Below are 54362 nucleotides of genomic sequence, written 5' to 3'. Positions count from 1 at the left end.
CTACAACCGACCCTCGCGCTTCCTGCACGAACTGCCACGCGAACTGCTGCACGAGGTGCGCCCGCGCGTGCAGGTCTCGCGGCCATTGTCGTCGAACCACTACGCCGCCGACGCGCTCGAAGTCACCCAGTTGAAACTCGGCCAGCGCGTGCGCCACGCGAGCTTCGGCGAAGGCGTGGTGGTGGACGCCGAAGGCTCCGGCGCGCACGCGCGCGTGCAGGTCAACTTCGAGGACGCCGGGGCGAAGTGGCTGGTGCTGGCGTATGCAAACCTCGCTGCATTGTGACTTTGCTCGTCCTGCGCGCTTTCGGCCGAAATGCCAAGGCCTGCGGAACCAAACACACGCGCAACCTGTCTGACTGCGGACGCATCCAATCGTTGGACCAATCGCCGGGAGCAAGCTGAATGACCAAACCCACCCACGTTCTCGTCTGGATGGGGGGATTCCTCGTCGCCGTCGCCGCGCTCGCCGGTGTGCTCGCGCCAAAGCTGCTCGCGAACTTCCAGGCGAATCCTTTTTTCAACGGCATCATCCTGCTCGTGCTGTTGTTCGGCATCGCCTGGAATCTGCGCCAGGTGCTGCAGCTCGCGCGCGAGGTCGAGTGGATCGAGACGTTCAAGCGCTCCGACCCGAACCGTCAGCTCGCGCCGCCGAAGCTGCTCGCGCCGATGGCGCGCATGCTGGCGGGGCGCGAACGCTCGAAGTTCTCGCTGTCGCCGACCAGCCTGCGCTCGTTGCTCGACAGCATCTACCTGCGTCTGGAGGAGTCGCGCGACCTGTCGCGCTACCTCGTCGGCCTCGCCATCTTCCTCGGCCTGCTCGGCACGTTCTGGGGCCTGCTCGTGACCATCCGCTCGGTTGCCGAAATCATCGGCTCGCTCGGCGTCGGCACCGATCCGGTGGCGATGTTCACCGATCTCAAGGAGCACCTGAAGGAACCTCTGTCCGGCATGTCGACGAGTTTTTCCACCTCGTTGTTCGGCCTCGCTTCCTCGCTCGTGCTCGGCTTCCTCGACCTGCAGGCCGGACACGCACAGAACCGTTTCTACAACGAACTCGAGGAGTGGCTGTCGGGGCAGACGCGGCTGTCGTCGGGCGCGCTGCAGGGCGACGGCGAGGCAAACGTGCCGGCCTACGTGCAGGCGCTGCTCGAACAGACCGCCGACGGTCTCGAGCGCATGCAGCGCGCGCTGGTCGAGTCGGAGCGCGAACGGCGCAATTCCTCCGAGCAACTCGGCGAACTCAACGCCCAGCTCGCACGCCTGGCCGACCTGCTCGGCCGCGAGTCGCGCGAAATGCGCGGCATGAGCGAGACCCAGGAAGAACTGAAGAACGTGCTGAAGACGCTCGCCGCGGCGCCGGGCAACAGCGCGCGCCTTAGCGACGACCTGCGCAGCGAATTCCGCCTGCTTTCGCGCACGATCGCCGCGGCGGTCGACGGCAAGCGCAGCAACGGAGCGTAAGCGATGAATTCGCTCGCGCGCCGCCGCCGCGGCCTCGACATCTGGCCGGGTTTCGTCGATGCGCTGACGAGTCTGATCCTGGTCATGATCTTCGTCCTGCTGCTGTTCGCGATCGGCCAGTTCGTGCTGTCGCAGACGCTGGCCGGCAAGAACAAGGCGCTGGCCGACCTCAACGCGCAGATCGCGCAATTGGCGCAAACCTTGTCGCTCGCGCAGGACGCGAAGGCCAGGCTCGATGCCAAGGTCAACGAATTGTCCGCCTCGCTCGGCACCTCGAATGCGGCACTCGAAGCGAAGAACGCCGAAAGCGCCAAGCTCGCCGCCGATATCGCCGCGCTGAGCGAACTGAAAACCCAGCTCGAACAACAGGTCGCGCAGATGGCCGCGCAACTCGACGCCTCGAAGAAGGATCTCGTCGCCGCGACCGACCTCAACGCCAAGTCCGCGGCGCAGGTCGAACTGCTCAACCGCCAGCTCGCCGCGGTGCAGGAACAGTTGAAGCAGATCACCGCGGCGCTGGAGATCGCCAACAAAAACGTCAAGGACAAGGACGTGAAGATCGCCGAACTCGGCAAACAATTGAACATCGCGCTGGCGAACAAGGTCAACCAGCTCGAGAAATACCGTTCGGAATTCTTCGGCAAGCTGCGCGAGGCGCTCGGCAACCGACCCGACATCCAGATCGTCGGCGACCGCTTCGTCGTGCCGACCGACATCCTGTTCGCCACCGGCTCGGCCGAGCTCTCCCCCGAGGCACAGGCGTCGATGGCCAAGCTCGCCAAGACACTCAACGAAGTCGCCGCCGAGATTCCGTCCAGCCTCGACTGGGTGTTGCGCATCGACGGCCACACCGACAAGCGCCCGATCCACACCGACCAGTTCCCCTCGAACTGGGAGTTGTCGACCGCGCGCGCGACGGCGATCGTCAAGCAACTCGTCGTGCAGGGCATCCAGCCGCGCCACCTGTCGGCAAACGGCTTCGGCCAGTTCCAGCCGCTCGACCCGAAGGACAACGAAGCCGCCTACGCGAAGAACCGGCGCATCGAGATTCAGCTCACCAATCGTTGAGCAGGGTGTCGGCCGCCCTCAAACCGGCAGCGCCGTGGTTTTCTTCACTGTGCGCAAGGCCAGCGTCGACTGCACGCGCACCACGCCCGGCAGCTGGGTGAGGATTGCCGTGTGGATGCGCTCGAAATCGGCCGCATCCGCATACGCGACGCGCACCATGTAGTCCGCCGCTCCGGCAAGCAGGCAGCATTCGGTCACTTCGGGGTGATCGTGGATGGCCGCCTCGAACGCATCGAGCGCAGTGCGTCCTTGCTGGTCGAGTGTCACCAGCACGAAGGCGGTGCCCGGCAAGCCCGCGGCTTTCTCGTCGATCAGCATGACGTAGCGCGAGATCAACCCGCGCTCCTCGAGCAGTTTGACCCGACGCAGGCAGGCAGACGGCGAGAGGTTGATCTGCGCGGCGAGGTCCAGATTGGTCAAGCGTCCGTCCTGCTGCAGCAGGCGCAGGATCGCCCGGTCGCGTTCGTCGAGCATCCACTTTAAAGTTGGCATGATATTTCAAGATATGGGTTAATAACCGAATAAAACTCAACTATGGAGTAAAAAATCCCGAAAAATACGCTCTCCATTGCACAATATTCAGATCATACTGCGGCCTCATCGCGCGCGCGCAACCGGCGCCGCCGCGGACCAGCCCGAGGGAGACCCGACATGCGTATTGGCGTACCGAAAGAGATCAAGAACCACGAATATCGTGTCGGCCTCATTCCGTCCTCGGTGCAGGAACTGGTGCACCATGGCCATCAGGTGCTCGTGCAGGCGGGTGCGGGCCTTGGTGCGGGCATTCCCGATGCCGACTACACCGCCGTCGGCGCCAGCATCGTCGACAGCGCGGACCGGATCTTTGCCGAGGCCGACATGGTGGTGAAGGTCAAAGAACCGCTCGCGGTCGAGCGCAAGAAACTGCGCAAGGGCCAGATTCTCTTCACCTACCTGCATCTCGCGCCCGACGCGGAACAGACCCGGGATCTGATCGACTCCGGCGCGATCTGCATCGCCTATGAAACCGTCACCGCGGCGAACGGCTCGCTGCCGCTGCTGACGCCGATGTCCGAAGTCGCCGGCCGCCTCGCCCCGCAGGTCGGTGCGCACTCGCTGGAAAAGGCGCAGGGCGGACGCGGCGTGCTGCTCGGCGGCGTGCCCGGCGTGCCGGCGGCCGAAGTGGTGATCCTCGGCGGCGGCGTGTCCGGCACGCATGCGGCGACGATCGCGGTCGGCATGGGCGCCAAGGTCACCGTCGTCGATCGCTCCGCCGATGCGCTCAAGCGCCTGGCTACCCAGTTCGGCACGTCGATCTCGACCGTGTTCTCCACGCGCTCGGCGATCGAGGAACTCGTGCGCCGCGCCGACCTGCTGATCGGCACCGTGCTCATCCCCGGCGCCGCCGCGCCGAAGCTGGTCACGCGCGCCATGCTGGCAACGATGAAGCCGGGCTCGGTGATCGTCGACGTCGCCATCGACCAGGGCGGCTGCGTGGAGACCTCGCGCGCAACCACGCACGCCGACCCGACCTACGTCGTCGACGGCGTCGTCCACTATTGCGTCGCCAACATGCCTGGCGCGGTGGCGCGCACTTCGACGTTCGCGCTCAACAACGTCACCCTGCCGTTCACGCTCTCTCTCGCCAACCACGGCTGGAAGAAGGCGCTCGCCCAGGACGCGCACCTGCGCAGCGGCCTCAACGTGTTCGAGGGCAAGGTGACCTGCGAGCCGGTCGCGCAGGCGCACGGCCTGCCGTACGTGTGCGCGGAGACCGCGATCGGCATGTAAGCAGTCCCGCTACCCCAACTCGGCCAAGGGGGCGACATGTCGCCCCCTTGGCTTTTGCAATGACACGGCCAACGCGCGAATCCGCGCTTGAACAGCCGTCGCGGACGGCCCCGTCACCACAGCCCCAGCGACACCGACGCATACCAGTTGCGCCCCGGCAGCACGAGATAGTAGATGTTGCCGTTCTTGATCGAATCAGCGACCTGGTGATGCGCGTTGAATACGTTCTCGACCTGCAGACGGAACTTCCAGCTCTTCAGGAACGAGTCTTCGACGTTGCGGCCATAGCCGAGACTCAACGCGGTCTGCCAGAAACCGTCGGATTTGCCGGACGCGGTCACCGTGGTCGCGTCGTCCGGATTGAAGCCGCCGTTGTAGACCTTCTGCGCGCCGACGTACTTGCTCGAGACCGAGCCGAACAGGCCGTTGCCTTCGTAGGAAAGGCCCAACGCCATCGTGCCGTCCGGCACATTGGGGATATCGAGGCTCGATAGCCTGAATTGTGCATCGATGGTCGAGAAGTTGGCGAACGCACTGACACCGTTGCCGAAATAGTACGTCGCCTCGCCTTCGATTCCGTACATGCGCGCACCGCGCGCGAGCGCGAAGACCGGGTCCTTGGTGACCGGATCGATCGAGGACAACGGAAAATTCTTGTAGTCGATGTAGAACACATCCGCGTCTGCGCTGAAGCGATCGTTCTTCCACACCGTGCCGAACTGGTAGTTCATCGTCTGCTGCGGCGAAGTGCGGTTGTTTTCCGGATGCGGCACGTAGAACTGGTTGAGGTTGGGCGCAAGGAAGCCCTGCGCCGCCTGCGCGTACAGGCTCCACTCGGGCGCGACGAGATAGTTCGTCGCGAGGTAGCCGAGCGCCTTGCGCCAGGTCTGGGCGTAGTCCAGCGGCGTCTTCGTGGTCTGGTTGATCGGCGCCTCGATCGCGCGCTGGAACTGCAAAACCTTGATGCCCGGCGTGACCATCAGGGCGTCGTTCGCCTTCCACGCGTACTCGGCATAAATCTGCGTGGTGCGCAACCAGTCGACCATGTTGTACTTGTACGCGCTCGCATCCGGCTTGCCGGGCTTGACGTCGTGGATGCCGCCAAGGGTGTAGTCGAGCAGGAGTTGATAGCGCTCGTTCTTCTGCGTTTCATACCAACCGCCGAAGCGAAGTTCGCCGCTGGCCAGCGTGCGCGTCAGCGTCAGCACGTCGCCGTAGGCGCGGTAGCGGTTGACCTTGTAAGCGCCGCCCATGTTGACTTTCGATGCATTCGTGCCGACCGTTGGCGACTCGTTGCTGTCGTTGTTGTAGTAGTACGTGTAGGTCTTGTTGTCCAGCGCCCAATCCGGCGTCAGCGCACTCTTGATGCCGAGGTATTCCATGTCGGTCTGCTTGACCTGGTGGTTGTAACAGGCGCAATCGGTCGAGAATTGATCGTGATTGAGGCCGAAGTCGCGCCCGAGCGTGTCGATCTGCGCCTGGGTCAGCGTGGTCTTGTTCGGATTGTTGAACTTGATGTCGTTGTAGTTGCTCAGCACGGTGATTTCCGTGGACTCGCCGACCGGCTGCACGTACTTGAGGTACGCGGTCTTGCGGTGCACCCCCGAATCGGTGCGGAAGGTGTCGCTGTCGTAGTACTGCGCACTCGCGATCAGCCTGCCGTTGCCGAAATTCTCCATCCGCCCCGAGTTGAATTCGAGATGGCTCAGCGTCGTCGAGTAGCTGCCGAAAGTCTGCGTCGGGATCACCTCGAAGGCATCGAGCGGGTCCTTCGAGCGCAGCGCGATCGTGCCGCCGAACGTCGCCTCGCCGATCGTGCTCGCGCCACCGGGGCCGCGATCGACCGCGACCTGGCCGATCATCTTCGCCGGAAAATAGCTCGACGTATGATGCGAGAAGTCATTGGTGTCGCCGAACGGAATGCCGTCGTAGGTGACGTTGTACTGGTTGTCGTTGAAGCCGCGCATCGTCACCTGCTTGGCTTCGCCAAGGCCCGGCCCCGCGGGGCTGATCGATGTCACCGACGGCGCCATCGCCGCGATCTGCGCGTAGTCCGAAGTCGGCGGCTCGTGGTTGCTGATCCAATCCAGACCGATGATCGAAGTTGGCTGGGTCACGTCGAGTTCGCTCTGCACCGGCGCCATCGTGATCGCCGAACGCGCGGAACTGGCGTTGACTTCGACTTCCTGCAGTTGCGCCACCGCCCCGTTCGGATTCGCGGCTTCCGCGGGTGCGGACGCGTCGGCCGGCGCATCGGTGGCGAAGCCGGAGTGCGGGAACGTGGCCAGCATCATCGCCAGCGCGAGCGGACGCAGGCGCCCAGCAGCAGCGTAAAAGGGAGGCAGGCGATGCAACGCCTGCGATGAAACGTGGACGCAACGAATATTCGGCATGGTTCGGGTTTCTTCTTTTGGCAAGGGGCGACAGCGCGGCGCACCTTACGGCCCGCACATTTCCGTTGTGCTGCAAATTCTTTACATCTGCTTTAACGGATCGTCGACGGCGCACGCTGAAATGAAAGCGTCATGAAATGCGCCCAAAGTGCGCGCCCACGCCGCACGCTCTGCGAGCGCGAATCGAGGAGAAAAGAAAATGCGTATTCTGAAGACGTGCTTCGCCGCGTTCATGCTGCTCATTGCCGATGCAGCGAATGCCGCGACTGAGGTCAATCCCTATGCCGATGCCACCGCAATCGACCTGCTGCACATCCTGCCGCCGCCCCCGGCGGATGATTCGGCGCAGACGCTCGCGGAACTCGGCGAGATCCTGACGATCCAGATCGCGCGCACACCGGCGATGGCCGAACGCGCCCGAGCCGACAGCGAAGAGAGCATCTGGCGCTTCGCCGATGTGCTCGGCGAAAAATTCACCGCGCAGAACCTGCCACGCCTCGCCGCGCTGTCTGCACGCCTGATCAAGACCGAGGATGTCATCGTCAAGCCGGCGAAAAAGGGGTTCAACCGCCCACGCCCCTACGTGCTCAGCAAGCTCGTCGAGCCATTGCGTGCGGGCACGAGCATGTCCACGTCCGGATCGTGGCCGTCGGGCCACACCACGCTCGGCACGCTGATGGGCATCGTGCTCTCGAATATGGTGCCCGAGAAGAAAGCCGAGTTGATGCAACGCGCCTGGGAGTACGGCAACAACCGCATCGTCGCCGGCGTGCACTATCGCTCGGACGTCGAGATGGGACGCATCGCAGGCTCGGTCATCGCGGCCAGCCTGGCGAGGCGGCCGGATTTCGAGGCGGATTTCGCCACGGCGCAGAAAGAACTGCGCGCGGTGCTGGGCCTAGCGCCGCTGCATTGATTTTCGCGCCGCGCGAGCAAGGAGCGAGGCGCGCTTAAACCCGCCCGGCGAGCAGATGAAACTGCCAGCGGACCTCGCGCACGCGCGCGGGCTCGCCCCATGCGGCACGCAGGTCGGCTTCGACGCGGCCGACCGGGTCCGCGCCATTGGCCTTGATGTAGCGCTGGGTCGCCGACCACGAGCGCAGGTAGGCAAGCAACTGCGCGAGGTTCCAGCGCATGACCATCGGAAACTGCGGAGCCGCAATCGCTTCGAATGGAAACGGGATCGTGCTGTAGCCGGCGTCGATGTGCGCCCGCTCCGGCGGCCAGTACGGGCCGGTCAATGCATCGCCGTACAGATGCTCGATCACGTCGTCGATCGCCGCATCGCCCGTTCCGCACGCGGCATATGCCCACGCCGCAAACACGCCGTATGGCTTGAGCACGCGCCGTACCTCGGCGTAGAAGGCGGCGAAGTCGAACCAGTGCAGCGCCTGCGCGACGGTGACGAGACTCGCGCTCGCGGCGGACAGCGAAGAGCGTTCGGCCGGCTCGACGCGATACTCGATGTTCGCACGCTGCTCGGCGTCGGCAATCTGGTTCGCGCTCGGATCGGTGGCGACGACTCGATCGAAGCGGCGTGCGAGCGCGACGCTGGCCTGGCCGTTGCCACAGCCCGCGTCCCAGGCGAGCGCTTGATCGGGCGCCTGCGCGGCGAGCCAGTCGAACAGTGCCTCGGGATAGGTCGGCCGCGCCTCGCGATAGAGTTCGGCGTGGCCGGAAAAGTGATCCTTGAATCGGGTCATGGCGGGTATTCCTCCGTCCTCGTTTCACCAGGCTTCAGCGCAGCGAGTTCGATCGCGCCGATGCGGGTCCGGATCAGGCGCAGCGTAGGCAGGCCGACCGCCGCGGTCATGCGCCGCACCTGGCGGTTGCGGCCTTCGCGGATCGTCAGTTCGATGAACGCATCGGGTACGCTCTTGCGGAAGCGCACCGGCGGGTCGCGCGGCCACAGCCATTCCGGCGCATGCGACAACAACGTCGCGCGCGCGGGCAGGGTCGGGCCGTCGTTCAGAAGTACACTTTTTCGCAATTGCGCCAGTTGTTCCGTGCCCGGCGCGCCTTCGACCTGGACGAGATAGGTCTTCTCGACCTTGAACCTCGGGTCGGTCAGGCGCTGTGCTAGCCCGCCGTCGTCGGTCAGCAACAGCAAGCCTTCGCTGTCGTAGTCGAGCCTGCCCGCGGCGTAGGCGCCGGGCGCGCGCACGAACTCCGCCAGCGTGCGTCGCGGCGGAGAGCTTCGATCAGTGAACTGGCAGAGGACCTGGAACGGCTTGTTGAACGCGAGCAGCATGCGTGGATTGTCCCTTCCCCGAGCCTGCGGGGGAAGGGATGGTCACAAGTTCCCCGATGGAACTATTTTTTTGGCTTGACGAACTTCAGCGTCATCCGATCCGACTCGCCGATCGCCAAGTACTTGTCGCGATCGACGTCCTTGAGCGCAAGCACCGGCGGCAGGGTCCACACGCCTTTCGGATAGTCCTTGGTGTCCTTCGGATTCGCGTTGATCTCGCTTTGCGCGACGAGCTTGAAACCGGCGTCGCTGGCGAGCTTGGTCACGACTTCGACCGGCAGATAGCCCGAGTCCTTGTCCTGCGCGAGTGTCGTGCCCGCCCTGGCGCGGTGGTCTACGACGCCGAGCGTGCCGCCGGGCTTGAGCACCGTGTACATTGCCTTGAACATTGCCTCGGCATTGCCGTCGTCGGTCCAGTTGTGCACGTTGCGGAATGTCAGCACGACATCGGCCGACGCCGGCGCGCCGAACACCGGCGCCTTGCCGTCGAACTCGACGACTTCGGCCTTGCCGTAGCGCGCCGCATCGTCGGCGAACTTCTTGTGCAGGCCGCTCTTGTCGCTCGCATTCTCGCCGCTCGGATTCTTCGGCTTGAAGATCGCGGCGACATAGTGGCCGTGGTCCTTCAGGTACGGCGCGAGAATTTCCGCATACCAGCCGCCGCCGGGCACGAGTTCGACCACGGTCTGGTCGGGCTGGACGCCGAAGAACGCCAGTGTTTCCTTCGGATGGCGGTATTGGTCGCGCGCCTTGTTCTTGTCCGAACGCCAGTCGCCCGCGAGTACCGCGTCGATCGAGGTTGCCTGCGCGAGCGCGCCCGGCGTGACCGGTGCCTTCGGCTGATCGGCGAACGCGACAGGATTCACGGCCAATGCCGCCGCAAGCGCCAGGGTCAATGGTGAAAATTTACGCATACAATTCTCCCTCGGATAACAATTGGTTGGGGTTCGCGAAAGTCAAAGACCGGGATTGGGCGCAAATAATTCCACACCGACGCGCACCTGTTCCGGATACGGCGGCACATCGGCGACGCGACCCTCGACCAGTCGTTCCTGCAGCTCGCGCCACCAGCGCACGCTGAAGATCTCGCCATGCGCTTCGAGCAGCGCCGCGCGCTGCGCCGCGTCCATGCCGAGGAAGCGCGGAAACTGCTCGGGAAACACGTCGAACGGCCCGACGTAGAACGTTTCGCCGCGATCGTCGTCCTCGGGCAGTTCGCGGAAGCGGCACTCGCTGACCAGACACAGCTCGTCGTAGTCGTAGAAAATGGCGCGGCCGGTGCCGGTGACGCCGAAATTCTTGAACAGCAGGTCGCCCGGAAAGATGTTGCTCGAGGCGAGGTCGCGGATCGCCTGGCCATAGTCGACCACGGCGCGCACCGCGGCTTCGGGTTCGGCTTCGCGCACGTAGAGATTGAGCGGCCGGACGCGGCGTTCGACATAGCAATGCGAGATGACGAGATCGTCACCGTCGATCGTCACGGTTTCGCTGCAGCTGGTCAGCAGTTCTTCGAGCAGTGCCGGCGCGAACTGTACGCGTGGAAAACGCAGGAAGCGGAACTCCTGCGCATCGACGAGACGGCCGCAGCGGTCGTGGCGGAACACCAGCGTGTACTTCTGCATGACCTCGGCACGCGCGCTCTCCTTCGGAAACGCGAACTTGTCGCGGATCAGCTTGAACACGAGCGGATACGAGGGCAGCGTGAATACGGCCATGACCATGCCGCGCTCGCCGTCGGCGTGCACGAACGACTCGCCGTGGTGCGCAGCGAGATGACGGAAAAAATGCCGATAGCGCTCGGTCTTGCCCTGCTTGGCGCGGCCGAGCACGGTGTACAGCTCGTCGATCGGCTTGTACGGCAACAGCGTGCGCAGAAACACCACCGCGTCGCCGACGGTCGGCAGGTCGGCCTGGAAATAGCTGCGCGTGTAGCCGAACACCTGGGCGACGTGCGCGCGCTCGGTCAACACCGCGTCGACGCGCAGGCCGGCATCCTCGTTGACCAGCGCGATCACCAGCGGTGCGATGCGCTCGGCGCCGAAGATGCGACCGACGAGGTAGGCACGCCGCTCGCGGTAGAACACGGTATCGAGCAGCTCGATCGCGCGGATCGGATTGGGGTTGCCCGCGTCGATGCCACCCCATTCCAGCAGGCGCCGGGTCAGCGCCTCGGCAATGCGCAACGCGCACAGGCTCTGGTGCGCGTACGCCACGTCGAACGTGCAGTCGTCGAGCATGCGCTGACAGACGCGCGGCAATTGCCCCCACACCGCGTAGCTGTGACGCCCGACCGGATGCGTGATTCGGTCGGTAGGCTCGATGCCCAGGGCGACGAACTCGATCTGCGCATCCACGCCGGACGTGCCGAAGAAGCGCCGCGTCAACGTGTTGTAGAAAGTCTTGTTGAGCTCCTGGTCGAGCAACGGCGCGATCAACTCGGCGAAGGCATGGCGGATATCGATCCACAGTCCGCGCTCGCGTACCCGTTCGCGCAGCAGGCGCTCAAGCCGCGTCGTCGTTGCGCGCACACAGATGTCGTACAGATCCATGCGCTCGAGGTTGTCCATCTGCGCCGACACTAAATCGCGCGCCTCGAAGCGCTGCCTGGCGCGGCGTGTCACCGCGCGGAAGCGCTCGTTGTAGTCGGCGAAGCCGTTGCGGATGTCGACGGCCGCCGCTGCGGCCAGCGCCGCGCGTTCGTCGGCCAGCGCGCTCGATTGCAGAATGGCGGCGTCTTCGGCGCTCATCGTGCCGCCACCATACCCGAATTCATCGCGGTTTGACCGCACTCCCGGGCAAAGGCACGAACGGATTGCGATTCAACGCGGCGAGCGCGGCCCAGGCCGTCGCGCCGAGATGCGGGCGACGGTAGTAGTAGAAGTCGGCCGAGGTGCTGTCGCCGACGGCGAGGCCGGTAGTGATGCGCGGCTCGCGCGTGGCGTAGAAAAAACCGCCCGGCGAAGCCTGCTGCGCGATCGTCGCGAACAATTTGTCCGCATCCGCTTCGCGGCCGAGTCTGCGATAGACCAGCGCTGCCTGAGCCGTGCCTTCCGTCCACAAACCGTCGCGGTCATCGTTGAAATCGAAACCGTCGGCCACGCCATGCTGTTGCTCGACCCAAGCCAGCGCACGTGGCCATCGCTTGTCCGCATCCGGCAACAGTTGCGCCCAGAGTTGCACGTCGAGTCCGGAAATGCCGCGATTCGGCGAGCTGCCGTCGGCCAGGGTACCAACCCAGAAATGCGCGCTCGCCTCATCCCATTGCGCATCGACGAAACTGCGCGCCTGCCATGCGTGCTGCGTCCACTCGCCTTTCGCATCGACGCGATCGAGCCAGATGAACAACGCAGCGATATCGATATTGTGCTCGGTCGATTTCCACAATATTTTTTTCGATGCCGCATCGAAGCCTTCGACGCCGCCGCTGAATCCACCGTTGCCGCGATCGTCCAAGGCGTTCGCCGCGATCCATCCAGCCAGCTTTGCCCCGGTCCGCAGCCAGCGCGCATCGCCGCTCGCATCGTGCAAGGCCAGCAACGCAAGCGCGGCCCACGCCACGTTGCCGGTGGCCGTGCCATCCTGGTATGCGTCCTCGACCCAGCGGTTTTCTCTCGCATCCCACCAGCCATTAGGCAAAGGTTTGCCATTTTCGACTGGACCGGCGCGATACGCGTTGCGCAGGCGCGAATCGCTCATTGCGGCGAGCCGCAACGCCTCGCCGATGCGTGTAGCCTGCTCGCGCTTGCCGCAGGCGAGCAACGCGATCGCCGCCAGCGCATTGTCGTAGGTGAACGCCGCGGTGCGCAGCGCGGGTTCGTTGGACGCTCCCCCGCCGCGCTCGTGATCGTAGCTGCGCAGGAAGATCGGCGTGTTGCCGGGAAATTCTTCGACGCGGGTAGCGAGTGCGACGCAGCTTTTCATCGCTATCGATTCCGCATTCGTGGCGGCGTGAACCGTGCCGGCAGCCAACTGCATCGTCATTCCGGCGAATGCCGGAATCCATTTTGATCTTGCCCTCAAAAAGCAAAAGACACTGAATTCCGGCCTGTGCCGGAATGACGAGCAAAGAAGCCTCACGCCGCCGTGCCGCCAACTGTCATCGCATCGATGCGCAAGGTCGGTTGGCCAACGCCGACCGGCACGCTCTGCCCTTCCTTGCCGCAGACGCCGACGCCTTCATCGAGTTTCAGATCGTTGCCGATCATCGACACGCGCGTCAGCACCTCGGGGCCCGCGCCGATCAACGTCGCGCCCTTGACCGGCCGCGTCACCTTGCCGTTCTCGATCAGGTAGGCTTCGCTCGCCGAAAACGTGAACTTGCCATTGGTGATGTCGACCTGGCCGCCGCCGAAATTCACGGCGTACAAGCCGCGCTCCACCGAGGCGATGATCTCGCCCGGATCGTGCCGGCCGGCGAGCATGTAGGTATTGCGCATGCGCGGCATCGGCAGGTGCGCGAACGATTCGCGCCGGCCGTTGCCGGTCGAACGCTGGCCCATCAAATGCGCGTTGAACTTGTCCTGCATGTAGCCTTTCAGGATCCCGTCTTCGACCAGCACCGTGCATTCGGTCGGCGTGCCTTCGTCGTCGACGCTGAGCGAGCCACGCCGATTGGCCAGCGTGCCGTCGTCGACCACGGTGACGCCTTTCGCCGCGATGCGATCGCCATGACGACCGGTGAACGCGCTCGTGCCCTTGCGGATGAAATCGCCCTCGAAGCCATGGCCGATCGCCTCATGCAGCAGCACGCCTGGCCAGCCGGGACCAAGCACGACGGTCATGCTGCCGGCGGGCGCCGGCACCGATTCGAGATTGACCAGCGCCTGGCGCACCGCCTCGCGCGCGAACGCATGCGCGCGCCCGTTGCCGAGCAGCTCGCGATACCCATAGCGGCCGCCACCGCCCGAGCTGGCCGACTCGCGCCGGCTGTTCTGTTCGGCGATCACGTTGACGTTCATGCGCACGAGCGGACGCACGTCGGCCGCGAGCGTGCCGTCCATCGCTGCCACGAGCACCGTGTCCAGCGTCGCCGACAGACTCACGATCACCTGCGTCACGCGCGGATCGAGCGAACGCGCGAACTGGTCCACTTCGCGCAGCAGGGCGATCTTCTCTTCGTTGGCGATGCTCTCGACCGGATCGATCGCCGGGTACAGCGATTGCGCGTTGCGCGCGGTCAGCGCATGCGCGGCGCGGTCGTTGCCCGACTGCGCGATCGCGCGCGCACTCTTCGCCGCGGTCAGCAGTTCCGGCAGCACGATCTCGTCCGAATAGGCGAAACCGGTCTTCTCCCCGCTCATCGCGCGCACGCCGACGCCCTGCTCGATCGAATGGCTGCCCTCCTTGACGATGCCGTCCTCGAGCATCCACGACTCGCTGCGCGAATGCTGGAAATACAGATCGGCTGCATCGATGGACGGCCCGGCGAGCTGGCCGAACACGCGATCGAGGTCGGCGGCGGCAAGGCCGCCGGGCGTGAGCAGCCGTTGTTCGGCAAGGGCGAGCAGGGTCATGAAAATCCTTGGAAACACACTCTGGCAGGAGCGATATGGCCGCAATTCGCCGAATTTAAAGACGACCGCTTTGGATTCGCTTTTTTCAATTCGGCTACGGCATTTCAACTGTGAAATCGGGCATGGATGCTGAATTCCAGGCTACGCCACGCGGCGCTCTACACGCGCCAGCCTCGAACCGAGCGCATTCCTGGCACATTCCAAATCGTAGTGCTGCTGCAGATTCATCCAGCTCTGCGCGTCGGTGCCGAAATAGCGGGCGAGACGCAACGCCGTATCGGCGGAAATACCGCGGCGCTCGCGCACGATGTCGTTCACGCGCGCCGGCGTAACGTCAATCGCCCTGGCGAGCTGGTTACTCGACAGACCCAGCGGTCGCATGAATTCCTCGCGCAGGACCTCGCCGGGATGGATCGGAGGAAGTTTTTTTGCCATGGTGAAAACCTCAGCGGCAGTCAGCGATTTCGACGTCCTCAGCATCCTGCCCGCTGCAACGGAAACAGATGCGGAATTGATCGTTGATGCGGATGCTGTACTGGCCGGCGCGGGCACCTTTGAGAAGCTCCAGACGATTGCCGGTCGGTACGCGCAGGAAGTCCAGCGACGCGGCAGCGCGCAGTTTCTGGAGTTTGCGCCGCGCAACCGACTCGATCACCGCGAATCGACGCACGGAAGATCGATCGAACAACCGTTGTGTATCCTTGCAATGGAACGATTTGATCGACATGCGGCATATCGTATATCGGTATTCGATATGAAACAATATGCGCGCCACGACTTGCGCTATGTCTCGCGCTTGGGCATTGTATCGAATTCAAACGATTGTTCGATATCGCGCACATGACCACAGGGACAGCTTCGACACCGCATCCGCTCTACCCGCACCTGCTCGCCCCGCTCAATCTCGGCTTCACCACGCTGCCGAACCGCGTGCTCATGGGTTCGATGCACACCGGGCTCGAGGATCACGCGCGCGACTACGAAAAGCTCGCCGCGTACTTCGCCGAGCGCGCACGCGGCGGCGTCGGCCTGATGGTCACGGGCGGCATCGCGCCGAATCTCGAGGGCTGGCTCACGCCTTTCGGCGGACGGCTGTCGCTGCCGTGGCATGTCGCGCGCCATCGCAAGGTCACCGCCGCGGTGCACGCCGAAGGCGCGAAGATCTGCCTGCAGATCCTGCACGCCGGCCGTTACGGCTACCAGCCACTGTCGGTGGCGCCGTCGAAGATCAAGTCGCCGATCACGCCGTTCACGCCTCGCGCGCTGTCGGCGCGCGGCGTCGAACGCACGATTGCCGACTTCGTCAATTGCGCCAAGCTGGCGCAGGATGCCGGCTACGACGGTGTCGAGATAATGGGCAGCGAGGGTTATCTGATCAACCAGTTTCTCGCCGCGCGCACGAACACGCGCACGGACGATTGGGGCGGCAGCGCCGAGAATCGCCAGCGCTTTGCGGTCGAGATCGTGCGCCGCACGCGCGCCGCAGTCGGGCGCGATTTCATCATCGTCTATCGCCTGTCGATGCTCGATCTCGTCGACAATGCGCAGAGTTGGGACGAGATCGTGCAGCTCGCGAAGAAGATAGAAGCCGCCGGCGCAACGATCATCAATACCGGCATCGGCTGGCACGAAGCGCGCATTCCGACGATCGTCACCAGCGTTCCACGCGCATCTTTCGCGTGGGTCACGAAAAAACTGAAGCCGGAAGTCGGCATTCCGCTGATCGCGACCAACCGCATCAACATGCCCGAAGTCGCCGAGCGGATCCTCGCCGACGGCGGCGCCGACATGGTATCGATGGCGCGCCCGCTGCTCGCCGATCCGGACTGGGTGAACAAGGCGCGCGCCGGGCGCAGCTCGCGCATCAACACCTGCATCGCCTGCAATCAGGCCTGCCTCGACCACATCTTCGCGGAGAAGCGCGCCTCGTGCCTGCTCAATCCGCGTGCCTGCGCCGAGACCGAACTGGTCATTGCAAAGACGCCGACGCCCAAGAAGATCGCCGTGATCGGCGCGGGCCCGGCCGGCCTCGCGTGCGCGACGACGCTGGCCGAGCGCGGCCATGCGGTGACGCTGATCGATGCCGCAGCCGAGATCGGTGGCCAGTTCAACCTCGCCAAGCGTATCCCCGGCAAGGAGGAATTTTCCGAGACGCTGCGCTACTTCGGCCACCGCATCGAGGACACGGGCGTCGAACTGCGCCTTGGCACGACGGCGACGACGGAATCTCTGCGTGGATTCGATGCGGTGATCCTGGCCACCGGCATCATCCCGCGCACTTTGAACATCCCGGGCGCGGATCATCCAAAGGTGCTCGGCTACATCGACGTTCTGCGCTGGCGCAGGCCGGTCGGCAAGCGCGTCGCAATCATCGGCGCGGGCGGAATCGGTTTCGACGTCGCCGAATACCTCACTCAGGACGCGCCCTCGTCGACGACGGACGTCGCACGCTGGTCGCACGAATGGGGGGTGGACCTGAGCTACACGCACCGCGGCGGCCTGGCGAAGGCCGAACCCGAAGCCTCCTACCGCGAAGTCTGGCTGCTGCAACGTACCCCGGGCACACCCGGCAGGCGCCTTAACAAGACCACCGGCTGGGTCCACCGCGCCGCGCTGAAGATGAAGAACGTGAAGATGCTGGGCGGCGTGGACTATGAACGCATCGACGATGAGGGCCTGCACGTCAGCATCGACGGTGTGGCCCAATGTATACAAGTGGACAACATCGTCGTCTGTGCTGGCCAGGAGCCGCGGGGAGGCCTCCATGCCGGTCTCGCCGCGGCCGGCGTCGCCGTGTACCTGATCGGCGGCGCCGATGTCGCCGCCGAACTCGATGCCAAGCGCGCGATCGCGCAGGGAACGAAGCTGGCGGCGGCATTCTGATTGCGCTGCGACCGGCACAGGCCGCGCACGTCAAATCAATCGTCGCTGTCGTCGCCTGGTGCAACTGCATCGATACGCCCGTAGGCACCGCGCGCCTCGTCGCCCGGTCCCGCGGCGAAAAACAGCGTATCGACCGGCTGATTGGCAAATCCGCTGCCGAATGCGATGCCCCAGAGGCCGTCGATCTCGATCGGCCGGCGCTGGCTGTCGCGCAGATTGCCGAGCGGCAGGCCGAACGCGAACAGATTGGGAGTCGGATCGTAGGCATTGATGCGGCCATCACCGAAATTGCCGACGAGCAGACTGCCGCCGAGACGGCCGAAGCCCGCCGGCGCTAGCGCGACGCCCCAAGGCGCGTTGAGCGGACCACGTGAAGCGACGCGGCGCAACAGCTTGCCGTTCGGATCGTAGGCGTCCACGTAACCGAGACCGGGGCCATGCACGTCATCGTGCCTGTCCGCATCCTGCTTGGCGTAGGTCACGTAAATGTCGCCGTTGATCGCCTGGATGCCGAACGGCGCGAAACCGTAGGGAATCCTCGCATCGACGAACGCTCCGGCGGGCAGGTTGACCGGCATGAACTTGCTGTCGAACACGTCGACCTTGCCGTTGTGGAAATCGGTAGCATAGAGCAGTTGCCCGGCGCCGCCCGCGCTCAGCGCGATGCCCTTGTAGATCGCCCCGCTCGCCGAGTTGTCGACCGCGCGCTGCGCATGCGCCAGGTCCACGTTCGGCGCCCAGCCGGCGATCACGCCATCTTCGGTGGCGAAGAGGAAGCGGCTTGGACCCGTTGCGGCGCCGTTGCTGACGGTGAAAGCGTTGGACGCGTTGTAGACGATGCCCGTCGGGCTGCCGCCGCTCGCACCGGCCGGATTCGGAATCGCAACGACGAGCGATTGCGGGTTACCCGTGCCGTCGTACAGGGTCGCGGTTCCGGTGTGGTTGTTCGCGACCCAGACGAAACCGAACGGATTGAACGCGACACCCCAGGCGTTGACCAGGTTGGGATCGGTGTGGTCCGCCGCACTTGCTCCATCGGACACGAGCGCGTGCACCTGGTAGGCAGCGCCGTCCTTCGCCATCGCCGGCGCGGCGGCACCAGCGGCAACCGCTCCAGCAAGGAAAAATGCGATGATCGGGCACGGGAAAATCCGGGATACAGACATGACAATCTCCTCTTGATCGCCCCCTGATTGCGCGACCGCGGCACAACTGCCATGGTCGCCATCATGCATTCCATTCCGCCCGCAGGAGGTTCAACCGCGATGCCCAGACCGATGTCCGCAACGTCACTCCGGGCCTGGTTTGCCCGGCCATCGCGCAGTTCGACGCGGCGGGCGCGAATCACGCTCGCCGTGCTCGTCCTTGCGGCATGCAGCGCGAATTCGCCAAAACCCGCACAAGCGGACGTTGCTTCCGCAGCGGGAATATTTCATGTCGAACCCGTGCGCCCGGTGGCGGAACTGCTGCCGTTCGCGCTCGCGGCGACACCGCCGGTGGAACACGGCGATTTCCGCAAGACCGACCTTGTCGACCTCGTCACGCTCGACCCGACGATCAAGCTCGACATCCGCTACGCCACGACGCGCAACTTTCTTGGCACGCCGCTGTACAGCCAGGCGCGCGCGTTCCTGCAGCGGCCCGCGGCCGAGGCGCTCGTGCGCGCCAGCCTCGCGCTGAAACGTGAGGGCTATGGCCTGCTCGTACACGACGCATATCGGCCGTGGTACGTGACGAAGCTGTTCTGGGATGCGACTCCGGTCGACAAGCATCGTTTCGTCGCCGACCCGGCGCAGGGTTCGCGCCACAACCGCGGCTGCGCGGTCGATCTCACCCTGTACGACCTGAAAACCGGCAAGGCCGTCACCATGCCGAGCCTGTATGACGAGATGAGCGAACGCGCCTACCCGGCCTACACGGGCGGCGGCGAGGACGCGCGCGCACGACGTGACCTGCTGCGCCGTCATATGGAGGCCGAAGGTTTCGCCGTCTACGAATACGAATGGTGGCACTTCGACTACCGCGACTGGCAGTCGTACGCGATCGGCAACGTGCGCTTCGAGGATATTGCGGCGCCACGCGGACGGTGAGGCCCGCCCGGCCGGCGCCGCAGGCCATCACTTCCGTTTCGCGATCGGCACGAACTTGAGGTCTTCCGGCCCGGTGTAGTTGGCGCTCGGGCGGATGATCTTGGCGTCGATGCGCTGCTCGATCACGTGCGCGCTCCAGCCCGAGGTGCGCGAGATCACGAACAGTGGCGTGAACATCGCGGTCGGCACGCCCAGCATGTGGTAGCTCACCGCGCTGAACCAGTCGAGGTTCGGGAACATCTTCTTGATTTCCCACATCGTCGATTCCAGCCGCTCGGCGATGTCGAACATCTTCGTGTTCTCCGCGTCCTTCGACAGGTCGCGCGCGACCTCCTTGATCACCTTGTTGCGCGGGTCGCTGACCGTGTACACCGGATGGCCGAAGCCGATCACCACTTCCTTGTTCTCCACGCGCCGGCGGATGTCGGCCTCGGCCTCGTCCGGCGTGTCGTAGCGCTTCTGGATCTCGAACGCGACTTCGTTCGCGCCGCCGTGCTTGGGTCCGCGCAGCGCGCCGATCGCGCCGGCGATGCAGGAGTGGAAATCGCTGCCGGTGCCGGCAATGACGCGCGCGGCGAAGGTCGACGCGTTGAACTCGTGCTCGGCGTACAGGATCAAACTCGTGTGCATCGCCCGCACCCACGCATCGCCCGGTGCCTTGCCGTGCAGCAGATGCAGGAAGTGGCCGCCGATCGAATCGTCGTCGGTTTCCACCTCGATGCGCTTGCCGTTGTGGCTGTAGTGGTACCAGTACAGCAGCATCGAACCCAGCGAAGCCATCAGCTTGTCGGCGATGTCGCGCGCGCCCGGGTGGTTGTGGTCGTCTTTCTCGGGCGATACGCAGCCGAGCGCGGACACGGCCGTGCGCATCACGTCCATCGGATGCGCCGACGGCGGCAGTTGTTCGAGCGTGGCCTTGACCGCCGCTGGGATGCCGCGCAGGGCCTTGAGTTTCGCTTTGTACGCATGCAGCTCGGAAACGGTCGGCAGCTTGCCGTGCACGAGCAGGTGTGCGATCTCCTCGAACTCGCAGGCGGTCGCGACATCGAGGATGTCGTAACCGCGATAGTGCAGGTCATTGCCGCTGCGCCCGACCGTGCACAGCGCGGTGTTGCCGGCGAGCGTGCCGCTCAGGGCAACCGACTTTTTCGGCTTGAAGGGGGTTTGCGGATTCGTGTCGCTCACTTTGCTTTCTCCATCGTCGTAGCCTGGCGCCCGCCTTCTGCAAACAAGGCATCGAGCTTGTTCTCGTAGTCGTGATAGCCGATGCGCGCGTACAGTTCCTCCCGCGTCTGCATCAGCTCGAGCACGTTCTTCTGGTGGCCGTCGCGGCGGATCGCCGTATAGACATTTTCCGCCGCCTTGTTCATCGCGCGGAATGCGCTCAGCGGATACAACACGATGCCGACACCGGTCGTGCGCAACTCGTCCACCGTGAACAGCGGCGTCTTGCCGAACTCGGTGATGTTGGCGAGCACCGGCACCTTCACCGCGTCGACGAATTTTCGGTAGGTCGGCAGATCGTACGCGGCTTCGGCGAAGATGCCGTCGGCGCCCGCCTCGACGCAGGCCAGCGCGCGCTCGATCGCCGCATCCACGCCCTCCACCTGGATCGCATCGGTGCGCGCGATCAGGAAAAAATCCTTGTCCGTCTTCGCATCCGCCGCGGCCTTGACCCGGTCGGCCATTTCCTGGCGACTGACGATCTCCTTGCCCGGGCGATGGCCGCAGCGCTTGGCCCCGACCTGGTCCTCGATATGGCACGCCGCGGCGCCGAACTTGATCAGCGACTTGACCGTGCGTTCGATGTTGAATGCCGACGGACCAAAGCCCGTGTCAATGTCGACCAGCAGCGGCAGATCGCAGACGTCGGTGATGCGGCGCACGTCGGTGAGCACGTCGTCGAGCGTGTTGATACCCAGATCCGGCAGACCGAGCGAGCCGGCCGCGACACCACCGCCGGAGAGATAGATCGCACGATACCCCGCGCGCTTGGCCAGCAGCGCGTGGTTGGCGTTGATCGCACCGATCACCTGCAGCGGCGTTTCGGCAGCGAGCGCAGCGCGGAAGCGCGCCGCGGCGGAGGACGTACTCATCGAAATCTCCTGGCTAGGCCGCACATTTTAACCCAAGCCCGTCACTTGACGCGGCGGAAGGTCCGCCGATGGCGGCCAACGCACCATACAGCGGGGTTGCGGCGTGGTGCGCACATCCGACGAACGCGAAGATGAATTGCTATCCAATCGAGGGCACAATACCGCCGCGGGGGACATCGCAGACACTTCAAACTCGAATGGAGCAACAGACATGAAGAAGCATCCCTTCGCCGACTTGCTCCTGTTCCCTCGGCTGTTCGCCACGCTGATCGCATTCGCCGCCGGTAGCGCGCATGCCGGCCCGATCGGACAGGGGACCTACAGCGGCGTCTATTCGGGTGGCGACTATGGCACGGTGACGATCGTCGTCGATGCACAAGGCAACGCCACCTGCGATTTCTTCAGTTCGCCCAATTTCGTCCATCATCAAGCTGCCGGGACGGTGACCACCGATTCTTCGTGGTACCTCGTCAACTGCGCGACGCCGAGCGACGCCACCTACCACTGGTCCGCCAGCAGCAATCCGAGCAGCGCACCGGGCAATGCCATCATCGGCTTCTGGGGCGGCGGTACGAGTAGCACCCAGATCAGCGGCAGTTTCACCGCCTACTACGTGTCGACCAGGACCGATCCCGCCGGCTCGATCGCCACCGGCTCATTTGCCGGGCTCTGGTACGAACCCGCGTTTACCGGAACGGGTTTCAACATCCTGCCCTCCTCGGCCGTGGGTCTGATCGTCACGTATTACGGCGTCAACGCGAGCGGTGGTCCGCTGTGGCTCATTTCGGACTTCGGTCCAAAAACGATCACCATCGGAACTCCGATCACGTTGAACATGAGCTTTTCGAACTCCGGCACTTTCCAGGCTCCGCTGCGAGTCCCGGTTGCGTGGGGCCGACTGACCATCACTTTCACGAGTTGCACCACCGCGACGGCGACGTTGACCGGAACCGACGGCAATGTCAGCGAAAATCTCACGCTGCTCACCGGAGTGATCGGGATGCCGGGCTGCACCTGACCGCGACATCATTGAGCAAAACCGGATATCCGGCTCCAGACCGGCGCATCGGTGCGGTGGCATGTGCTTCAACTGCCGGAGTCCGGACCGCGCCTGAGCGCATTGCGCACTTCCTCAAGCGAATTCGGATCGTCCAGCGTGGACAGGTCGCCGGGATCGCGATCCTCGGCCAGCGCCTGCAACGAGCGGCGCAGCAGCTTGCCCGAGCGCGTCTTCGGCAGCGCGTTGACAATGTAGACACGCGCCGGCCTGGCCACGCCGCCAAGCATGTCGACCACGCGCTGCTGCATGCCGCCTGCCGCGTCATGCCTGTTCGCCGCATCGGCACTGGCCGATTTCAGCGTCGCGAACACGATCGGAACCTGGCCCTTGAGTTCGTCCCTGACCCCGATCACCGCGGCCTCGGCGACACTGGCATGGCTGGACACCGACTCCTCGATCTCGCGCGTGCCGAGCCGGTGGCCGGCGACGTTGATCACGTCGTCGGTGCGGCCGAGAATCCAGGTGTAGCCATCCTCGTCGCGGATCGCCCAGTCGAGCGAGGAATAGAGGAGCTCCTTGAAGTGGGAAAAATAGCTCTGCACGAAGCGCGCGTCGTCGTGCCAGATCGTCGTCATGCAGCCCGGCGGTAGCGGCGGCACTGCGACGAGCACGCCCTTCTCGTTCGGCGCGCAGTCGAGGCCGGTGGTCTCGTTGATCACGCGATAGCGGTAGCCGAAGTTCGGCAGGCCGGGCGAGCCGAACTTGATCGGCCGCAGGTCCAGTCCGGGATGCAGGCACAGCGCGGGCCAACCGGTTTCGGTTTGCCAGTAGTTGTCGATGACCGGTTTGCCGAGGCCTTCGGCAATCCACCTCGCGGTCGGTTCGTCGAGTGGTTCGCCGGCGAGGAAAAGATACCTGAGTGAAGACAGATCGTATTTTTTCAGGAACGCCGCATCGTGCTTCTTCAGTACGCGGATCGCCGTAGGCGAGGAGAACATCGTGCGCACGCGGTACTTCTCGCACAACTGCCACCAGATGCCCGCATCCGGGCTGATCGGCAATCCTTCGTAGAGCAGCGAGGTCGCGCCGGCGACCAGCGGACCGTAGATGTTGTAACTGTGTCCGACCGCCCAGCCCACATCGGAGGTCGAGAACATCGCCTGCCCGGGGGCGACGTCGAAGATCGTGCGCATCGACAGCGCGAGCGCGACGAGATGGCCGCCGACGTCACGCTGCACGCCTTTGGGTTTTCCCGTCGTGCCCGAGGTATAGAGAATGTAGCTCGGCTCGTTCGATTCGAGCCACGTAACCGGCACTTCCGCAGCTTCATGGTTTTTGCGCAGTTCGGCGTAATCGAGGTCGCGGCCGGAGACGCACGCCATGCCCTGATCGATGCCACGCGAGACGATCAACACATGCGACGGCGGGCTTTTCGCCTGCGCCAGCGCCGCGTCGACCAGTGGCTTGTAGGGAATCGCCTTGCCGCCGCGCATGCCCGCGTCGGCCATGATCAACAACTTCGGTTCGGCATCGTCGATGCGCACGGCAAGATTGTGCGAGGCGAAGCCGCCGAACACGACCGAGTGGATCGCGCCGAGCCGCGCGCAAGCGAGTACGGCGAACACCGTCTCGGCAATGTTCGGCATGTAGATGACGACGCGCTCACCCTTCTTCACGCCGAGCGAGGCGAGCACCGCCGCGAACACATTCACCTCACGATACAGCTCGCGATAGCTGATCTCGCGCGTGATCCCGGTTTCGGTCGATATCGCGACGAGCGCAAGCTGGTCGCCACGGGCGTCGAGATGCCGGTCGACCGCGTTGTAGCAGGCGTTGGTCTCGCCGCCGACGAACCATTTGCAAAAAGGCGGATTCGCGTATGCGAGCGTCTTTTGCGGAGGCTTGTGCCAATGAATCGACCGGGCCTGCTCGGCCCAGAATTCCTCGGGCCGTTCGATCGAAAGACGGTATTCGGATTCGTAGCTCATTGCCTGCGCCTCCAACCTCGAGTCCGCAATGTAACGGACCTCGCCCGAGCGAGCCATGCGACTTTAGGCTGAATGCCTGCTGCATGCGTCGCCGCGGCGGTAAACGTGCGTCGCCGTAGTTCGTTTCCATCGATGAAGCCCGTCACATCGGATATCGCCATGAAAACGATTCGCCGCATCTGCCTGATCGCACTCACCCTGACCGCCGCCACTGCCATCAATGGTTGCGTTTACTATCCGGTACGGCCCTATCGTGCCGAGTTCTACGCAGACGGCTACACGCCGTACTACACAGACTACTATGCCCGCCCCTACGTCGGTGCCGTCTGGATAGGCGGCTACTATCGTTACAACCATTGGGTGCGCCCGCACTGGCGCTGAACGCCGAGTCTGATGCGATTGCGGGTGGGACAGGTCCGGCCGGTCCCTCTCGCACACCATGGTGCGAAACAGCCATTCATTGCCCCTCTGCATTCCTCGCCAAAAAAAATGGGTTTCGACACTTGACATATTCAACCTTTCAGTTGAATATAAATTCATGTCCAGACTCGACCTCGCCTTCGCCGCCCTCGCCGACCCCACGCGTCGCCGCATCGTCGCGCGCCTCTCGCGCGGACGCACACGCGTGACCGATCTCGCCCTGCCGTTCGAAATGTCGCTGAACGCCGTGTCCAAGCACATCAAGGTGTTGGAGCGCTCCGGCATCGTGAAGCGCGAACGGCTCGGTCGCGAGCATTACCTGCAGTTGCACGGCTCGCCGTTGCGCGAAGTGGTGCAATGGGTGTCGCGCTACGAGCGTTTCTGGAACGAGAAACTCGACGCGCTCGAAGAATTTCTTGCCAACCAACCCGATGACGAGGAGCCATCTCCATGAAGACCGCAAAAAAAATCACCACGCTGCCGGGGCGCAATGCCAGAGTCATGGGACCGCACTCGGTCCGCGTGACGCGCACATACGATGCAAAGCCCGAAAAAATATTCCGTGCGTGGACCGATCCGACCAGCATCGGCGCATGGCTCGCGAATGGCGAATACTCGACTGCCGATGTGCGCGTCGGCGGCCTGTTCTACATTCAGATGCGCGCCCTTGAGAAGATCAACCCGCACTACGGCCGCTATCTGCGCATCGACAGCCCGCGCGCACTCGAATTCACCTGGGTCAGCGAATGGACCATGGGCAAGGAATCGGCCGTGCTGATCGAGCTCGCCGTGAAAAAAGGCGGGACCGAACTGACGCTGACGCACGACGGACTGCCGAACGAAATCCTTGCCGAGGCGCACAGCGCCGGGTGGAGCAGCTTCCTCGAAGAACTCAACTCGCGCCTGTAGTCCCGCGACAACCTGGGAGCACATCATGAAGAATCCGTTGATTTCCGCCCTCGCCGTGCTCGGTCTGCTGGGCGCAGGGGCCAGTCATGCCGTCGCGCCGGCATTGACGGCGATGCCGGCGCAGCTCGAAGCCCGTTTCGCGCTTAGCGCCCTGCCTCCGGCGCTGCGCGACCAAGCGACCGTCTACCTGCTCGATCCGGCGAAGGGCTATCACGTGTCCAGGCAAGGCTCAAGCGGCGTCGTCTGCCTCGTGGAGCGGACGCAGTGGCAGGACGCCGATTTCCGCGACGACGTGTTCGTCCCGCTGTGTTACGACGAAGCCGGCGCGAAGACCCACTTCAAGGTCGACATGGACGTGGCCGCGATGCGTGCGCAAGGCAGGAGCGCGGCCGCGGTTAAAGCCACGGTCGAAAAGCGCTATCGCGACAAGACTTACACGGCGCCGGCCAAGCCGGGCTTGTCATACATGATCATGCCGGTGTTCCGCGCGCCGGGACCGCCGGACATGAAGGTGCACACGATGTCGATGCCGCACCTGATGTTCTACGCGCCGGGCCTGAGCAACGAAGACATCGGCGCACGCCCCAACCTCGCCGATCACGCCAGTCTGCAGTGGCCGTTCATCGACAGGCAGGGCAATGCCGAGCACAGCTACATGATCCAGATGGTCGGCAAAGCCGAAAAGACGAAAATCATGGCCGACGAAAAGCCGCTGCTTGACGACCTGTGCGCGTGGCGCGCCGTGCTCTGCCTCACGCACGAGGAGCAGCACTGACTGCCATCATCCGACGGAGACGCATATGCGCAAGTTGATCGCTGCAATGAGGACTTCCGCCGACGGAAAGTTCGGCAATCCGGAGGGCTACGCCGACTGGGTGGATGCGTGGTCGGACGACTACGGCCTGACTCCGCACATCGGCGCCTGCCTGCTCGGCGGGCGCATGTATCCCGGCTACGAGCAGTACTGGACCGCGATACAGAACACCCCTGATCAGCCGCTGCCCATGACCGGCAAGCTGGTAGCCCCTGCCGAGGTCGAGTGGGCACGCTTCGCCGCCCGGACCCCCCACTACGTGCTGTCGAATACGCTCGCATCGGCCGCGTGGCCGCAGACGCGCTTCCTGCGCCATGTCGAGGAAATTGCCGCGCTCAAGCGGCAGCCCGGCAAGGACATCTATCTGATGGGCGGCGGCCAGATCGTGGCCAGCCTGATCGATGCGGGGCTCGTCGACGAACTGTGCCTGATCGTGCATCCGCTGATCGCGGGCGATGGGAGATCGTTGTTCACGATGACCGAACGCCGCCCGCTGGAATTGCGCAGCGCGCAGCCACTCCCGCAGGGGCGACTGAACCTGGTCTACGCAATCAACTGAGGCGACGACCGGGCCTGCTTTCGCGACGCGCGGAGCCGCATCAATCCTGCTTTCAAAACGACAAGGCCGCCCGTGCGGGCGGCCTTGCAACGTACGTCATTTCACGCGCGTTCGCGCGCGACGCATCACTTCTTGGCGAACAGATGCTCGACGCCGGCGCGCTCCTCGCGCAGTTCCTTGTCGGTCGCGTCCATGCGCGCGCGCGAGAAATCGTTGATCGCGAGACCCTGCACGATTGCGTACTTGCCGTTCTTGATCGTTACCGGATAGCCGTAGATCACGCCCGGCTTGATGCCGTAGCTGCCATCCGACGGAATGCCCATCGACACCCAATCGCCTTCCGCCGTGCCAAGCGCCCACGAGCGCATGTGATCGACCGCGGCCGACGCGGCCGAGGCCGCCGACGAGGCGCCGCGCGCCTTGATGATCGCCGCGCCGCGCTGCTGCACGGTCGGGATGAAATCCTTCTCGTACCAGGTCGCGTCGACCAGGCTGAGCGCGGCCTTGCCGTTCACCGTCGCGTGGTGCAGGTCCGGATACTGGGTCGAGGAATGATTGCCCCAGATCGTGACCTTCTTGATGTCGGTCGTATGCGCGCCGGTCTTCTCGGCGAGCTGCGACAGCGCACGGTTGTGATCGAGGCGCACCATCGCGGTGAACTGGCCCGGATCGAGATCGGGCGCGTTCTGCTGCGCGATCAGCGAGTTCGTGTTCGCCGGGTTGCCGACGACGAGCACCTTGACCGTGCGCTTGGCGTGGTCGTTGAGCGCCTTGCCCTGCGGGCCGAAGATCGCACCGTTCGCTTCGAGCAGATCCTTGCGCTCCATGCCCGGACCGCGCGGGCGCGCACCGACGAGCAGCGCGTAGTCGACGTCCTTGAACGCGACGCTGAGATCATCGGTCGCGACGATGCCGGCGAGCAGCGGGAACGCGCAGTCGTTGAGTTCCATGACCACGCCCTGCAGCGCCGGCAACGCGGGCGTGATTTCGAGCAGGTGCAGGATGACCGGCTGGTCCTTGCCGAGCATGTCGCCCGCGGCGATGCGGAACAGCAGTGCGTAACCGATCTGGCCGGCGGCGCCGGTGACGACAACACGGACGGGGGATTTCATGGTGAAAACTCCGAGGGGTTTGGTTAGTGACCTTCGGGACTCGGGGCTCGGCATTCGCGACTCGGAGAAACAAGAGCTTTGCGCTTTTGATCTTCCGAGTCCCGAATCCCGAACCCCGAACCCCGCTATTCTTCAACTCAGTTCGGCAAAAAACTCCTTGACCCGGCGCATGCCCTCATCGAGCTGCGCATCGGGGCAGGTATACGAAATGCGCAGTGCGCGCGGTTCGCCGAACGCCGAACCCGGCACACAGGCAACGCCCTTGGTCTCGAGCAGCACGTTGCACAGATCGACGTCGTTGCCGATGACGGTTGCGCCGTGCTTCCTGCCGAACGCGACCGAGATGTCCGGGAACACGTAGAACGCGCCCTGCGGCCGCGGGCACTTCACGCCCGGAATCGCATCCAGCACGGCGAGCACGCGGTCGCGCCTGGCGGCGAACTCCTGAACTTTGCGCAAGGGAATATCCTGCGGCCCCGACAGCGCCGCAACCGCCGCCGCGGAGACGACCTCGGGCACGTTGGTGATGTGATTCGAGTTCAACGTGACCAACGCCTGCGCGACCTTTTCCGGTGCGGCGATCAGGCCGACACGCCAGCCCGGCATGCCGTAGGTCTTGGAGATCGAATCGACGATGATCGTACGCTCGCGCAGTTCGGGCCGGACGTGCAGGAAGTTGTGGTAGCCAATGCCATCGAAGACAAGGCGGTTGTAGATGTCGTCGCAGATGATCCAGGTGTCCGGATGCGCGACGAGCACGTCGGCGAGCGCGGCGATTTCGCCCTTCGAGTAGACCATGCCGGTCGGGTTCGAGGGGTTGTTGAACAAAAACACCCTGGGCTTGCGCGCGAGTGCCTTGGCCAGTTGCTCGGGCTTGAGCTTGTAGTCCTGCTCAGGCGGGCACGGCAGCAGCAGCGTCTTCGCGCCGACGATGTCGGCGATGTCGACGTATGTGGTCCAGTACGGCGCCGCGAAGGCGATTTCATCACCCGGGTTCAACAGCGCCTCGGCCAGGTTGTACAACACCTGCTTCGCACCGATGCCGACAACCAGGTTTCTGCGCTCGTAACCGCTGAAGCCGCTGCCTTCGAGGTGCCTGAGGAACGCGTCGAGCAGCGCCTCGCTGCCGCGGTTGGAGCCGTACTGGCCGCTGTCGTGCGACAGCGCCTCGCGCGCCGCGGCGTAGACGTGCTCGCCGGGCAGAAAGTTCGGCACGCCGATCGAGAAGCTGATGATGTCCTTGCCCGCCGCCTTGAGCTGTTTCGCTTTCTCCGCAACGACCATGATGGCGCTGGGTTTGGCCCGACTCATGCGCTCGGCTAGCAAAGGCATTCCAGTCTCCTCGAAATGTGGAACGTGGCTTGCCAGCTTAGCATATTTGCTGCAGCGCAGCGCGCCATTCCCACACCCGCGCCAGCCGCCGCCGCGCACCCCGCGTGGCGACATCCGGGCGCACTCTTAAGCTTTTGCGAACAAGTGGATTTGCTACACTCGCCGCGCCCTGCCTGCGGCACGTTTCGGCAGAACCGCTGCTTCCGACCCTCAAGGAGATCGCATGCTGCACATCATCTGGTCCATCATCATCGGTTTCATCGTTGGCCTGCTCGCTCGCTGGTTCTATCCCGGCGCGATGCATCTCGGTTTCATCCTGACCGTGCTGCTCGGCATCGGCGGCTCGATCCTCGGCGGCCTGATCGGCAGCCTGTTCAAGAAACCCGCCGACGGTCAGATGTTCCATCCCGCCGGCTTCATCATGTCGATCATCGGCGCGGTCATCATCCTGTTCATCGTCAAGCAGCTCGGTTACATGTAACCGACGCGCTTCGCGCAAACAAAAAAAGGCCGCCGTTCGGCGGCCTTTTTTTTCTCGATTCCGTGTCAGCGCGATGCGAGCGTCTTGTTCCACTGCTCGAGCAGCGGCGCGACCTTCGGATTGGCGAACAACGCCGAAGTGTCGCCGACGATCGTGATCGACTCGATCTGGTCACCCTGCTTGATGCTGTCGACCACCTTCTGGTCGTCCGCGCTCAGCACTTCGCCGAACACCGTGTGCTTGCCGTCCAGCCACGGCGTGACCACGTGGGTGATGAAGAACTGCGAGCCGTTCGTGCCCGGGCCCGCGTTGGCCATCGACAGTACGCCCGGCTTGCTGTGCTTCAGGTGCGCAACGAACTCGTCGCCGAAGCGGTAGCCCGGACCGCCGCGACCCGAACCTTCCGGGCAACCACCCTGGATCATGAAGTCGGGAATCACGCGATGGAAGCTCAACCCGTCGTAGAACTTGTGCTGGGCGAGATTGACGAAGTTCGCCACCGTCACCGGCGTGTGTTCGGGCGTCAGACGGATGTGGATCGTGCCGCGCGAGGTCTTGATGTGGGCTTGCAGGTCTTGGGACATGAACGGACTTCCAATTGGGGTTTGTCAGTTTAGCCGATCGCGCCGTGCTGCGCCGCAGTATCCGCCCGAAATCGGGTATAATCGCGCCATCCCTTTCTCATTCAGCCTGCCGTTCCGGGCGGGCGGTTCGCGATGTCCATCGAAAACCTGCGCAATATCGCCATCGTCGCCCACGTCGACCATGGCAAGACCACGCTCGTCGACCAACTCCTGAAGCAGTCCGGCACACTTTCCGAGCGCACCGTGCTCGCCGAGCGCGTGATGGACTCGAACGACCAGGAAAAGGAACGCGGCATCACCATCCTGGCCAAGAACACCGCGATCACCTGGCAGGGCAACCGCATCAACATCGTCGACACGCCCGGACACGCCGACTTCGGCGGCGAGGTCGAACGCGTGCTGTCGATGGTCGACACCGTGCTGCTGCTCGTCGACGCGATGGACGGCCCGATGCCGCAGACGCGCTTCGTCACGCAGAAGGCGTTCCAGATGGGCTTCCGCCCGATCGTCGTGATCAACAAGGTCGACCGCCCCGGCGCGCGCCCGGACTGGGTGCTCAACCAGACCTTCGACCTGTTCGACCGCCTCGGCGCGACCAACGAACAGCTCGACTTCCCGGTGATCTACGCCTCGGGCCTGAACGGCTACGCCGGCCTCGACGAGAGCGTGCGCGAGGGCGACATGACCCCGCTGTACGAAGCGATCATGAAGCACGTGCCGAAACCGCCGGTCGATGCCGACGGCCCGTTCCAGATGCGCATTTCGCAGCTCGACTATTCCAGCTACGTCGGCCTCATCGGCATCGGCCGCATCCAGCGCGGCAAGGTGCGCACGAACATGCCGGTCACCGTGATCGACCGCGAGGGCAAGAAGCGCAACGCGAAGATTCTGCAGGTGCTCGGCTTCATGGGCCTGGAGCGCAAGGAAGTCAGCGAGGCCGAAGCCGGCGACATCATCGCGATCAACGGCATCGAAGGCCTCGGCATCTCCGACACGGTCTGCGCAACCGACGCGCCGGAACAACTGCCCGTGCTCACCGTCGACGAACCGACGATCAGCATGACCTTCCAGGTCAACAACTCGCCGTTCGCCGGGCAGAAGGAACACTCCGGCGGCAAGTTCCTCACCTCGCGCCAGCTGCGCGATCGCCTCACGCGCGAGACGCTGCACAACGTCGCGCTGCGTGTCGAGGACACGGAAGACCCGGACAAGTTCAAGGTTTCCGGCCGCGGCGAACTGCACCTGTCCGTGCTGATCGAGACGATGCGCCGCGAAGGCTATGAACTCGCCGTGTCGCGCCCCGAGGTCATCATCAAGGAAATCGACGGCGTGCTCAGCGAGCCGATCGAACAGCTCGTCGTCGACATGGAAGAGCAGTACCAGGGCGGAGTCATGGAGCGCCTCGGCCAGCGCCGCGGCCAGCTCAAGAACATGGAGCCCGACGGCAAGGGCCGCGTGCGCCTCGAATACCAGATCCCCGCGCGCGGGCTGATCGGCTTCCAGACCGAATTCCGCACCATTACCGCCGGCACCGGCCTGCTGTTCCACGTCTTCGACCACTACGGCGCGAAGGCCGAAGGCGCGATCGCCAAGCGCCCGAACGGCGTGATGATCTCGAACGGCCAAGGCCCCGCGCCCGCCTACGCGCTGGTCGGCCTGCAGGAACGCGGCCGCCTGCTCGTCGACGAAGGCACGGAAATCTACGAGGGCCAGCTCGTCGGCATCCACGCCAAGGACAACGACCTCACCGTCAACGCGCTGCGCGCCAAGCAGCTCACCAACATCCGCGCCGCGGGCAAGGACGACAATGTCCAGCTCACCCCGCCGATCCGCATGTCGCTGGAACAGGCGCTCGAGTTCATCGAGGACGACGAACTCGTCGAAGTCACACCGAAGGCAATCCGCCTGCGCAAGAAGCACCTGACCGAGAACGACCGCAAGCGCGCGTCGCGGCAGGCGGCTTGAACCAAGGAAAGCATCGCAGAACCCGCTCCTTTCCCTACAACAAGCAAGAAGGAGCGGGTTTCAACGAATGCACGAGTCTCAGGGCGTTCCGAAAACATTCGACCCCATCGTTCGAACGCGCTCTATTCACTGAAATAATCGCTGTCAATGCGAGGCAGCCTGATGGCTCGGCTTGCTACCCCGACTTCATGATCAATCATTAGTTGCGCAAGCCGATTTCCATCGACCAACACCATACGTTCCACTGATTTCGCGAACTCGAGCGCTTGAGGGGTGAAGCTGGACGTCGTGATGAACACACCTTTGTTAGCGCGCTGGCCCGCGAGCGCACCGAAAAATCCCTGCACTTCCGGTCGGCCTACGACACTCTGCCAGCGCTTGGCTTGCACATAGACCTTTTCCAATCCCAGTCGGTCTAGTGATATCACTCCGTCGATGCCGCCGTCACCCGAACCACCCACCCGTTGTACGTCTGCGCGGCTGGTCCCGTATCCCATGCGGTGAAGCACGTCGAGAACGATTGTTTCAAAATATCCAGGCGAAACCCTCGAGAGAAGGTCGAGAATCTCCGCAGTGACCGCGCCGCGAATTTCATCGAGGGCACTCTCCAATCGCTCCTCAGGTGACGCGATGGAAATCGCTTGCGTTTTCTCTTCCGCTGATATTGAAGAGTCGGCGCGAATCGTGTTCAACTCTTCCAAGCTACGATCAACAAAACTAGAAGCGATGGTTTCCGCTACATCATCCGGCAGTTTCACAGGATGATCGTTCACTAGTCTTTGACCCTTAGGGGTGATCTTCCATATTCCCCAGCTCGGGGACGACGACAGCCCTGCGCGCTTGAGACGATCATGCGCCCAACCCGCGCGATTCTTGTAGACCGGCTGTGCGCCGCTTCGCAACAGGATCTGCCTATCCTCCTCAGTCAATCCCAGCGTCTTGGCCGCGGCTTCGTGTGCGTCAGCAGCGGCTACGCCGTCCGGATGAGCCGCCAAATACCGCAAGATTGGTTCGATAAATCTATTAAAGGTCGGAAAACCCATTGTTACGCTCCCATTCCCAATCTTGGGTAATACTAGGCGAAGCGTAACGGAATCCGGCGTTATCGGTGAAGTCCACCCAGGCCATTCTGCATGTCCGTGACACGTCAGAACTTCACATAGAATCCAAACATGAAAAGCCCCACCTGTTGCTGGTTCGGATTTTCGATTGCATTCGCGGCACTGGCGCCGCCATTGGGCAATTTTAACGCTTCCGCGGCCCCAAGCGATCCCGCGGCAGAGGAAATCCCGGTTGTACAACTGGAGCAACGGCTTGAAAGCAGAGAACTGACTTCGCATGCCCTGGTGCAACACTACCTCAACCGCATCGCCGCGATCGACAAGTCCGGCCCCGCGATCAATGCAGTGATCGAACTCAATCCCGACGCGCTCGCGATCGCCGACCGGCTCGACGCGATGCGCAAAAAGGGAAAAGTGTACTCTCCGCTGCACGGCATCCCGCTGCTGATCAAGGACAACATCGACACGGCCGACAGGATGCATACGACGGCCGGCTCGCTCGCGCTGGCCGATTCGATCGCGCCGCGCGATGCAACGATCGTGGCGAAGCTGCGCGCCGCGGGCGCGGTGATCCTCGGCAAGACGAACCTGTCGGAATGGGCGAATTTCCGTTCGTCGCACGCGACCAGCGGCTGGAGCGGGCGCGGCGGGCTGACGAAAAACCCCTACGCGCTCGATCGCAATGCCTGCGGTTCGAGTTCGGGCACGGGCGCGGGCATCGCCGCAGGTCTCGCCGTGGCCGGCATCGGCACCGAGACCGACGGCTCGATCGTCTGCCCCGCGTCGATAAACGGGCTGGTCGGGATCAAGCCGACGCTCGGCCTCGTCAGTCGCGCCGGCATCGTGCCGATCGCGCACAGCCAGGACACGGCCGGGCCGATGACGCGCAGCGTTGCCGACGCGGCCGCGTTGCTCAGCGTGATCGCCGGCAGCGATCCGCGCGATGCGGCGACCAAAGATGCCGACAAGCATCGCGCGGACTACGCGAAATTTCTCGACGCCAGGAGCCTGCGCGGCGCGCGCATCGGCGTCGTGCGCAAGCTGGCCGGTGTCGGCCCCGATACCGAGCGCGTATTCGATACCGGCATCGCGGCGTTGAAGGCGGCCGGCGCGGTCATCGTCGATCCGGTTGAGCTGCCGAATCAGGGCAAGTACGACGACGAGGAAAGCCTCGTGCTGCAATACGAATTCAAGACCGACCTCGCCGCCTATCTCGCCACGCTCGCGCCGACCGTGAAGATGCGCAGCCTCGCCGACCTGATCGAGTTCGACAAGGCGCATGCCGAGCGCGAAATGCACTGGTTCGGCCAGGAGACGTTCGAGCAGTCGCAGGCGCGCGGCGGTCTCGACGAAAAAGCATACAAGGACGCGCTGGCCGAATCGAAACGCCTCGCCGGCGCCGAAGGTATCGATGCGGCGTTGGCCAAGGACAAACTCGACGCGCTGATCGCGCCGACCGGCGGCCCGGCCTGGGTCACCGATCTGGTCAACGGCGATCACTTCACCGGCGGCAGTTCGACACCTGCCGCAGTGGCCGGCTATCCCGCGATTACCGTGCCGATGGGTTTCGTGCACGCGCTTCCGGTCGGCATCACCTTCTTCGGCGCCGCGTGGAGCGAGGGCAAGCTGATCGGCTATGCCTACGCGTTCGAGCAGGCAACGCGGGCGCGCAGGCCGCCGCGGTTTCTCGCGCACGCCGAGGATTCGAACTGAATGCTCTGGAAACACTGCTCGCAGGCAACTCGCATAAAGAAATTTTTCGTTGACACGCTCTCTTGCCGCGCCTACCCTTCGCCCCGCTTCGGACCACCCGCAGCATTTTCCAGTTATCCACGGACTTCAATGGACAGCTATCCGAGTACCAACGCAGCACCGGGCCTTCACGGGCCATGGACTGCCTTGGCAATGCAAACCCTGCCGCTCCGCGCGGATACGGGCCGTCTCGCGATCTAGCCGATAGCTGGTCGTGATTCACCCGTTCCGTGGCGGAATCGAGGTGAATCATGAAAATGCAGTTCCTGCTTTCCCTGCTCCCGCGCGACCGCCGTTTCGGCGTGCGTGACGCCTATTGCGCGACCTCGCGCGCCCTGCCCCACGTTGCCGCGAACGAAGCATCGTTCGCGCGCAAGAAGCCGATTTGCCGATGGCGGCGCGATCCGGCCGGCGGCAAGCTCCTGGCGCGCTGGACGACACGCGAATGAAACCTAACCTGCCCATGCTGCGCGTTCGCACAGCGAGCGCGCAGCATGGGCTGCATCACCGGCACGTCGCCAAGGGAAGACACCGTGAATCTCCAATCCATCATCACTGCCGTTGCGGCAATTCTGATCCTCGGCGCAATAACGACTCCGCTTCGTGCAAGTGATGCGCCCGCGGAGTTTGTGCCGCAGTTGCTCGGCGCGCAGTACACGTTCATCGACCAGCATCAGGATGCGCTGCGCTCGCCCTATTCCGGTCCGCTCAGCCTGCGCGCACGCGGCGACACGGAGCGCTCGCACACTTTCGGCGCCTACTTCGGCGTGGCATTGCCATGGCACTTCCAGTTCTACCTCGATGCAGAAATGTTCAAGGGCGCCGGCGTCAGCAATGCCACCGGCATGGCCGGGTTGACCAACGGCGACGTGATCCGCTCCGGCACCGCGGATCTCGGCAAACGGCCGTACATCGCGCGCCGCGTACTGCGCTATGCGCTGCCGCTCGGCGAAGAAACCGATACCGTCGAAGCCGCACAGGATCAGCTCGCGGGCAAGGAATATGCGCGCCGGTTCGAGGTGAAACTCGGCAAGTTCGCGGTCAGCGACGACTTCGACAAGAATCGCTACGCAAATTCGACGCGAACGCAATTCATGAACTGGGCCTTGTTCAACAACGCCGCCTGGGATTTTGCGGCGGATACGCGCGGCTACACCGGCGGTGCGATGCTCGCCCTCGTGCAGCCAGCGTGGACGCTGCGTTACGGCATCTACGAAATGCCGCGCGAGGCGAATGGACAGGCGTTGGAATGGCCGCTTTCCTGCGCTCGCGGCGAACAAGTCGAGCTGACCTGGCAGCCGGAAAAGGATGGCTACGCGGTGCGCCTGCTCGCATTCCGCAACATCGCGCGCATGGGCGTGTATCGCGATGCAATCGCCATCGCCAAGGAGACCAACAGCGCGCCCGACATCCGCGCCGACGATCGCGACGGCAGGCGCAAGCACGGCTACGCGGTCAACGCGGAACTACCGCTCACCGATGACGGCGAAACCGGGCTGTTCGCGCGCATCGGTTGGAACGACGGCCGCACGGAATCGTTCGCCTTCACCGAGGCCGACCGTGCGGTCAGCGTCGGCGGCCAGCTGTCAGGTGCGCACTGGGGTCGCCCGCAGGATCGCCTCGCTCTCGCGATCGCGGTGAACGGCATCTCGCACGGCCATCGCGACTATCTTGCGCTCGGCGGCAACGGCTTTCTGATCGGCGACGGTCGGCTCGACTACGGCCGCGAACAGATTGCCGAGATTTACTATGCGGCGCAACTCGTGCCGCACCTGACGATCAGCCCGGATTTCCAGTTCGCCCGCAATCCGGGCTACAACCGCGATCGCGGACCGGCGCGTTTCTTCGGCTTGCGCGTGCACGCGGAGCTCTGAGAACGGAAAGCACGCGCCTCAGGTCTTGCCGCCGCGCTTGCGTACGATCAGCATCGCGATCTCCAGCGACTGCTCGTAGTTGAGCCGCGGATCGACCGTCGACTTGTACGCGCGCGCGAGATCGGTTTCGGTCAGATCGCGCGCGCCGCCGAGGCATTCGGTGACGTTTTCGCCGGTCAACTCCAGGTGCACCCCGCCGAGACGCGTGCCGCAGGCGGCGTGGATGTCGAACGCGTGATCGAGTTCGGCGCGGATGTTCTCGAAGCGCCGCGTCTTCACGCCGGAAGGCAGCGTCTCGCCGTTGCCGTGCATGGGATCGCAGCACCACAGCACGCGCCTGCCTTCGGCCTTGACCGCGTTCAGATGCTGCGGCAATTCGGCCTCGACCTTGGCTGCGCCCATGCGCGTGATCAAGGTCAACCGGCCGGGCTCGTTGTCCGGGTTGAGCGCATCGATCGTGCGCAGCAGCTGGTCCGGCTTCACTCCGGGGCCAAGCTTGAGACCCATCGGATTCTGGATGCCGCGGCAGTACTCGACATGCGCGCCATCGAGTTGCGCAGTGCGCATGCCGATCCACGGAAAATGCGTGGACAGGTTGAACCAGCCCGGATTGCGCGGCACCTTGCGCGTCACCGCGCCTTCGTAGTTGAGCAGCAGCGCTTCGTGCGAAGTATAGAAATCCACTTTTTGATAGGCGGGCGATTCACCCGCCAGCGTTTCCATGAAGCGCACCGCCTCGCCGATCGACTCGACCATGCGCCGGTATTCGTCCTGCAGCGGCGAATGCCTGACCCATTCCAGATCCCAGTATTCGGGATGGTGCAGGTCGGCGAAACCGCCGTCGATCAGCGCGCGCACGAAATTCATCGTCAGCGCCGAGCGCGAATGCGCCTCGATCAGGCGCTGCGGCTCGGGTTCGCGCGCGGCCGCGGTGAATTCGGGCGCGTTGACGATGTCGCCGCGATAGCAGGGCAAGGTCACGCCGTTGCGCGTCTCGGTGTCGGCCGAGCGCGGCTTGGCGTACTGTCCGGCGAAGCGGCCGACGCGCACGACCGGCAGCTTGAGGCCGTGCACGAGGACGAGGCTCATCTGCAGCAGCACCTTGAGCCGGTTGGAGATGATCGGCGAGGTGCAGTCGGCGAAGCTCTCGGCGCAATCGCCGCCCTGCAGGAGAAAACAGCGCCCTTCCTGCGCCTCGGCAAGCTTGTGCTTGAGCGCGAGCACTTCCCACGAAGTGACCAGCGGCGGCAGTTCGCGCAATTGCTCGACGGCGCCGTTCAGCGCCGCGGGGTCGGCATATACAGGCTGCTGCACGGCCGCGCGTGAGTGCCATGACGTCGGCGACCATGCCTGGGGCGCGTTGTGCATCGATGCTGCTTGCGAGGGTGTGGTCATGCTGCGGCTACCGGCAATGGATTCCGCCATGATGCCAGATCGCCTGCCGGAACTTCAGCGTCTGCGAAAACCCGCCCAGAGCGCCCCGGCGCCGAGCCCGGCAAACGAAACGAGCGTCCAGAACGGCATCGACAGGCCGAGGAGGGTCCAGTTGACCTCGGCGCAGTCGGCGTGGCCGGTGAACGCGGCCTGGACTGTCTTGCTCCATGCGTAGCGCACCGAAAAATTCTCCACCCAGTAGTTCCAGCCAGGAGTACAACCCGCCAGCGGATTGGGCGGCTGATGCTGAACCCAGACATGATAGGCGGCGATGCCGATGCCGGCGCAAGCTCCGAGCAGCACCAGCAATGCATATCCGCGCCTTCCCTTGGGTTTAGGGTTGTGCAATGCGCCGACCAGGAAGAACACGCCAATCGCGATCACCGCGATGCGCTGGAATATGCATAGCGGGCACGGTTCGATGCCGAGATCGAACTGTACGTAATAGGCGTAGCCGAGCAACGCCGCGCAAACCAGGAATCCGGTGAAACACTGGGCGCGGTACGACCAGGCGAATGGGTTGAGCATGCTTGCCTCCGAAACGACGCCCCTAAAGACCATGGGCATCGCGCGATGTTCCCGGAAAACGAAAAGCCCCGGCGCGTGCGTCGGGGCTTTTCGGATAGCCGATGCGTTGCTGCGCTTACTCTTCGGACGCTGCCGCTTCGCTGCGCGGGCGATCGACCAGTTCGATGTAGGCCATCGGCGCATTGTCGCCGACGCGGTTGCCGCACTTGAGGATGCGCGTGTAGCCGCCCTTGCGCTCGCGGTAGCGCGGGCCGAGTTCGACGAACAACTTGCCGACCGCGACCTTGTCGCGCAGACGCGCGAAGGCGAGGCGGCGGTTGGCGACGCTGTCGACCTTGGCCAGCGTGATCAGCGGCTCGGCGACGCGGCGCAATTCCTTGGCCTTCGGCAGCGTGGTCTTGATCAGCTCGTGCTTGATGATCGAAGCCGCCATGTTCTTGAACATCGCTTCGCGGTGCGAGCTGGTGCGGTTGAGCTTGCGGCCCGACTTCATGTGACGCATAAATAATTCCCAGTTCGTGCAACTTTATAATTGTGGACTCCAGCGCGGGATTGCGCGGAAGGTGAACTCTCGGTTCATGGCCGTTCCGGGATGGCCCTGGATCTTCCCGTTCTTCACCCCGGCGGACCGGGGCGAGGAGCAACTCAGTTCATCTGCATGCCGTGCTGCAAACCCGACGGCGGCCAGTTCTCGAGCTTCATGCCGAGCGATAGGCCACGCGTGAACAGCACATCCTTGATTTCGGTCAGCGACTTCTTGCCAAGGTTCGGCGTCTTCAGCAGCTCGACTTCGGTGCGCTGCACGAGGTCGCCGATGTAGTAGATGCTCTCGGCCTTCAGGCAGTTCGCCGAACGCACGGTAAGTTCGAGGTCGTCGATCGGGCGCAGCAAAACCGGATCGACGCCGGCCTTGTCGGTCTTCGCTTCCGAGGTATCACGGCGGGTGAAGTCGCCGAAGATCGTGAGCTGGTCGAGCAGAGTTTCCGCGGCCTTGCGCACGGCTTCTTCCGCTTCCACGGTGCCGTTGGTTTCGATGTCGAGCACGAGCTTGTCGAGATCGGTACGCTGTTCGACGCGCGCACTGTCGACTTCGTAGGCAACGCGACGCACCGGGCAGAACGAGGCATCGAGCTGCAGGCGGCCGATCGGACGGCTCTCGTCATCCGGGCGGCGACGCGAGGTAGCCGGCTGGTAGCCGATGCCGCGCGCGACCTTCAGGCGCATGTTCAGCGCTATATCCTTGGTCAGGTGGCAGATCACGTGCTCGGGGTTGACGATTTCGACGTTGTGGTCGACCTTGATGTCGGCAGCCGTGACCACGCCCTTGCCTTTCTTCGACAAGGTCAAGGTGGTTTCGTCGAGGTTGTGCAGGCGCAGGGCGACGTCCTTGAGGTTGAGCAGGACTTCGATCACGTCCTCCTGCAGGCCTTCGAGTGTCGTGTATTCGTGCAGCACGCCATCGATCTCGACTTCGATGATCGCGGCACCCGGGATCGACGACAGCAAAACGCGACGCAGCGCATTGCCGAGCGTATGGCCGAAGCCGCGCTCCAGTGGTTCAACCGAGACTTTGGCGCGGTTCGCGCCGAGCTGTTCTACATGCAGGCCGCGCGGACGCAGGATGGTAGTAGGCGAGTTTGCCATGAACTACGCTCTCCGTAAGGTGTGGGGAATTCGGGGATATGTGTACAAAACACGGCCTGTTCAAGCTTGCCGCGCACCGCGCCGGCCATTGCCCGACGCGGCGGATGAAGCGGGTTACTTCGAGTAAAGCTCGACGATCAGCGACTCGTTGATGTCGCTCGGCAGGTCCGAGCGCTCCGGCAGCGCCTTGAGCGTGCCGGCGAACTTGTTCGCGTCAACTTCGAGCCAGCCGGGAGCAAGATCCATTTCCTGCGACAGGGTCAGCGCTTCCTTGATGCGCAACTGGCTGCGCGACTTCTCGGTGATCGAGATCTGGTCGCCCGCCTTGACCGCGTACGACGGCAGGTTGACCTTCTTGCCGTTGACCTCGATCGACTTGTGCGCGACGAGCTGACGGGCCTGGGCGCGGGTCACCGCGAAGCCCATGCGGTAGACGACGTTGTCCAGGCGCGATTCAAGCGAACGCAGCAGGTTTTCGCCGGTGTTGCCCTTGGTCTTCGACGCCTTGACGTAGTAGTTGCTGAACTGGCGCTCGAGCAGACCGTAGATGCGCTTGACCTTCTGCTTCTCACGCAGCTGCACCGCATAATCGGACAGGCGCGACTTCTTCGCACCGCCACCGGCGCCATGCTGACCGGGTTTGTTCTCGAGCTTGCACTTCGAGTCGAGGGCGCGCGCGGCGCTCTTCAGGTTCAGATCGGCGCCTTCGCGGCGCGCGAGCTTGCAGGTAGGACCAATGTAACGTGCCATGATGATTGTCTCTTTTCAACGAGTCCGGCCACGCATGGCCGATTCTTCAGATTTAGCGATCAGAACGATCGCATCAGACTCTGCGTTTCTTGGGAGGGCGACAGCCGTTGTGCGGGATCGGGGTGACATCGATGATGTTGGTCACCTTCACGCCGATGTTGTTGAGCGAGCGCACTGCCGACTCGCGACCCGGGCCCGGGCCCTTGATACGCACTTCGGCGGTTTTCACGCCGTATTCCTGCGCGACACGGCCGGCCTTCTCCGCCGCGACCTGGGCGGCGAACGGGGTCGACTTGCGCGAACCGCGGAAACCCGCGCCGCCCGCAGTCGCCCACGACAGCGCGTTGCCCTGGCGATCGGTGATCGTCACGACGGTGTTGTTGAACGAAGCCTGCACGTGGACGATCGCATCGGTGACGACGCGCTTGGCTTTCTTCTTGGTCTTGGCAGCGACCGGCTTATTCATGAGTCAAGGTTTCCTGAGAATCCGCAAAGACGCGCCGCGCGTCTTTGCAAAAATAAATTAATTCTTCTTGATCGCGCGACGCGGACCCTTGCGCGTGCGCGCATTGGTGCGCGTACGCTGGCCGCGCACCGGCAGGCCGCGACGATGGCGCAGGCCGCGATAGGTGCCGAGGTCCATCAGCCGCTTGATGCTCATGCCGACTTCGCGACGCAGATCGCCTTCGACCACGAACTTCGCGACTTCGGCGCGAAGCTTTTCGACTTCGGATTCAGTCAGCGACTTGATCTTGGTCGCCGGATTCACGCCCGCCGCCTCACAGACCAGCTTCGACCGCGTGCGGCCGATACCGAAAATGCCTTGCAGTCCGATCACGACGTGCTTCTGGACCGGCAGGTTGACACCCGCAATACGCGCCATCTTTCTATCTCCAAGAGTGCTTTTTTCAGGCGTCCCGCCCCGAGTGAAAAACGGCCGTCCGGGCCGCACTTCTCAATTCTTTGCGCTCAAAAGCGCAGTGAACTGCAAATTGTAACTGGTTTTTTACGTTTCCGGAAGCCCAAGAGTCTGCCGGACAAAGGTTTTTACCGCCAATCAAAGCCCGATGGTGGGTTTCGCAACTGCTCCACCCGCATCGCGCCATGTTCTGGCCTGTGGCTACCGTGCCGGACTGCCGCCGCGGCCATAACCCTTCAGATTCGCCTTCTTCAACAGACTTTCGTACTGATGCGAGACCAAGTGCGCCTGCACCTGCGCGGTGAAATCCATGACCACGACGACCACGATCAGCAGCGAAGTGCCGCCGAAATAGAACGGCACATGGAAATACTGCTGCAGGAAAGTCGGCACCACGCAGACCAGCACGAGGTACAGCGCCCCGGCCCCGGTCAAACGCGTCAACACGCCGTCGATATAGTCGGCCGTCGCCTTGCCCGGACGGATACCTGGAATCAGCGCGCCCGATTTTTTCAGATTCTCGGCCGTCTCGTTCGAGTTGAACACGAGCGCGGTATAGAAGAACGCGAACACGATGATCAACAGCGCGTACAGGATCTCGTACAGCGGTTCACCCGGCGCCAGCGCGGCGGTTACCTGCTGCAGCCAGCGGACGTCGGTGCTGCCGCTGAACCAGGACGAGGCCGTGGCCGGAAACATGATCAGGGACGACGCGAAGATCGCCGGAATCACACCGGACATGTTGAGCTTGAGCGGCAGGTGCGACGACTGGTTCATGTACGCCTGGCCACCACCTTGGCGCCGCGCGTAGTTGACCGTGATGCGACGCTGGCCACGCTCGACGAAGACGACGAACGCCGTCACCGCGACCACGATCAGCAGCACGAGCAACACCTTGATGAAGTTCAGCTCGCCGTTCTGCGCCATCTGCAGGGTGTGGTAGGTCGCTCCCGGCAGGCCGGCGACGATGCCGGCGAAGATCAGCATCGAGATGCCGTTGCCGATGCCGCGTTCGGTGATCTGCTCGCCGAGCCACATCAGGAACAGCGTGCCCGAGGTCAGCGCGATCATCGAAGTGAAGATGAAGCCGATTCCGGGCGCATAGACGACCGGCTGGCCGCTCGTACTCTGATGCATCAGCCAGCTCGAAATGCCGAACGACTGCACCGCCGCAAGCAACACGGTGAAATAGCGCGTCCACTGGGTCAGCTTGCGCCGGCCGGACTCGCCTTCCTTGCGCAGCGACTGCAGCGAGGGCACGACCTGGGCGACCATCTGCACGATGATCGATGCCGAGATGTACGGCACGACACCGAGCGCGAAGATCGAGAAGCGCGCGAGCGCGCCGCCCGAGAACATGTTGGCCAGATCGATCAGGCCACCACCGCCGCCGAGCAGCGAAGTCATCGCCGCCGACTTGACGCCAGGGACAGGAATGAACGAGCCCAGACGGTACACGACCAACGCACCGATCAGGAACAGGACGCGCTGCTTGAGCTCGGTCAATTTGCCGAGCCCGGCCAACATGCTGGCTTGGGAAGCCGCCATCGTCGCTCCGTTACTCTACGCTGCCGCCGGCAGCGAGAATCGCCGCCTTGGCGCCGGCCGTGACGGCCACGCCCTTGAGCTTGACGGCGCGCTTGAGTTCGCCCTTCTTGACGACCTTCGCGCGCTCTGCGCGAGTCTCGATGAGACCGGCAGCCTTGAGCGCGTCGAAGTCGATCACGTCGGCCTTGACCGTCTCGAGCTTGTACAGCAGCACTTCGGACACCTTGTGCGCGAGTTTCGAACGGAAGCCGACCTTCGGCAGACGACGCTGCATCGGCATCTGGCCGCCTTCGAAGCCCGGCTTGACCTTGCCCTTGCCGGTGCGCGCGAACTGGCCCTTGTGGCCGCGACCCGCGGTCTTGCCGAGACCCGACCCGATGCCGCGGCCGACGCGAACGCGCTTGGTGCGCGCACCCTTGGCGGGTTTGAGATTGTTGAGACGCATGATCGTATCCAATGAATTATTTGCAGGATATCGGGACTTGGCACTCGGGACCCGGGACTCGACGAAAGCGACTTCTTCGACCCTCGGCCCTCGGCCCTCAGCCCTCGATACGCACGAGATAGTTGACCTTGTTGACCAGACCGCGCACCTGCGGCGAGTCTTTCAGCTCGCGCACGTCGTTGAGCTTGTTCAGACCAAGCGCCTTCACGCTCAGGCGATGCTCCCATTTGCAGCTGTTCATGCTCTTGTACAGGCGCACCGTGATCGTGCCGCCTTCCGTTTTCTTAGCCTTGGCCATAACCGCCCACCTCTTCGACTTTCTTGCCGCGCTTGGCAGCGATGCGCTCAGGAGTCGCCATTGCTTCCAGGCCCTTGATCGTGGCGCGCACGAGATTGATCGGGTTGCGCGAACCCTGCGCCTTGGCCAGCACGTTCTTTACGCCGACCACTTCCAGCACCGCGCGCATCGCGCCACCGGCGATGACGCCGGTACCTTCGGACGCCGGCTGCATGTACACCTTCGCCGCACCGTGGTTGGCCTTGACCGCGTGCCAGAGCGTGCCGTTGTTGAGCTTGACCTGGGTCATGCCGCGGCGCGCGCGCTCCATCGCCTTCGAGATCGCGACTGGCACTTCGCGCGCCTTGCCGTAACCGAAGCCGACCTTGCCGTCGCCGTCGCCGACCACAGTCAGCGCGGTGAAGCTCATCTGGCGACCGCCCTTGACTGTCTTCGACACACGGTTGACGGCAATGAGCTTCTCGAGCATGCCGTCACTGTTTTCACGTTCGTTCGTTGACATTACTTTTCACCTTGTGCCGCCCTTGCTGCAGCGGACTTTTGCTTGCGGCGAGGCCGCTTAGAATTGTAGAGAAGTATTTTTACAGATCAGAACTTGAGGCCAGCTTCGCGCGCCGCATCCGCGAGCGCGGCAATGCGACCGTGATAGCGAAAGCCCGAGCGGTCGAACGCGACGCTCTCGACGCCGGCGGCCTTCGCCTTCTCTGCGATCGCCTTGCCGACGGCGGCGGCGGCGGCCTTGTTCTTGGTCGCTTTCAAATCGCCCTTGATCGCCTTCTGCACCGTCGATGCGGCTGCAATCACCTTGGCGCCATCGGCCGAAATGACCTGGGCGTAGATGTGCTGATCGCTGCGATGCACGGTCAGGCGCGGCACGGCGAGCTTCTTGATGTGCATACGCGTGGATTTCGCACGGCGCAGGCGGGATTCGTTCTTTTCGTTCGACATAGTCTTGTCTCCGGATAGCTGAAGAACCTAATCAGGCCTTCTTGGCTTCCTTGATGGTGATCTTCTCGCCGGCGTAACGCACGCCCTTGCCCTTGTAAGGCTCGGGTGGGCGGAACGCGCGGATCTTCGCCGCAGTCTCGCCGACGCGCTGCTTGTCGGCTCCAGCGATCAGCACTTCGGTCTGCGACGGCGCGGTGATCGTGATGCCTTCCGGCGCCTTGAACAGGATCGGGTGCGAGAAACCGAGCGAAAGGTTCAGGTCCTTGCCCTGCAACGCAGCGCGATAGCCGACGCCGACGAGTTCGAGCTTGCGCTCGTAGCCTTCGCTGACGCCCTTGACCATGTTCGCCAGCACCGCACGTGCGGTTCCCGCGAACTTGGTCGTCTCCGCATCCTTCGAGGCGAGCAGCACTTCGCTGCCGTTGACGTTGACTTCGACGCCGGCGGGCATGACGAACGACAGCGCGCCCTTCGGACCCTTCACCGTCACCGCTTCACCGGCGACCTTCAGCTCGACGCCCTTCGGCAGCGCGATCGGCTTTTTAGCAACTCTTGACATGATGATTCTCCGATTACGCCACGGTGCCGATGACTTCGCCACCGACGCCCTGAGCGCGCGCCTGCGCGTCGGTCATGATGCCGGCCGGCGTGGTGACGATGGCGATGCCGAGGCCGCCCATCACTTTCGGCAGCGCGTCCTTGCCGCGGTACACGCGCAGGCCGGAACGGCTGACGCGGCTGATCGACTCGATCGCCGGCTTGCCTTCGAAGTACTTCAGCGCGATCTCGAGTTCGGCCTTGTTGTTGGCCAGCTTGCTGACCTGGAAGTCGCGCACGTAGCCTTCGTCCTTCAGCACCTTGGCGATCGCCTGCTTGGTCTTGGATGCCGGCATGCGCACCGTCGGCTTCGCGGTCGCTTGCGCGTTGCGAATGCGGGTGAACATATCGGCGATGGGATCAGTCATGCTCATGTTTCTGGTTCCTTAGCATCGATATCCGGAATGGATTTCGCTTGTGTCTCTAAAACTGAAAGATAAATCGCCGAAAGCCCTGCGGACTTTCGACCCTTACCAGGAGGCCTTGCGCAAGCCCGGCACGTCGCCGCGCATGGTCGCTTCGCGCAGCTTGTGACGGCCGAGCGAGAACTTGCGGTAGACGCCGCGCGAACGGCCGGTCAGCTCGCAGCGGTTGCGCTGGCGCGACGGGCTGGCGTCGCGCGGCAGCTTCTGCAGCTTGGTCTGCGCTTCCATCTTCTCTTCGTACGAAGACTTGGGGCTGAGCACGATCGCCTTCAGCTCCGCGCGCTTCGTCGCGTATTTCTTGACGGTCTTCGCGCGCTTCTTCTCGCGCTCCACCATGCTGGTCTTTGCCATAACTTGTCTCTCTATTTCAATTAAGCCCGACTTCGCTAGTCTTCGTGGGATCCACGCATACCCACAACCCTGCCCTCGCTACGCTCGGGCGCCCCTTGATTCAAGGGGCTGGAATCAAAATCAATTGCGGAACGGGAAGCTGAATGCCTCGAGCAGCGCCTTGGCTTCCGCATCCGTCTTCGCGGTCGTCGTGATCGCGATGTCCATGCCGCGCATGGCGTCGACCTGGTCGAAATCGATTTCCGGGAAGATGATCTGTTCCTTGACGCCCATGTTGTAGTTGCCGCGACCATCGAACGCGCGACCGGACACACCGCGGAAATCGCGCACGCGCGGCAGGGCAACGGTGACCAAGCGATCGAGGAACTCGTACATCTTCGCGCGACGCAGGGTAACCTTGCAGCCGATCGGCCAGCCGTCGCGAATCTTGAACGTCGCAATCGACTTTTTCGACAGCGTCGCCACGGCCTTCTGGCCGGCGATCTTGTTCATGTCGGCAAGCGCGTTCTCGAGCACTTTCTTGTTCGCCGCCGCCTCGCCCACGCCCATGTTGAGCGTGATCTTCACCAGGCGCGGCACTTCCATCACGTTCTTGTAGCCGAACTTCTCGGTCAGCTTCGGAACGACGGTTTCTTTGTAATGTTTTTCCAAACGGGTCATGGCCATGCTCCTCAAACGTCCGCCTGCTCGCCGGTCTTGAACACGCGCACCTTGCGCCCGTCCGCCAGCGTCTTGAAATTCACGCGGCCGCCCTTGCCCGTCGCGCCGTTGAACAGCGCCACATTCGAGGCGTGGATCGAGGCTTCGCGCTCGACAATGCCGCCCGGCTGGTTGGCCTGCGGATTCGGCTTGGTGTGGCGCTTGACCAGGTTGATGTTCTGCACGACGACGCGGTCGGCAACAACGCGCAGCACTTCGCCGCGCTGGCCCTTGTATTTGCCGGTGACCACGATGACTTGATCACCTTTGCGAATTCTGTTCATGGCAATTTCCGAAAAGTATACTTTTTTAATGCTTGTCGCTTACAGCACTTCCGGCGCGAGCGAGACGATCTTCATGAAACGCTCGCTGCGCAGTTCGCGCGTGACCGGCCCGAAGATGCGCGTGCCGATCGGCTCGAGCTTGTTGTTCAACAGCACCGCCGCGTTGCCGTCGAAGCGGATCAGCGAGCCGTCGGGACGACGCACGCCCTTGCGCGTACGCACGACCACCGCATCGTAGACCTCGCCCTTCTTGACCTTGCCGCGCGGAATTGCGTCGCGGATCGACACCTTGATGATGTCGCCGATGCCGGCATAACGACGCTTGGAGCCGCCGAGCACCTTGATGCAGAACAGCAGCTTGGCGCCGCTGTTATCGGCCGCGGACAACGTGGATTGCATCTGGATCATTTATCTACTCCTCAACGTCCCACGTTGTTACTGCGCAGCGCGCGTCAGCACCTGCACGACACGCCAGTTCTTGGTCTTCGACAGCGGGCGCGTCTCGACGATGCGCACCACGTCGCCTTCCTTGCACTCGCCTTTCTCGTCATGCGCGTGCACCTTGGTCGAGCGCCGCACGATCTTGCCGTACAGCGGATGCTGCACCTGGCGCTCGAGCAGCACGGTGACCGTCTTCTGCATCTTGTTGCTGACCACACGACCTTCGATCGTGCGCTGGGTTTTGGTTCCGCTGACTTCACTCATGGCTTGCTGGCCTGTCATGTTTATTTTTGCGCTCATCCCTGGTCGCGAAGATCACAAAGCGGGCATCCTGCCCGCACTGTTCAATTTTTCTACTTCGCCGCCGACTTCTGCGTCAGCAGTGTCTTGATTCGAGCGATTTCGGCACGCACGCGCTTGAAGTGATGCGTCTGGGTCTGCTGACCGGCGCTCTTCTGCATGCGCAGATTGAATTGCTCGCGGCGCAGCTCGAGGAGCTGACCGTTGAGTTCTTGCGCGGACTGCTTGCGGAGGTCTTGGATGTCCATTACATCACCGTACGATTCACGAATTGGGTCTGCACCGACAGCTTGGCGGCGGCCAGGCGGAAGGCTTCGCGAGCTTCTGTTTCGCTGATGCCCTCGATTTCATAGAGCATGCGGCCGGGTTGCACGACGGCGACCCAGTACTCCACGCTGCCCTTGCCGGCGCCCATGCGGACTTCGATCGGCTTCTTGGTGATCGGCTTGTCCGGGAACACGCGGATCCACAGCTTGCCGCCGCGCTTGACGAAACGCGTCACGCAACGGCGCGCAGCTTCGATCTGACGTGCGGTCAGGTGACCGTGCGTTGTCGCCTTCAAACCGAACTCGCCGAAGCTCACCTTGTTGGCGACGAAGGCAATGCCGCGATTGCGGCCCTTCATCTGCTTGCGGTACTTGGTGTTTTTGGGTTGCAACATAGTGAAGGTTCCTTGCCTTATCGTGCGCCGCGCGGTTCGCGGTCACCACGCGGCTCGCGCTCGGTGCGTTCGCGACGGTCGCCACGATCGCCGCGCGGAGCGGATTCGCGCACCTCTTCTTTGCCGGATTCGGCGGCGTGCGCAGCCAGGTCGAATACTTCGCCCTTGTAGATCCACACCTTGATGCCGATGATTCCGTAGGTGGTCTTCGCCTGGGCGAAACCGTAGTCGATGTCGGCGCGCAGCGTATGCAGCGGCACGCGGCCCTCGCGGTACCACTCCGAACGCGCGATTTCCGCGCCGTTGAGACGGCCACCCACATTGATCTTGATCCCGAGCGCACCGAGGCGCATCGCGTTGCCGACCGAACGCTTCATCGCGCGGCGGAACATGATGCGGCGCTCGAGCTGCTGCGCGATGGACTCGGCGACGAGCTGAGCATCGAGTTCCGGCTTGCGCACTTCGCTGACGTTGATGTGGGCGGGCACGCCCATCACCTTCGACACGTCGCGACGCAGCTTCTCGATGTCCTCACCTTTCTTGCCGATGACGACGCCGGGACGTGCGGTGTGGATCGTGATGCGCGCGGTCTTGGCCGGGCGCTCGATGGCGATCTTCGACACGCCTGCCTGGGCGAGCTTCTCGCGCAACATTTCGCGCACCTTCAGATCGGCCGCGAGGTACTGCGCGTATTCGCGCTTGTTGGCGTACCACTTGGAGTTCCAGTCCTTGGAAATGCCGAGGCGAATGCCGGTGGGATGAACCTTGTGACCCATGTGATTAGCTCCCGACGACCACGGTGACGTGGCTCGTGCGTTTGATGATCCGCGAACCGCGGCCCTTGGCGCGCGCGTGCATGCGCTTCAACTGCGGACCGTCGTCGACCATGATGGTTTTCACCTTCAGCTCGTCGACATCGGCGCCGAGGTTGTTCTCGGCATTGGCTACGGCCGAGAGCAGCACCTTCTTGATCAGGTGCGCCGCCTTCTTGTCGCTGAATTGCAGGAGGTTGGTCGCACGCCCGACCGGCAGGCCGCGGACCTGGTCAGCGACCAGCCGCGCCTTCAGCGAGGAAATGCGCGCGCCGCGCAGGATGGCTTTTGCTTCGATGCTCATGTCGTCACCTTACTTCTTGGCTTCGGCGGCTTTCTTGTCGCCGGAGTGACCCTTGAAGGTGCGCGTCGCGGCGAACTCGCCGAGCTTGTGCCCGACCATGTTCTCGTTGACCAGCACCGGCACATGGGCCTTGCCGTTGTGCACGGCGATGGTGAAACCCACCATCTCCGGCAGGATCATGGAGCGGCGCGACCAGGTCTTGATCGGACGCTTGGTATTGGAACCCGACGCCGCTTCCACCTTCTTCAGCAGGTGCAGATCGACGAACGGACCTTTTTTCAGTGAACGTGCCATTGTGAGTTAGTCCTGTTCTATCAACCGCGACGATCGCGCACGATGAATTGCGTGGTGCGCTTGTTCTTGCGCGTCTTGTAGCCCTTGGCGGGTTGGCCCCACGGCGACACCGGGTGCGGGTTGCCCTGGCCAGCTTTCGCCTCACCACCGCCGTGCGGATGATCGACCGGGTTCATCGCCGCGCCACGCACGGTCGGACGCACGCCGCGCCAACGCTTCGCACCTGCCTTGCCGAGCTTGCGCAGGTTGTGCTCGGAATTGCCGACTTCGCCGATCGTGGCGATGCAATCCACCGGCACCTTGCGCATTTCGCCCGAGCGCAAGCGCAAAGTGGCATAGCCCGCTTCGCGCGCGATCAGCTGCACCGAGGCGCCGGCACTGCGCGCGAGCTGGGCGCCCTTGCCCGGCTTCATTTCCACGCAATGCACGGTCGAACCGATCGGAATGTTGCGCAGCGGCAGCGAGTTGCCCGCCTTGATCGGCGCATCGCGGCCGGCCATGAGTTGGTCGCCCACGATCACGCCCTTCGGCGCGATGATGTAACGGCGTTCACCGTCGACGTACAGAAGCAGCGCGATGTTCGCGGTGCGGTTCGGATCGTACTCGAGACGCTCGACGCGGCAGGCTATGCCTTCCTTGTCGCGCTTGAAGTCGATGACGCGGTAGTGCTGCTTGGAACCGCCACCCTTGTGGCGCGTCGTGATGCGGCCGTAATGGTTGCGGCCACCGGTCTTCGACTGCGGTTCGGTCAGCGGTGCGTACGGATCGCCCTTGTACAGCCCCGGCGTCGTCACGCGCACCATCGCGCGGCGTCCCGGAGAAGTTGGCTTCAATGTGATCAGTGCCATTGTTCTGGTTCCGATAAATTCTTGGAGCGCGGCTTGTGGATCAAGCCTTCGCGGTAACGTCGATGGTCTGGCCTTCGGTCAGGCGCACATACGCCTTGCGCCAGCCGTTGCGCGAACCCGCACGCTGGCGAAACGACTTGACCTTGCCCTTGACGTTGATGATGTTGACCGACTCGACCTTGACGCTGAACAGCGCCTCGACCGCGTCCTTGACCAGCTGCTTGTCCGCATCGGCGGCCACTTCGAACACGTACTGGCTGTGCTCCTGCGCGCGCGCACTCTTTTCCGAGATGTGCGGAGCGCGGATCACGGTGTACAGCTTCTCGTTTTTGATTTCGGTGCTCATGCCAGCCACTCCTCGATCTTCTTGACCGAGTCGACGGTCATCACAACATGCTGCGCATCGACCAGGGTGACCGGGTCCATCGCGGCGACATCGACCACGGCGACCTTGTGCAGGTTGCGCGCGGACAGGAACAGGTTCTGGTTGACGTCTTCGGTAACGATCAGCGTGCGCCCGGCGTGGTCCGCAAGCTTGGCGGCGAGGGCCTTGGTGCTGACCTTGTCGACGCCGAACGACTCGACGATCTGCAGACGGCCCTGACGGTTGAGCTCGGACAGGATCGCCTGGATCGCACCGCGGTACATCTTTTTGTTGACCTTCTGCGAAAAGTCGCGCGGCTTCGCCGCGAACGCGCGGCCACCGCCGACGAAGATCGGAGCGCGGTAGTCGCCATGACGCGCACCGCCGCCCTTCTGCTTCTTGAATTTTTTCGTCGTGCCCGACAGATCCGAGCGCGTCAGCTGCGCCTTGGTACCCGCGCGACCGGCGTTGCGATAGGCAACGACGACCTGGTGCACGAGACCTTCGGAATATGCGCGGCCGAACACTGCGTCGGAAACCGACAGCGGCTGCTTGGCGCCTTGTACTTGCAGTTCCATATTGTTGCTCCTCAAGCCTTGGCCGCGGGACTGACGACCACATTGCCGCCCGGCGCGCCCGGCACCGCGCCGCGCACGGCGATCAAATGCTTTTCGGCGTCGATCTTCACGACTTCGAGGTTCATCATCGACTGGCGCGTGGCACCCATGTGACCGGACATCTTCTTGCCCGGGAACACGCGACCCGGAGTCTGGCGCTGACCGATCGAACCCGGCGCGCGGTGCGACAACGAGTTGCCGTGCGTCGCATCGCCCATCGTGAAGTTGTGGCGCTTGATCGTGCCCTGGAAGCCCTTGCCCTTGGTCACGCCGGCGACATCGATCTTCTGACCGACCTTGAACACTTCGTCGGCCTTCAGCTCGCCGCCGACCGCGTAGCCACCGATGTCCTTCGCGTCGATGCGAAACTCCCACAGACCGCGGCCAGCCTCGACCTTGGCCTTGGCGTAGTGACCGGCGAGCGGCTTGCTCACGAGCGCCGCGCGCTTCGTGCCCGCGGTTACCTGAATGGCGGTGTAGCCATCCGTCTCGACCGTCTTCACCTGGGTGATGCGGTTCGGGGTCGCCTCGATCAGCGTCACCGGCACCGATTCGCCGGCCTCGGTGAAGACTCGCGTCATGCCGCACTTGCGGCCGATAATTCCGATAGTCATTGCTGTGATCTCAATAAAGCTTGATCTGCACGTCCACGCCAGCGGCGAGGTCGAGCTTCATCAATGCGTCCACGGTCTTGTCGTTGGGATCAACGATGTCCATGACGCGCTTGTGCGTGCGGGTTTCGTACTGATCGCGCGCGTCCTTGTCGGCGTGCGGCGAGGTCAGGATGGTGTAGCGCTCAATCTTGGTCGGCAGCGGAATCGGGCCGCGCACTTGCGCGCCGGTGCGCTTCGCCGTCTCAACAATTTCGCTCGCCGAGCGATCGATCAAACGATGATCGAAGGCCTTGAGCCGGATGCGAATCTTCTGGTCAGCCATTGCCGTGTCCTAATCTGAAAGAACGTTGCTTGCCCGCAGCAGACCCTTACATTGCCGCGGCGACCCGGTTCCGGGTCGATTGGGTGAAACCGTATTGCTCGATACGAAAGAATGGGCGAGCCATTGCGGGCCCGCCCAAACTAGAAATTTTTCGCTCACGGACGCCTCACCGGCGCCAAAGCGATCGACAGTCCTTGTCCGCGAAGTCGAAACCCGTCCTGGGCCTCATTTCGCTGCATCGCCAGCCAATCGCAAAGGATCGTTCGGCGAGGGTCTTGCATTATAGCGGTATTTTTTTGAAATGGAATAGCCTCGACGAAAAATCCCCAGTGCAATGGGACCGGCGATGTTTTCAGCGGCCATTCCCGCACGCGTTTGGCGGGAATCCAGTGTCTTTGCTTTTGTGCGACGGAAAAACAAGAGTCGCGAAATCCCCGCCAGAAGCGCGCGGGTATGACATCCCGGCAAACGCGCCCGCGCTTCACACGCGAGCGCGCCGTGTCGTCACTTGATGATCTTCGCCACCACGCCCGCGC

The 54362-nt window shown here is 63.5% G+C and carries 66 protein-coding genes (1 of these 66 running past the window's edge); 18 read left to right on the top strand and 48 right to left on the bottom strand.

Annotated features, from left to right (window positions below; translation table 11 throughout):
• From uvrD to AC16HO_RS05545, 3 genes are all read left to right on the top strand, one after another.
• Positions 1-286, top strand: the final stretch of a protein-coding gene (gene uvrD, locus AC16HO_RS05555; protein WP_395642974.1) for a DNA helicase II. The gene continues 1907 nt to the left of window position 1, outside the view; only the last 286 of its 2193 coding nucleotides appear in the window; the start codon falls outside the window, past its left edge; it ends in the stop codon at positions 284-286.
• Between the two features lie 119 nt (positions 287-405).
• Positions 406-1464, top strand: a complete 1059-nt coding sequence (locus AC16HO_RS05550; RefSeq protein WP_395642975.1) for a flagellar motor protein MotA — start codon at positions 406-408, stop codon at positions 1462-1464.
• A 3-nt stretch (positions 1465-1467) separates the two neighbouring features.
• Positions 1468-2532, top strand: coding sequence for a peptidoglycan -binding protein (locus tag AC16HO_RS05545; protein ID WP_395642976.1), 1065 nt, complete (start codon positions 1468-1470; stop codon positions 2530-2532).
• 18 nt (positions 2533-2550) lie between these two features.
• On the opposite strand, the gene AC16HO_RS05540 is transcribed toward AC16HO_RS05545, so the two are convergent.
• Positions 2551-3024, bottom strand: coding sequence for an Lrp/AsnC family transcriptional regulator (locus tag AC16HO_RS05540; RefSeq protein WP_395642977.1), 474 nt, complete (start codon positions 3022-3024; stop codon positions 2551-2553).
• A gap of 159 nt (positions 3025-3183) precedes the next feature.
• Here AC16HO_RS05540 and ald point away from each other — a divergent pair, with 159 nt between their 5' ends.
• The gene (gene ald / locus AC16HO_RS05535) at positions 3184-4302 is read left to right on the top strand and encodes an alanine dehydrogenase (protein WP_395642978.1); all 1119 of its coding nucleotides are present in this window, start codon (positions 3184-3186) and stop codon (positions 4300-4302) included.
• Positions 4303-4415: 113 nt separating this feature from the next.
• On the opposite strand, the gene AC16HO_RS05530 is transcribed toward ald, so the two are convergent.
• Entirely contained in the window at positions 4416-6695 is a 2280-nt protein-coding gene (locus AC16HO_RS05530; RefSeq protein WP_395642979.1) for a TonB-dependent receptor, read from the bottom strand.
• 199 nt (positions 6696-6894) lie between these two features.
• Between AC16HO_RS05530 and AC16HO_RS05525 the strand changes: the two genes are divergently transcribed.
• On the top strand, positions 6895-7611 hold the full coding sequence (locus AC16HO_RS05525; RefSeq protein WP_395642980.1) for an acid phosphatase: 717 nt from the start codon (positions 6895-6897) through the stop codon (positions 7609-7611).
• Between the two features lie 34 nt (positions 7612-7645).
• Here AC16HO_RS05525 and AC16HO_RS05520 read toward each other — a convergent pair whose 3' ends face one another.
• The 8 genes from AC16HO_RS05520 to AC16HO_RS05485 form a co-directional block, all read right to left on the bottom strand.
• On the bottom strand, positions 7646-8398 hold the full coding sequence (locus AC16HO_RS05520) for a class I SAM-dependent methyltransferase (RefSeq protein ID WP_395642981.1): 753 nt from the start codon (positions 8396-8398) through the stop codon (positions 7646-7648).
• Positions 8395-8946 carry a pseudouridine synthase gene (locus AC16HO_RS05515; protein ID WP_395642982.1) on the bottom strand — a complete coding sequence of 184 codons (552 nt, stop codon included), beginning with the start codon at positions 8944-8946 and terminating at the stop codon, positions 8395-8397. The genes AC16HO_RS05520 and AC16HO_RS05515 overlap by 4 nt, the downstream gene beginning before the upstream one ends.
• A 62-nt stretch (positions 8947-9008) precedes the next feature.
• Positions 9009-9860, bottom strand: a complete 852-nt coding sequence (locus AC16HO_RS05510; RefSeq protein WP_395642983.1) for a class I SAM-dependent methyltransferase — start codon at positions 9858-9860, stop codon at positions 9009-9011.
• A 42-nt stretch (positions 9861-9902) separates the two neighbouring features.
• Entirely contained in the window at positions 9903-11693 is a 1791-nt protein-coding gene (gene aceK / locus AC16HO_RS05505; protein WP_395642984.1) for a bifunctional isocitrate dehydrogenase kinase/phosphatase, read from the bottom strand.
• Between the two features lie 22 nt (positions 11694-11715).
• A complete protein-coding gene (locus tag AC16HO_RS05500) occupies positions 11716-12867 on the bottom strand; it encodes a hypothetical protein (protein ID WP_395642985.1) in 1152 nt (383 codons plus the stop codon).
• A 152-nt stretch (positions 12868-13019) separates the two neighbouring features.
• Positions 13020-14459, bottom strand: coding sequence for a metalloprotease TldD (tldD, locus tag AC16HO_RS05495; protein WP_395642986.1), 1440 nt, complete (start codon positions 14457-14459; stop codon positions 13020-13022).
• A 141-nt stretch (positions 14460-14600) separates the two neighbouring features.
• Entirely contained in the window at positions 14601-14894 is a 294-nt protein-coding gene (locus AC16HO_RS05490) for a HigA family addiction module antitoxin (RefSeq protein WP_395642987.1), read from the bottom strand.
• Positions 14895-14904: 10 nt separating this feature from the next.
• Positions 14905-15186 carry a type II toxin-antitoxin system RelE/ParE family toxin gene (locus tag AC16HO_RS05485; protein ID WP_395643052.1) on the bottom strand — a complete coding sequence of 94 codons (282 nt, stop codon included), beginning with the start codon at positions 15184-15186 and terminating at the stop codon, positions 14905-14907.
• 113 nt (positions 15187-15299) lie between these two features.
• On the opposite strand from AC16HO_RS05485, the gene AC16HO_RS05480 reads away from it, so the two are divergent.
• A complete protein-coding gene (locus tag AC16HO_RS05480; RefSeq protein WP_484335332.1) occupies positions 15300-17342 on the top strand; it encodes an FAD-dependent oxidoreductase in 2043 nt (680 codons plus the stop codon).
• Between the two features lie 35 nt (positions 17343-17377).
• Here the strand turns inward: AC16HO_RS05480 and AC16HO_RS05475 are convergent, their stop codons facing one another.
• Positions 17378-18508, bottom strand: a complete 1131-nt coding sequence (locus AC16HO_RS05475; RefSeq protein WP_395642989.1) for a TIGR03118 family protein — start codon at positions 18506-18508, stop codon at positions 17378-17380.
• A gap of 279 nt (positions 18509-18787) precedes the next feature.
• Between AC16HO_RS05475 and AC16HO_RS05470 the strand changes: the two genes are divergently transcribed.
• Positions 18788-19432 (top strand): M15 family metallopeptidase, encoded by a 645-nt coding sequence (locus AC16HO_RS05470; protein WP_484335331.1) that lies wholly within the window; start codon positions 18788-18790, stop codon positions 19430-19432.
• A gap of 27 nt (positions 19433-19459) precedes the next feature.
• Here the strand turns inward: AC16HO_RS05470 and prpC are convergent, their stop codons facing one another.
• Together prpC and prpB are read right to left on the bottom strand one after the other, a co-directional pair.
• Positions 19460-20617, bottom strand: a complete 1158-nt coding sequence (prpC, locus tag AC16HO_RS05465) for a bifunctional 2-methylcitrate synthase/citrate synthase (protein WP_395642991.1) — start codon at positions 20615-20617, stop codon at positions 19460-19462.
• Entirely contained in the window at positions 20614-21528 is a 915-nt protein-coding gene (prpB, locus tag AC16HO_RS05460; RefSeq protein ID WP_395642992.1) for a methylisocitrate lyase, read from the bottom strand. The genes prpC and prpB overlap by 4 nt, the downstream gene beginning before the upstream one ends.
• Before the next feature lie 211 nt (positions 21529-21739).
• Here prpB and AC16HO_RS05455 point away from each other — a divergent pair, with 211 nt between their 5' ends.
• Positions 21740-22546: a hypothetical protein gene (locus AC16HO_RS05455; RefSeq protein ID WP_395642993.1), complete on the top strand. Its 807-nt coding sequence runs from the start codon at positions 21740-21742 to the stop codon at positions 22544-22546.
• 68 nt (positions 22547-22614) lie between these two features.
• On the opposite strand, the gene prpE is transcribed toward AC16HO_RS05455, so the two are convergent.
• On the bottom strand, positions 22615-24573 hold the full coding sequence (prpE, locus tag AC16HO_RS05450) for a propionate--CoA ligase (RefSeq protein WP_395642994.1): 1959 nt from the start codon (positions 24571-24573) through the stop codon (positions 22615-22617).
• Between the two features lie 102 nt (positions 24574-24675).
• On the opposite strand from prpE, the gene AC16HO_RS05445 reads away from it, so the two are divergent.
• The 5 genes from AC16HO_RS05445 (at position 24676) to AC16HO_RS05425 (ending at position 27218) form a co-directional block, all read left to right on the top strand.
• Positions 24676-24897, top strand: coding sequence for a hypothetical protein (locus tag AC16HO_RS05445; protein ID WP_395642995.1), 222 nt, complete (start codon positions 24676-24678; stop codon positions 24895-24897).
• 157 nt (positions 24898-25054) lie between these two features.
• Positions 25055-25390, top strand: a complete 336-nt coding sequence (locus AC16HO_RS05440) for an ArsR/SmtB family transcription factor (RefSeq protein ID WP_395642996.1) — start codon at positions 25055-25057, stop codon at positions 25388-25390.
• Positions 25387-25845, top strand: coding sequence for an SRPBCC family protein (locus AC16HO_RS05435; protein ID WP_395642997.1), 459 nt, complete (start codon positions 25387-25389; stop codon positions 25843-25845). Before AC16HO_RS05440 ends, AC16HO_RS05435 begins: the two co-directional genes overlap by 4 nt.
• Positions 25846-25870: 25 nt before the next feature.
• The gene (locus AC16HO_RS05430; RefSeq protein ID WP_395642998.1) at positions 25871-26620 is read left to right on the top strand and encodes a hypothetical protein; all 750 of its coding nucleotides are present in this window, start codon (positions 25871-25873) and stop codon (positions 26618-26620) included.
• A 25-nt stretch (positions 26621-26645) separates the two neighbouring features.
• Complete coding sequence (locus tag AC16HO_RS05425) at positions 26646-27218, top strand: dihydrofolate reductase family protein (RefSeq protein ID WP_395642999.1); 573 nt, start codon at positions 26646-26648, stop codon at positions 27216-27218.
• 125 nt (positions 27219-27343) lie between these two features.
• Here the strand turns inward: AC16HO_RS05425 and AC16HO_RS05420 are convergent, their stop codons facing one another.
• Both AC16HO_RS05420 and AC16HO_RS05415 read right to left on the bottom strand, forming a co-directional pair.
• Complete coding sequence (locus tag AC16HO_RS05420) at positions 27344-28330, bottom strand: malate dehydrogenase (RefSeq protein ID WP_395643000.1); 987 nt, start codon at positions 28328-28330, stop codon at positions 27344-27346.
• Between the two features lie 132 nt (positions 28331-28462).
• On the bottom strand, positions 28463-29662 hold the full coding sequence (locus AC16HO_RS05415; protein WP_395643001.1) for a pyridoxal phosphate-dependent aminotransferase: 1200 nt from the start codon (positions 29660-29662) through the stop codon (positions 28463-28465).
• A 223-nt stretch (positions 29663-29885) separates the two neighbouring features.
• On the opposite strand from AC16HO_RS05415, the gene AC16HO_RS05410 reads away from it, so the two are divergent.
• Complete coding sequence (locus tag AC16HO_RS05410; protein ID WP_395643002.1) at positions 29886-30143, top strand: GlsB/YeaQ/YmgE family stress response membrane protein; 258 nt, start codon at positions 29886-29888, stop codon at positions 30141-30143.
• 65 nt (positions 30144-30208) lie between these two features.
• Here the strand turns inward: AC16HO_RS05410 and AC16HO_RS05405 are convergent, their stop codons facing one another.
• On the bottom strand, positions 30209-30727 hold the full coding sequence (locus AC16HO_RS05405; protein WP_395643003.1) for a peptidylprolyl isomerase: 519 nt from the start codon (positions 30725-30727) through the stop codon (positions 30209-30211).
• A gap of 132 nt (positions 30728-30859) precedes the next feature.
• Here AC16HO_RS05405 and typA point away from each other — a divergent pair, with 132 nt between their 5' ends.
• Positions 30860-32692 carry a translational GTPase TypA gene (typA, locus tag AC16HO_RS05400; RefSeq protein WP_395643004.1) on the top strand — a complete coding sequence of 611 codons (1833 nt, stop codon included), beginning with the start codon at positions 30860-30862 and terminating at the stop codon, positions 32690-32692.
• 122 nt (positions 32693-32814) lie between these two features.
• Here typA and AC16HO_RS05395 read toward each other — a convergent pair whose 3' ends face one another.
• On the bottom strand, positions 32815-33735 hold the full coding sequence (locus AC16HO_RS05395; RefSeq protein ID WP_395643005.1) for a restriction endonuclease: 921 nt from the start codon (positions 33733-33735) through the stop codon (positions 32815-32817).
• A gap of 129 nt (positions 33736-33864) precedes the next feature.
• Here AC16HO_RS05395 and AC16HO_RS05390 point away from each other — a divergent pair, with 129 nt between their 5' ends.
• The 3 genes from AC16HO_RS05390 (at position 33865) to AC16HO_RS05380 (ending at position 37379) form a co-directional block, all read left to right on the top strand.
• Positions 33865-35466, top strand: coding sequence for an amidase (locus AC16HO_RS05390; RefSeq protein WP_395643006.1), 1602 nt, complete (start codon positions 33865-33867; stop codon positions 35464-35466).
• Between the two features lie 290 nt (positions 35467-35756).
• Positions 35757-35954 carry a hypothetical protein gene (locus AC16HO_RS05385; RefSeq protein WP_395643007.1) on the top strand — a complete coding sequence of 66 codons (198 nt, stop codon included), beginning with the start codon at positions 35757-35759 and terminating at the stop codon, positions 35952-35954.
• An 84-nt stretch (positions 35955-36038) separates the two neighbouring features.
• Positions 36039-37379 (top strand): carbohydrate porin, encoded by a 1341-nt coding sequence (locus tag AC16HO_RS05380; protein WP_395643008.1) that lies wholly within the window; start codon positions 36039-36041, stop codon positions 37377-37379.
• 18 nt (positions 37380-37397) lie between these two features.
• Here the strand turns inward: AC16HO_RS05380 and AC16HO_RS05375 are convergent, their stop codons facing one another.
• The 30 genes from AC16HO_RS05375 to AC16HO_RS05230 form a co-directional block, all read right to left on the bottom strand.
• Entirely contained in the window at positions 37398-38774 is a 1377-nt protein-coding gene (locus tag AC16HO_RS05375) for a class II 3-deoxy-7-phosphoheptulonate synthase (RefSeq protein WP_395643009.1), read from the bottom strand.
• A gap of 54 nt (positions 38775-38828) precedes the next feature.
• Positions 38829-39341 (bottom strand): disulfide bond formation protein B, encoded by a 513-nt coding sequence (locus tag AC16HO_RS05370; protein ID WP_395643010.1) that lies wholly within the window; start codon positions 39339-39341, stop codon positions 38829-38831.
• Positions 39342-39456: 115 nt separating this feature from the next.
• The gene (rplQ, locus tag AC16HO_RS05365) at positions 39457-39843 is read right to left on the bottom strand and encodes a 50S ribosomal protein L17 (RefSeq protein ID WP_395643011.1); all 387 of its coding nucleotides are present in this window, start codon (positions 39841-39843) and stop codon (positions 39457-39459) included.
• A 143-nt stretch (positions 39844-39986) separates the two neighbouring features.
• Positions 39987-40985 (bottom strand): DNA-directed RNA polymerase subunit alpha, encoded by a 999-nt coding sequence (locus AC16HO_RS05360; protein WP_395643012.1) that lies wholly within the window; start codon positions 40983-40985, stop codon positions 39987-39989.
• 114 nt (positions 40986-41099) lie between these two features.
• Positions 41100-41735 (bottom strand): 30S ribosomal protein S4, encoded by a 636-nt coding sequence (rpsD, locus tag AC16HO_RS05355; RefSeq protein ID WP_395643013.1) that lies wholly within the window; start codon positions 41733-41735, stop codon positions 41100-41102.
• A gap of 73 nt (positions 41736-41808) precedes the next feature.
• Positions 41809-42201, bottom strand: a complete 393-nt coding sequence (gene rpsK, locus AC16HO_RS05350) for a 30S ribosomal protein S11 (RefSeq protein WP_018974003.1) — start codon at positions 42199-42201, stop codon at positions 41809-41811.
• Positions 42202-42258: 57 nt separating this feature from the next.
• Positions 42259-42618: a 30S ribosomal protein S13 gene (rpsM, locus tag AC16HO_RS05345; RefSeq protein WP_395643014.1), complete on the bottom strand. Its 360-nt coding sequence runs from the start codon at positions 42616-42618 to the stop codon at positions 42259-42261.
• Positions 42619-42855: 237 nt separating this feature from the next.
• Positions 42856-44202, bottom strand: a complete 1347-nt coding sequence (secY, locus tag AC16HO_RS05340; protein ID WP_395643015.1) for a preprotein translocase subunit SecY — start codon at positions 44200-44202, stop codon at positions 42856-42858.
• Between the two features lie 10 nt (positions 44203-44212).
• On the bottom strand, positions 44213-44647 hold the full coding sequence (gene rplO / locus AC16HO_RS05335; protein ID WP_395643016.1) for a 50S ribosomal protein L15: 435 nt from the start codon (positions 44645-44647) through the stop codon (positions 44213-44215).
• A 97-nt stretch (positions 44648-44744) separates the two neighbouring features.
• Complete coding sequence (rpmD, locus tag AC16HO_RS05330) at positions 44745-44945, bottom strand: 50S ribosomal protein L30 (protein ID WP_395643017.1); 201 nt, start codon at positions 44943-44945, stop codon at positions 44745-44747.
• Positions 44932-45447: a 30S ribosomal protein S5 gene (rpsE, locus tag AC16HO_RS05325; RefSeq protein WP_018974008.1), complete on the bottom strand. Its 516-nt coding sequence runs from the start codon at positions 45445-45447 to the stop codon at positions 44932-44934. Before rpsE ends, rpmD begins: the two co-directional genes overlap by 14 nt.
• A gap of 86 nt (positions 45448-45533) precedes the next feature.
• Positions 45534-45893 carry a 50S ribosomal protein L18 gene (gene rplR / locus AC16HO_RS05320; protein ID WP_395643018.1) on the bottom strand — a complete coding sequence of 120 codons (360 nt, stop codon included), beginning with the start codon at positions 45891-45893 and terminating at the stop codon, positions 45534-45536.
• A gap of 31 nt (positions 45894-45924) precedes the next feature.
• Entirely contained in the window at positions 45925-46452 is a 528-nt protein-coding gene (gene rplF, locus AC16HO_RS05315) for a 50S ribosomal protein L6 (protein ID WP_395643019.1), read from the bottom strand.
• A gap of 13 nt (positions 46453-46465) precedes the next feature.
• Entirely contained in the window at positions 46466-46864 is a 399-nt protein-coding gene (gene rpsH, locus AC16HO_RS05310) for a 30S ribosomal protein S8 (protein ID WP_395643020.1), read from the bottom strand.
• A 96-nt stretch (positions 46865-46960) separates the two neighbouring features.
• Entirely contained in the window at positions 46961-47266 is a 306-nt protein-coding gene (rpsN, locus tag AC16HO_RS05305) for a 30S ribosomal protein S14 (protein WP_395643021.1), read from the bottom strand.
• A 120-nt stretch (positions 47267-47386) separates the two neighbouring features.
• Complete coding sequence (gene rplE, locus AC16HO_RS05300) at positions 47387-47926, bottom strand: 50S ribosomal protein L5 (protein ID WP_395643022.1); 540 nt, start codon at positions 47924-47926, stop codon at positions 47387-47389.
• A gap of 11 nt (positions 47927-47937) precedes the next feature.
• Positions 47938-48249: a 50S ribosomal protein L24 gene (rplX, locus tag AC16HO_RS05295; protein ID WP_395643023.1), complete on the bottom strand. Its 312-nt coding sequence runs from the start codon at positions 48247-48249 to the stop codon at positions 47938-47940.
• A 39-nt stretch (positions 48250-48288) separates the two neighbouring features.
• Positions 48289-48657, bottom strand: coding sequence for a 50S ribosomal protein L14 (gene rplN, locus AC16HO_RS05290; RefSeq protein ID WP_347262317.1), 369 nt, complete (start codon positions 48655-48657; stop codon positions 48289-48291).
• A gap of 27 nt (positions 48658-48684) precedes the next feature.
• The gene (rpsQ, locus tag AC16HO_RS05285; RefSeq protein ID WP_395643024.1) at positions 48685-48954 is read right to left on the bottom strand and encodes a 30S ribosomal protein S17; all 270 of its coding nucleotides are present in this window, start codon (positions 48952-48954) and stop codon (positions 48685-48687) included.
• An 89-nt stretch (positions 48955-49043) separates the two neighbouring features.
• The gene (gene rpmC, locus AC16HO_RS05280) at positions 49044-49238 is read right to left on the bottom strand and encodes a 50S ribosomal protein L29 (RefSeq protein ID WP_395643025.1); all 195 of its coding nucleotides are present in this window, start codon (positions 49236-49238) and stop codon (positions 49044-49046) included.
• Positions 49238-49651: a 50S ribosomal protein L16 gene (rplP, locus tag AC16HO_RS05275; protein WP_395643026.1), complete on the bottom strand. Its 414-nt coding sequence runs from the start codon at positions 49649-49651 to the stop codon at positions 49238-49240. The genes rpmC and rplP overlap by 1 nt, the downstream gene beginning before the upstream one ends.
• A gap of 17 nt (positions 49652-49668) precedes the next feature.
• Positions 49669-50427: a 30S ribosomal protein S3 gene (rpsC, locus tag AC16HO_RS05270; RefSeq protein WP_395643027.1), complete on the bottom strand. Its 759-nt coding sequence runs from the start codon at positions 50425-50427 to the stop codon at positions 49669-49671.
• A 4-nt stretch (positions 50428-50431) separates the two neighbouring features.
• Positions 50432-50761, bottom strand: a complete 330-nt coding sequence (rplV, locus tag AC16HO_RS05265) for a 50S ribosomal protein L22 (protein ID WP_395643053.1) — start codon at positions 50759-50761, stop codon at positions 50432-50434.
• A gap of 15 nt (positions 50762-50776) precedes the next feature.
• A complete protein-coding gene (gene rpsS, locus AC16HO_RS05260; protein ID WP_018974021.1) occupies positions 50777-51061 on the bottom strand; it encodes a 30S ribosomal protein S19 in 285 nt (94 codons plus the stop codon).
• A 20-nt stretch (positions 51062-51081) separates the two neighbouring features.
• On the bottom strand, positions 51082-51909 hold the full coding sequence (gene rplB / locus AC16HO_RS05255) for a 50S ribosomal protein L2 (protein WP_395643028.1): 828 nt from the start codon (positions 51907-51909) through the stop codon (positions 51082-51084).
• A 40-nt stretch (positions 51910-51949) separates the two neighbouring features.
• A complete protein-coding gene (gene rplW / locus AC16HO_RS05250; protein ID WP_395643029.1) occupies positions 51950-52255 on the bottom strand; it encodes a 50S ribosomal protein L23 in 306 nt (101 codons plus the stop codon).
• Entirely contained in the window at positions 52252-52851 is a 600-nt protein-coding gene (rplD, locus tag AC16HO_RS05245) for a 50S ribosomal protein L4 (RefSeq protein WP_395643030.1), read from the bottom strand. The genes rplW and rplD overlap by 4 nt, the downstream gene beginning before the upstream one ends.
• Positions 52852-52862: 11 nt before the next feature.
• Complete coding sequence (rplC, locus tag AC16HO_RS05240; RefSeq protein WP_395643031.1) at positions 52863-53504, bottom strand: 50S ribosomal protein L3; 642 nt, start codon at positions 53502-53504, stop codon at positions 52863-52865.
• Positions 53505-53514: 10 nt separating this feature from the next.
• Positions 53515-53826 carry a 30S ribosomal protein S10 gene (gene rpsJ, locus AC16HO_RS05235; RefSeq protein ID WP_018974026.1) on the bottom strand — a complete coding sequence of 104 codons (312 nt, stop codon included), beginning with the start codon at positions 53824-53826 and terminating at the stop codon, positions 53515-53517.
• Between the two features lie 225 nt (positions 53827-54051).
• Positions 54052-54189, bottom strand: coding sequence for a hypothetical protein (locus AC16HO_RS05230; RefSeq protein ID WP_395643032.1), 138 nt, complete (start codon positions 54187-54189; stop codon positions 54052-54054).
• Between the last annotated feature and the right edge of the window lie 173 nt (positions 54190-54362).

The sequence above is a fragment of the Rudaea sp. genome, from assembly GCF_057139185.1.
Note: the sequence above shows the minus strand (reverse complement) of the source record. Positions and strands in the feature narration are given on the sequence as shown.

Bases quoted from the DNA above. Each gene is read 5' to 3' on its own strand.
- rplP (WP_395643026.1), bottom strand. From the start codon at position 49,651: ATGTTGCAACCCAAAAACACCAAGTACCGCAAGCAGATGAAGGGCCGC.
- rpsK (WP_018974003.1), bottom strand. From the start codon at position 42,201: ATGAATAAGCCGGTCGCTGCCAAGACCAAGAAGAAAGCCAAGCGCGTC.
- AC16HO_RS05390 (WP_395643006.1), top strand. From the start codon at position 33,865: ATGAAAAGCCCCACCTGTTGCTGGTTCGGATTTTCGATTGCATTCGCG.
- rpsE (WP_018974008.1), bottom strand. From the start codon at position 45,447: ATGTCAACGAACGAACGTGAAAACAGTGACGGCATGCTCGAGAAGCTC.
- AC16HO_RS05490 (WP_395642987.1), bottom strand. From the start codon at position 14,894: ATGGCAAAAAAACTTCCTCCGATCCATCCCGGCGAGGTCCTGCGCGAG.
- aceK (WP_395642984.1), bottom strand. From the start codon at position 11,693: ATGAGCGCCGAAGACGCCGCCATTCTGCAATCGAGCGCGCTGGCCGAC.
- AC16HO_RS05445 (WP_395642995.1), top strand. From the start codon at position 24,676: ATGAAAACGATTCGCCGCATCTGCCTGATCGCACTCACCCTGACCGCC.
- AC16HO_RS05385 (WP_395643007.1), top strand. From the start codon at position 35,757: ATGAAAATGCAGTTCCTGCTTTCCCTGCTCCCGCGCGACCGCCGTTTC.
- rpmD (WP_395643017.1), bottom strand. From the start codon at position 44,945: ATGGCCAAGGCTAAGAAAACGGAAGGCGGCACGATCACGGTGCGCCTG.
- rplC (WP_395643031.1), bottom strand. From the start codon at position 53,504: ATGACTATCGGAATTATCGGCCGCAAGTGCGGCATGACGCGAGTCTTC.
- rplF (WP_395643019.1), bottom strand. From the start codon at position 46,452: ATGTCAAGAGTTGCTAAAAAGCCGATCGCGCTGCCGAAGGGCGTCGAG.
- rplQ (WP_395643011.1), bottom strand. From the start codon at position 39,843: ATGCGTCACATGAAGTCGGGCCGCAAGCTCAACCGCACCAGCTCGCAC.
- rplE (WP_395643022.1), bottom strand. From the start codon at position 47,926: ATGACCCGTTTGGAAAAACATTACAAAGAAACCGTCGTTCCGAAGCTG.
- AC16HO_RS05360 (WP_395643012.1), bottom strand. From the start codon at position 40,985: ATGGCAAACTCGCCTACTACCATCCTGCGTCCGCGCGGCCTGCATGTA.
- rplW (WP_395643029.1), bottom strand. From the start codon at position 52,255: ATGAGCACCGAAATCAAAAACGAGAAGCTGTACACCGTGATCCGCGCT.
- AC16HO_RS05515 (WP_395642982.1), bottom strand. From the start codon at position 8,946: ATGCTGCTCGCGTTCAACAAGCCGTTCCAGGTCCTCTGCCAGTTCACT.
- AC16HO_RS05480 (WP_484335332.1), top strand. From the start codon at position 15,300: ATGACCACAGGGACAGCTTCGACACCGCATCCGCTCTACCCGCACCTG.
- rplR (WP_395643018.1), bottom strand. From the start codon at position 45,893: ATGTCGAACGAAAAGAACGAATCCCGCCTGCGCCGTGCGAAATCCACG.
- rpsC (WP_395643027.1), bottom strand. From the start codon at position 50,427: ATGGGTCACAAGGTTCATCCCACCGGCATTCGCCTCGGCATTTCCAAG.
- rpsJ (WP_018974026.1), bottom strand. From the start codon at position 53,826: ATGGCTGACCAGAAGATTCGCATCCGGCTCAAGGCCTTCGATCATCGT.
- rpsQ (WP_395643024.1), bottom strand. From the start codon at position 48,954: ATGAGTGAAGTCAGCGGAACCAAAACCCAGCGCACGATCGAAGGTCGT.
- AC16HO_RS05455 (WP_395642993.1), top strand. From the start codon at position 21,740: ATGAAGAAGCATCCCTTCGCCGACTTGCTCCTGTTCCCTCGGCTGTTC.
- AC16HO_RS05550 (WP_395642975.1), top strand. From the start codon at position 406: ATGACCAAACCCACCCACGTTCTCGTCTGGATGGGGGGATTCCTCGTC.
- AC16HO_RS05500 (WP_395642985.1), bottom strand. From the start codon at position 12,867: ATGAAAAGCTGCGTCGCACTCGCTACCCGCGTCGAAGAATTTCCCGGC.
- AC16HO_RS05475 (WP_395642989.1), bottom strand. From the start codon at position 18,508: ATGTCTGTATCCCGGATTTTCCCGTGCCCGATCATCGCATTTTTCCTT.
- AC16HO_RS05370 (WP_395643010.1), bottom strand. From the start codon at position 39,341: ATGCTCAACCCATTCGCCTGGTCGTACCGCGCCCAGTGTTTCACCGGA.
- typA (WP_395643004.1), top strand. From the start codon at position 30,860: ATGTCCATCGAAAACCTGCGCAATATCGCCATCGTCGCCCACGTCGAC.
- tldD (WP_395642986.1), bottom strand. From the start codon at position 14,459: ATGACCCTGCTCGCCCTTGCCGAACAACGGCTGCTCACGCCCGGCGGC.
- AC16HO_RS05525 (WP_395642980.1), top strand. From the start codon at position 6,895: ATGCGTATTCTGAAGACGTGCTTCGCCGCGTTCATGCTGCTCATTGCC.
- AC16HO_RS05540 (WP_395642977.1), bottom strand. From the start codon at position 3,024: ATGCCAACTTTAAAGTGGATGCTCGACGAACGCGACCGGGCGATCCTG.
- rpsN (WP_395643021.1), bottom strand. From the start codon at position 47,266: ATGGCAAAGACCAGCATGGTGGAGCGCGAGAAGAAGCGCGCGAAGACC.
- AC16HO_RS05230 (WP_395643032.1), bottom strand. From the start codon at position 54,189: ATGGCCGCTGAAAACATCGCCGGTCCCATTGCACTGGGGATTTTTCGT.
- AC16HO_RS05430 (WP_395642998.1), top strand. From the start codon at position 25,871: ATGAAGAATCCGTTGATTTCCGCCCTCGCCGTGCTCGGTCTGCTGGGC.
- AC16HO_RS05545 (WP_395642976.1), top strand. From the start codon at position 1,468: ATGAATTCGCTCGCGCGCCGCCGCCGCGGCCTCGACATCTGGCCGGGT.
- AC16HO_RS05530 (WP_395642979.1), bottom strand. From the start codon at position 6,695: ATGCCGAATATTCGTTGCGTCCACGTTTCATCGCAGGCGTTGCATCGC.
- AC16HO_RS05485 (WP_395643052.1), bottom strand. From the start codon at position 15,186: ATGTCGATCAAATCGTTCCATTGCAAGGATACACAACGGTTGTTCGAT.
- AC16HO_RS05420 (WP_395643000.1), bottom strand. From the start codon at position 28,330: ATGAAATCCCCCGTCCGTGTTGTCGTCACCGGCGCCGCCGGCCAGATC.
- rpmC (WP_395643025.1), bottom strand. From the start codon at position 49,238: ATGGACATCCAAGACCTCCGCAAGCAGTCCGCGCAAGAACTCAACGGT.
- AC16HO_RS05435 (WP_395642997.1), top strand. From the start codon at position 25,387: ATGAAGACCGCAAAAAAAATCACCACGCTGCCGGGGCGCAATGCCAGA.
- rplB (WP_395643028.1), bottom strand. From the start codon at position 51,909: ATGGCACTGATCACATTGAAGCCAACTTCTCCGGGACGCCGCGCGATG.
- AC16HO_RS05415 (WP_395643001.1), bottom strand. From the start codon at position 29,662: ATGCCTTTGCTAGCCGAGCGCATGAGTCGGGCCAAACCCAGCGCCATC.
- prpE (WP_395642994.1), bottom strand. From the start codon at position 24,573: ATGGCTCGCTCGGGCGAGGTCCGTTACATTGCGGACTCGAGGTTGGAG.
- AC16HO_RS05405 (WP_395643003.1), bottom strand. From the start codon at position 30,727: ATGTCCCAAGACCTGCAAGCCCACATCAAGACCTCGCGCGGCACGATC.
- prpB (WP_395642992.1), bottom strand. From the start codon at position 21,528: ATGAGTACGTCCTCCGCCGCGGCGCGCTTCCGCGCTGCGCTCGCTGCC.
- ald (WP_395642978.1), top strand. From the start codon at position 3,184: ATGCGTATTGGCGTACCGAAAGAGATCAAGAACCACGAATATCGTGTC.
- secY (WP_395643015.1), bottom strand. From the start codon at position 44,202: ATGGCGGCTTCCCAAGCCAGCATGTTGGCCGGGCTCGGCAAATTGACC.
- rpsH (WP_395643020.1), bottom strand. From the start codon at position 46,864: ATGAGCATGACTGATCCCATCGCCGATATGTTCACCCGCATTCGCAAC.
- AC16HO_RS05410 (WP_395643002.1), top strand. From the start codon at position 29,886: ATGCTGCACATCATCTGGTCCATCATCATCGGTTTCATCGTTGGCCTG.
- rplX (WP_395643023.1), bottom strand. From the start codon at position 48,249: ATGAACAGAATTCGCAAAGGTGATCAAGTCATCGTGGTCACCGGCAAA.
- rplO (WP_395643016.1), bottom strand. From the start codon at position 44,647: ATGCGTCTCAACAATCTCAAACCCGCCAAGGGTGCGCGCACCAAGCGC.
- rpsM (WP_395643014.1), bottom strand. From the start codon at position 42,618: ATGGCGCGTATTGCGGGTGTCAACCTGCCGGTCCAGAAGCACGTCGTG.
- AC16HO_RS05375 (WP_395643009.1), bottom strand. From the start codon at position 38,774: ATGACCACACCCTCGCAAGCAGCATCGATGCACAACGCGCCCCAGGCA.
- rpsD (WP_395643013.1), bottom strand. From the start codon at position 41,735: ATGGCACGTTACATTGGTCCTACCTGCAAGCTCGCGCGCCGCGAAGGC.
- rpsS (WP_018974021.1), bottom strand. From the start codon at position 51,061: ATGGCACGTTCACTGAAAAAAGGTCCGTTCGTCGATCTGCACCTGCTG.
- AC16HO_RS05520 (WP_395642981.1), bottom strand. From the start codon at position 8,398: ATGACCCGATTCAAGGATCACTTTTCCGGCCACGCCGAACTCTATCGC.
- AC16HO_RS05440 (WP_395642996.1), top strand. From the start codon at position 25,055: ATGTCCAGACTCGACCTCGCCTTCGCCGCCCTCGCCGACCCCACGCGT.
- AC16HO_RS05395 (WP_395643005.1), bottom strand. From the start codon at position 33,735: ATGGGTTTTCCGACCTTTAATAGATTTATCGAACCAATCTTGCGGTAT.
- rplN (WP_347262317.1), bottom strand. From the start codon at position 48,657: ATGATCCAGATGCAATCCACGTTGTCCGCGGCCGATAACAGCGGCGCC.
- rplD (WP_395643030.1), bottom strand. From the start codon at position 52,851: ATGGAACTGCAAGTACAAGGCGCCAAGCAGCCGCTGTCGGTTTCCGAC.
- AC16HO_RS05425 (WP_395642999.1), top strand. From the start codon at position 26,646: ATGCGCAAGTTGATCGCTGCAATGAGGACTTCCGCCGACGGAAAGTTC.
- AC16HO_RS05510 (WP_395642983.1), bottom strand. From the start codon at position 9,860: ATGCGTAAATTTTCACCATTGACCCTGGCGCTTGCGGCGGCATTGGCC.